The 41,883-nt window shown below is 33.5% G+C and carries 32 protein-coding genes and 1 pseudogene; 13 read left to right on the top strand and 20 right to left on the bottom strand.

What is annotated here, in order from left to right:
• Positions 1 to 153 precede the first annotated feature (153 nt).
• The 4 genes from ABYI63_RS12875 to ABYI63_RS12890 all read right to left on the bottom strand — a co-directional run bounded on the left by ABYI63_RS12875 (position 154) and on the right by ABYI63_RS12890 (position 7,367).
• Complete coding sequence (locus ABYI63_RS12875) at positions 154 to 2,703, bottom strand: adenosylcobalamin-dependent ribonucleoside-diphosphate reductase (RefSeq protein WP_372756758.1); 2,550 nt, start codon at positions 2,701 to 2,703, stop codon at positions 154 to 156.
• A gap of 183 nt (positions 2,704 to 2,886) precedes the next feature.
• Positions 2,887 to 3,846, bottom strand: a complete 960-nt coding sequence (locus tag ABYI63_RS12880) for a DUF3078 domain-containing protein (protein WP_372756759.1) — start codon at positions 3,844 to 3,846, stop codon at positions 2,887 to 2,889.
• Positions 3,847 to 3,920: 74 nt separating this feature from the next.
• Positions 3,921 to 5,099 carry an AIR synthase related protein gene (locus ABYI63_RS12885; protein WP_372756760.1) on the bottom strand — a complete coding sequence of 393 codons (1,179 nt, stop codon included), beginning with the start codon at positions 5,097 to 5,099 and terminating at the stop codon, positions 3,921 to 3,923.
• Positions 5,100 to 5,180: 81 nt separating this feature from the next.
• Positions 5,181 to 7,367 (bottom strand): glutamine synthetase III, encoded by a 2,187-nt coding sequence (locus ABYI63_RS12890; RefSeq protein ID WP_372756762.1) that lies wholly within the window; start codon positions 7,365 to 7,367, stop codon positions 5,181 to 5,183.
• A gap of 257 nt (positions 7,368 to 7,624) precedes the next feature.
• Here ABYI63_RS12890 and ABYI63_RS12895 point away from each other — a divergent pair, with 257 nt between their 5' ends.
• Positions 7,625 to 8,647, top strand: coding sequence for a glutamine synthetase beta-grasp domain-containing protein (locus ABYI63_RS12895; protein WP_372756764.1), 1,023 nt, complete (start codon positions 7,625 to 7,627; stop codon positions 8,645 to 8,647).
• A gap of 74 nt (positions 8,648 to 8,721) precedes the next feature.
• Here the strand turns inward: ABYI63_RS12895 and ABYI63_RS12900 are convergent, their stop codons facing one another.
• A complete protein-coding gene (locus ABYI63_RS12900) occupies positions 8,722 to 9,669 on the bottom strand; it encodes a calcium/sodium antiporter (RefSeq protein ID WP_372756766.1) in 948 nt (315 codons plus the stop codon).
• A 244-nt stretch (positions 9,670 to 9,913) separates the two neighbouring features.
• Between ABYI63_RS12900 and ABYI63_RS12905 the strand changes: the two genes are divergently transcribed.
• From ABYI63_RS12905 to ABYI63_RS12915, 3 genes are all read left to right on the top strand, one after another.
• Positions 9,914 to 10,273: a BlaI/MecI/CopY family transcriptional regulator gene (locus tag ABYI63_RS12905; RefSeq protein ID WP_372756768.1), complete on the top strand. Its 360-nt coding sequence runs from the start codon at positions 9,914 to 9,916 to the stop codon at positions 10,271 to 10,273.
• Between the two features lie 2 nt (positions 10,274 to 10,275).
• Positions 10,276 to 12,150, top strand: a complete 1,875-nt coding sequence (locus tag ABYI63_RS12910) for a M56 family metallopeptidase (protein ID WP_372756769.1) — start codon at positions 10,276 to 10,278, stop codon at positions 12,148 to 12,150.
• Between the two features lie 237 nt (positions 12,151 to 12,387).
• Positions 12,388 to 12,930: a hypothetical protein gene (locus ABYI63_RS12915; protein ID WP_372756771.1), complete on the top strand. Its 543-nt coding sequence runs from the start codon at positions 12,388 to 12,390 to the stop codon at positions 12,928 to 12,930.
• Positions 12,931 to 13,087: 157 nt separating this feature from the next.
• Here ABYI63_RS12915 and rimO read toward each other — a convergent pair whose 3' ends face one another.
• On the bottom strand, positions 13,088 to 14,395 hold the full coding sequence (rimO, locus tag ABYI63_RS12920) for a 30S ribosomal protein S12 methylthiotransferase RimO (RefSeq protein ID WP_372756773.1): 1,308 nt from the start codon (positions 14,393 to 14,395) through the stop codon (positions 13,088 to 13,090).
• 188 nt (positions 14,396 to 14,583) lie between these two features.
• On the opposite strand from rimO, the gene ABYI63_RS12925 reads away from it, so the two are divergent.
• Positions 14,584 to 15,642, top strand: a complete 1,059-nt coding sequence (locus tag ABYI63_RS12925; protein ID WP_372756775.1) for a serine hydrolase domain-containing protein — start codon at positions 14,584 to 14,586, stop codon at positions 15,640 to 15,642.
• Between the two features lie 91 nt (positions 15,643 to 15,733).
• Here the strand turns inward: ABYI63_RS12925 and ABYI63_RS12930 are convergent, their stop codons facing one another.
• Positions 15,734 to 20,047 (bottom strand): fibronectin type III domain-containing protein, encoded by a 4,314-nt coding sequence (locus tag ABYI63_RS12930; protein WP_372756777.1) that lies wholly within the window; start codon positions 20,045 to 20,047, stop codon positions 15,734 to 15,736.
• Between the two features lie 567 nt (positions 20,048 to 20,614).
• Between ABYI63_RS12930 and ABYI63_RS12935 the strand changes: the two genes are divergently transcribed.
• Together ABYI63_RS12935 and ABYI63_RS12940 are read left to right on the top strand one after the other, a co-directional pair.
• Complete coding sequence (locus ABYI63_RS12935) at positions 20,615 to 20,857, top strand: hypothetical protein (protein WP_372756779.1); 243 nt, start codon at positions 20,615 to 20,617, stop codon at positions 20,855 to 20,857.
• A gap of 216 nt (positions 20,858 to 21,073) precedes the next feature.
• A pseudogene (locus tag ABYI63_RS12940) lies at positions 21,074 to 21,298 on the top strand (T9SS type B sorting domain-containing protein); the annotation flags it as partial.
• A 23-nt stretch (positions 21,299 to 21,321) separates the two neighbouring features.
• Here the strand turns inward: ABYI63_RS12940 and ftsY are convergent.
• The 8 genes from ftsY to ABYI63_RS12980 form a co-directional block, all read right to left on the bottom strand.
• Positions 21,322 to 22,275 (bottom strand): signal recognition particle-docking protein FtsY, encoded by a 954-nt coding sequence (gene ftsY / locus ABYI63_RS12945; RefSeq protein WP_372756781.1) that lies wholly within the window; start codon positions 22,273 to 22,275, stop codon positions 21,322 to 21,324.
• A 158-nt stretch (positions 22,276 to 22,433) separates the two neighbouring features.
• Positions 22,434 to 22,586: a DUF4295 domain-containing protein gene (locus tag ABYI63_RS12950; RefSeq protein WP_372756782.1), complete on the bottom strand. Its 153-nt coding sequence runs from the start codon at positions 22,584 to 22,586 to the stop codon at positions 22,434 to 22,436.
• Positions 22,587 to 22,593: 7 nt separating this feature from the next.
• Complete coding sequence (gene rpmG / locus ABYI63_RS12955) at positions 22,594 to 22,776, bottom strand: 50S ribosomal protein L33 (protein WP_132218687.1); 183 nt, start codon at positions 22,774 to 22,776, stop codon at positions 22,594 to 22,596.
• Positions 22,777 to 22,800: 24 nt separating this feature from the next.
• Positions 22,801 to 23,037 carry a 50S ribosomal protein L28 gene (gene rpmB, locus ABYI63_RS12960; protein WP_100612069.1) on the bottom strand — a complete coding sequence of 79 codons (237 nt, stop codon included), beginning with the start codon at positions 23,035 to 23,037 and terminating at the stop codon, positions 22,801 to 22,803.
• An 83-nt stretch (positions 23,038 to 23,120) separates the two neighbouring features.
• A complete protein-coding gene (locus ABYI63_RS12965; RefSeq protein WP_372756785.1) occupies positions 23,121 to 24,371 on the bottom strand; it encodes a competence/damage-inducible protein A in 1,251 nt (416 codons plus the stop codon).
• Complete coding sequence (locus ABYI63_RS12970) at positions 24,372 to 24,713, bottom strand: Hpt domain-containing protein (protein ID WP_372756787.1); 342 nt, start codon at positions 24,711 to 24,713, stop codon at positions 24,372 to 24,374.
• 1 nt (position 24,714) lies between these two features.
• Positions 24,715 to 25,326, bottom strand: coding sequence for a fumarylacetoacetate hydrolase family protein (locus tag ABYI63_RS12975; RefSeq protein ID WP_372756789.1), 612 nt, complete (start codon positions 25,324 to 25,326; stop codon positions 24,715 to 24,717).
• Between the two features lie 41 nt (positions 25,327 to 25,367).
• The gene (locus ABYI63_RS12980) at positions 25,368 to 26,144 is read right to left on the bottom strand and encodes an exonuclease domain-containing protein (protein WP_372756791.1); all 777 of its coding nucleotides are present in this window, start codon (positions 26,142 to 26,144) and stop codon (positions 25,368 to 25,370) included.
• A 121-nt stretch (positions 26,145 to 26,265) separates the two neighbouring features.
• On the opposite strand from ABYI63_RS12980, the gene ABYI63_RS12985 reads away from it, so the two are divergent.
• Positions 26,266 to 26,910: a glutaredoxin domain-containing protein gene (locus ABYI63_RS12985; RefSeq protein ID WP_372756792.1), complete on the top strand. Its 645-nt coding sequence runs from the start codon at positions 26,266 to 26,268 to the stop codon at positions 26,908 to 26,910.
• 6 nt (positions 26,911 to 26,916) lie between these two features.
• Here ABYI63_RS12985 and ABYI63_RS12990 read toward each other — a convergent pair whose 3' ends face one another.
• The 3 genes from ABYI63_RS12990 to recR form a co-directional block, all read right to left on the bottom strand.
• Positions 26,917 to 28,395 (bottom strand): dihydrolipoamide acetyltransferase family protein, encoded by a 1,479-nt coding sequence (locus ABYI63_RS12990; RefSeq protein ID WP_372756794.1) that lies wholly within the window; start codon positions 28,393 to 28,395, stop codon positions 26,917 to 26,919.
• 87 nt (positions 28,396 to 28,482) lie between these two features.
• Positions 28,483 to 29,580, bottom strand: a complete 1,098-nt coding sequence (locus tag ABYI63_RS12995; RefSeq protein WP_372756796.1) for a glycosyltransferase family 2 protein — start codon at positions 29,578 to 29,580, stop codon at positions 28,483 to 28,485.
• A gap of 7 nt (positions 29,581 to 29,587) precedes the next feature.
• A complete protein-coding gene (recR, locus tag ABYI63_RS13000; protein WP_372756798.1) occupies positions 29,588 to 30,205 on the bottom strand; it encodes a recombination mediator RecR in 618 nt (205 codons plus the stop codon).
• A gap of 92 nt (positions 30,206 to 30,297) precedes the next feature.
• Here recR and ABYI63_RS13005 point away from each other — a divergent pair, with 92 nt between their 5' ends.
• The gene (locus ABYI63_RS13005; RefSeq protein ID WP_372756800.1) at positions 30,298 to 31,755 is read left to right on the top strand and encodes a sodium:solute symporter; all 1,458 of its coding nucleotides are present in this window, start codon (positions 30,298 to 30,300) and stop codon (positions 31,753 to 31,755) included.
• Here ABYI63_RS13005 and ABYI63_RS13010 read toward each other — a convergent pair.
• Entirely contained in the window at positions 31,732 to 32,094 is a 363-nt protein-coding gene (locus ABYI63_RS13010) for a CoA-binding protein (protein ID WP_372756802.1), read from the bottom strand. The two genes, ABYI63_RS13005 and ABYI63_RS13010, sit on opposite strands and share 24 nt — an antisense overlap.
• 89 nt (positions 32,095 to 32,183) lie before the next feature.
• Here ABYI63_RS13010 and ABYI63_RS13015 point away from each other — a divergent pair, with 89 nt between their 5' ends.
• Complete coding sequence (locus ABYI63_RS13015) at positions 32,184 to 34,655, top strand: TonB-dependent receptor domain-containing protein (protein WP_372756804.1); 2,472 nt, start codon at positions 32,184 to 32,186, stop codon at positions 34,653 to 34,655.
• A gap of 430 nt (positions 34,656 to 35,085) precedes the next feature.
• Here ABYI63_RS13015 and ABYI63_RS13020 read toward each other — a convergent pair whose 3' ends face one another.
• Positions 35,086 to 36,093 (bottom strand): 3-oxoacyl-ACP synthase III family protein, encoded by a 1,008-nt coding sequence (locus tag ABYI63_RS13020; protein WP_372756805.1) that lies wholly within the window; start codon positions 36,091 to 36,093, stop codon positions 35,086 to 35,088.
• A 195-nt stretch (positions 36,094 to 36,288) separates the two neighbouring features.
• Here ABYI63_RS13020 and ABYI63_RS13025 point away from each other — a divergent pair, with 195 nt between their 5' ends.
• The 3 genes from ABYI63_RS13025 to ABYI63_RS13035 form a co-directional block, all read left to right on the top strand.
• Positions 36,289 to 38,697, top strand: a complete 2,409-nt coding sequence (locus ABYI63_RS13025; RefSeq protein WP_372756807.1) for a prolyl oligopeptidase family serine peptidase — start codon at positions 36,289 to 36,291, stop codon at positions 38,695 to 38,697.
• Between the two features lie 190 nt (positions 38,698 to 38,887).
• Positions 38,888 to 40,798 carry a molecular chaperone HtpG gene (gene htpG / locus ABYI63_RS13030; protein WP_372756808.1) on the top strand — a complete coding sequence of 637 codons (1,911 nt, stop codon included), beginning with the start codon at positions 38,888 to 38,890 and terminating at the stop codon, positions 40,796 to 40,798.
• A 161-nt stretch (positions 40,799 to 40,959) separates the two neighbouring features.
• Positions 40,960 to 41,883 (top strand): LamG-like jellyroll fold domain-containing protein (locus ABYI63_RS13035; protein ID WP_372756810.1); only part of this gene is annotated, 924 nt, incomplete at its 3' end.

Below are 41,883 nucleotides of genomic sequence, written 5' to 3' on the forward strand. Positions count from 1 at the left end.
ATCCAATTATATGTTGACTCCCAATCAAATGCACAAACAAAATAGTATCAAAAGAAAAAAATATAAAACTAAAAAAGGCAGTGACATAAAATCACTACCTTTAAATTATTAATTCTGTATCGCTATTTCAGGACGTCACATATTAAAATTATTTTATCCGCATTTAGAAGAACCACAATCTTTACATGTTAGGCAGCCTTCTTGATATATTAAATTTTCAGATTTACAATTTTCACAAGTATATCCTTTCGCTTGCGTACCATCCTCAACATAACGTTTTAGAGCACGACCAACACCATTTTTCCATGTGTTTATAGATGCACTATCCAATTGCAAACTATTAATTAAATCTACTATTTTATCAATAGGCATCCCGTGACGTAAAGTACCAGAAATTAATTTAGCATAGTTCCAATATTCTGGATTAAACTTATGCGACAGACCTTCAATAGTGGTTTTATAACCGCGAATGTTTTGATATTGAAAATCGTAACGCGAGCTACCATCCTCATTTCTATTTTTTATAATTAAGCCTTCTTCAACCCAGCGAGGAATTAAGATTCCATCTTCATCATCAGCCAAACCTGTAAATATTTCATATGGCTTACCATCAATCAATCCAATAAAAGCTATCCATTTTTCTTTACTATTCTGAAAACGAACTACATCGGCTTGTAATGTTTGTGGTCGTTTTGTTGGGAACGATAAGGCATCCTGTGCTTTTTCTTCTTTCTCGTCATTAGCTATAAGCACGCCCGAACGCGAACCATCTCGGTATACTGTAACACCTTTACAGCCTACTTCCCAAGCTTTTAAGTATAATGCTCCTACTAAATCTTCAGAAACATCGTTTGGCAAATTAATAGTTACACTAATAGAGTGATCTACCCATTTTTGGATAGCCCCTTGCATACTAACTTTGCTTAACCAATCCACATCATTAGACGTTGCTTTATGATAAGGTGATTTCTTGATTAATTTATCAATTTCCTTCTGTGAATAATTTTTAGACGTATCAATGCCATTTACTTCCATCCATTGTTTAAAGCGGTGATGAAATACGACGTATTCTTCCCAGGAATCCCCTACTTCATCCACAAAATCAACACGAGCTTCCTTATCATTTGGATTTACCTTTCTTCTACGCTTATATACGGGTAAAAAAACAGGTTCGATACCCGACGTTGTTTGCGTCATTAAACTCGTAGTCCCTGTTGGGGCAATGGTAAGCAACGCAATATTTCGTCGGCCATATTCCAACATTTCATAATATAATTGACTATCAGCTTCTTTCAATCGCTGTATGAATGGATTATTTTTTTCGCGTTCAGCATCAAAAACCTTAAACGCACCACGTTCTTTTGCTAAATGTACCGAACTTCTGTAAGCTTCAATAGCAATGGTTTTATGAACTTCAATTGAAAACGCATTACCTGCTTCACTTCCATATTGAATACCTAATGCTGCAAGCATATCACCTTCAGCAGTAATACCTACACCGGTACGTCTGCCCTCTTGTGCTTTCTTTTGAATATTAACCCATAAATTACGCTCTGTAGCTTTCACTTCATCAGTTTCCGGATCTTCATCAATTTTAAGAAGAATATTATCAATTTTTTCTAATTCTAAATCGATGATATCATCCATGATCCGTTGCGCTGCTGCTACATGTTTTTTGAATAAATCGAAATTAAAACTCGCATGATCTGTAAATGGATTTTCAACATATGAAAACAAGTTAATTGCCAACAATCTGCAAGAATCGTATGGACAAAGTGGAATTTCACCACATGGATTAGTTGACACCGTTTTATAACCTAAATCTGAATAACAATCTGGCACAGATTCTTTAATAATGGTATCCCAAAATAAAATACCAGGTTCGGCCGATTTCCATGCGTTATGTACTATTTTTTTCCAAATTCCATTAGCATCAATTGTTTTAGACACCTTTGGGTTTGCACTAAATATTGGATATTTTTGAGTATATTCAGTTCCATTTTTTACAGCTTGCATAAAAGCATCATCAATACGAACTGAAACATTTGCTCCTGTAACTTTACCTTCTTCTAACTTAGCATTAATAAAATCTTCTGAGTCTGGGTGATTAATAGATACCGACAACATTAATGCGCCACGACGACCATCTTGCGCTACTTCTCTTGTAGAGTTTGAATAACGCTCCATGAAAGGCACAATACCTGTAGATGTAAGTGCTGAATTTTTAACAGCAGAACCTTTTGGGCGAATGTGAGACAGATCGTGTCCAACTCCTCCACGACGCTTCATTAATTGAACCTGTTCTTGATCAATTTTCATAATACCACCATACGAGTCGGAATCTCCAGGATTTCCAATTACAAAGCAATTTGAAAGTGATGCTATTTGGTACGGATTACCAATACCCGCCATTGGACTACCTTGAGGAACGATGTATTTGAAGTCTTTAATTAAGTCGAAAATAGCTTCTTCTGAAAGTGAATTAGCATACTTTTTTTCAACTCTAGCTAATTCTTTAGCTATACGACGGTGCATATCGTTCGGCGTTAACTCATAAATATTCCCGTCTGAATCTTTAAGAGCATATTTGTTTAACCAAACACGGGCTGCAAGATCATCTTGTTTAAAATAATCTAAAGAAGCTTTAAATGCATCGTCTTGGGAATAGGTTTTTGGAGGGGTTTTGGTGAGTTCAGGATTCATTATGTTATAATTTGTGGTTATTTGATTAAAGAGTGTAAAATAACAAAAAAAATAACACTTAAAACATGATAAAAATCACGGAGTTTACAACAAAAACCACTTAAGATACTGATTTTTAGCTTTTTAAAAATTTATTAACATTAAAAAGTTAACAAATTTATTAAATTTTATACTTTATATCCATTAAAAGTCTACAGCAAAACCGATACCTAAAAATTGCTTCCATTGCACCTTAGCTCCAGCCTCTTCTGTCTCACCTTCTATAGCAGACGGCCTCGTTGTTTTAACATCATCGTCATACTTTAGATGAGAACCAAGTGTAGCTTTAACAAAACTGTTTACCTTAAAATCGAAATCTAACTGCCAATCTACATCTACATTTCCGAATTTATTAACATAATCGGAATACAAGCTAACCTGATGCTTTACCTTTATATTTTTTACCACTTCCATCTCGTAGGCATTATTTATCAAGATTCCAAACTCCGTTCTAATGCGTTCTCCGGGCACTAAAATATTCCCCTCTGAATCGTATATAGCTGGATCAACACCAAATTTACCTGCATTGGACAAATCTTCATCTAAAACAAAAGTTGCTTTTAAAGTAATGGGAGAAAAGTAAAATGACATTTTATTAATGTTCTTACTATATTCCATACCACCACCAAAAAACAAATAACCAGGCGCTAAAAGTCTGGAAATTGGTGTTTCCTTATCAGGGTATTTATATCCGTTAGCTAATTGAGTTTTAAAATTAAGTTTAGCAGAGTAAAACCAATTTGAGATGCTATCTGGCTTAAATCCAATATCAGAATTTAATTCAAACCTATCTTCTGTTTTACGCAACTCCCGTTCTTCCTGCTTATTAACTCCATACCTTAAAACAGCATTATTTCTCCATGAAAAATACTTATCGGTATAATTTGCAGAAGATTCTAGCCCTAAAAGCCCCGAAATTGAATTACTACCACCAGAATTCCAATTTACAAATGCAACTTCATTTAAATTTATAGAGGCTTTATTTTTTTGAATCCACTCCGGACCATCGTATTTTGGTGTTTTAGACTTTAAAAATAACGTGTCTGGTTGCGCTTGTAAAAATTGAAAAAATAAACAAACGGCTAGTAAAAAAACTTGCTTCATAATGACGTAAGGTTGGTTTTTATAAATTACATTTTTATCAACAATCGTTCCAATAAAACGTAATTGATAAAAATTTAATAACTAAACTCCCCAAACTCACTTTTTATTGTAAGCTTTTTGGTTTTTGATGGTTCAACACGACCAATAATTTTGGCATCTACATTGAAAGATTTCGATATAGCGATGATGTTTTCAGCTATTTCTGGAGACACATATAACTCCATTCGATGTCCACAATTAAACACCTGATACATTTCTTTCCAGTCGGTTTTACTTTGTTCCTGAATTAATTTGAAAAGTGGTGGAATTGGAAACATATTATCTTTTACAATATGAAACTCATCTACAAAATGAAGAATCTTAGTTTGCGCACCACCAGAACAATGAACCATTCCGTGAATTTGTTCACTGTTATACTCAGATAGTATTTTTTTAATAATTGGCGCATAAGTTCGTGTTGGAGACAACACTAATTTACCAGCATCAATTGGTGAATTCTCTACCGCATCGGTTAACTTTATATTTCCCGAATACACCAAATCTTCAGGTAATGCGGCATCAAAACTTTCAGGGTATTTATGTGCTAAATAGATATTAAAAACATCATGTCTGGCAGACGTTAATCCATTACTCCCCATACCTCCGTTATAAGATTTCTCGTAAGTTGCCTGTCCAAAACTTTCCAAACCAACAATAACATCACCCGCTTTTATATTCGCGTTATCAATAACATCGCTGCGTTTCATACGAGCCGTTACTGTAGAATCGACTATAATGGTACGCACTAAATCACCTACATCGGCAGTTTCACCTCCTGTTGAATGAATGGAAACTCCGAATTTTTTTAATTCTGAAATTAATTCTTCAGTACCGTTTATAATAGCAGAAAGCACTTCACCAGGGATTAAATTTTTATTTCTTCCTATGGTTGAAGACAGCATAATATTACTTGTTGCACCTACACATAATAAATCATCAATATTCATTATTAGAGCATCTTGAGCAATACCTTTCCAAACAGAAATATCTCCAGTTTCTTTCCAATACATATAAGCTAGAGACGATTTTGTTCCAGCACCATCTGCATGCATGATTAAGCAATAATCCTCTTCATTAGTTAAATAATCAGGGACAATTTTGCAAAATGCTTTTGGGAATAATCCTTTATCAATGTTTTTTATTGCGTTGTGCACATCTTCCTTTGATGCTGAAACACCGCGTTGCGCATAGCGTTTGGAAACTTCTTGGCTCATAGTATTGTATTGAGGTGCAAAGTTAATTTTTTGAATTAAAAAATCCCGTTTTTTTATAACGGGATTTTTAATTAATATAATTTATCGTGTAAACAACAGCTCTCTGTATTTGGTTAATGGCCAAATTTCATCATCCACAAGCAACTCTAATTTATCACAGTGCTTTCTAATATCATCAAACAATGGTTTAACGTTATTACAATAGGCTAGTGCTTTCTGCTCAATATCTTCTATAGCATTTGCCTTTCTACGTTCGTTTGTCATTTTCGTAACATTGGCGTTTATCCCCTCAATATGCTCTGATATTTCTTCGATCAAACTGATTTGCTCTTTAGAAACTGCTCTGAATTTTTCTTCAAAGATCTCCTTTAACCCTTTTACATTTTCAATTAAAGTATTTTGGTATTTTACAGCTGTTGGCACTATATGATTACGAGCAATATCACCCAGCACACGACCTTCAATTTGGATATGCATGATATATGCTTCCATCTCAATCTCATAGCGCGCCACAGACTCTACCTTGCTCATTACATTCATATCTTCAAATAAAGCAATGGATTTTTTTGAAATTTTAGCTTTTAGAGCTTCAGGTGTTGTTTTATTATTACTCAGTCCTCGTTTTTTAGCCTCTTCTTCCCATGCTTTTCCATAACCATTTCCTTCAAATAAAATAGCTTTCGTAGATTTAATATACTCTCTTAACACGTTAAATATTGCCTCATCCTTCTTTAAATCCTTTTTATCAATTAAAATATCAACCTCCTTTTTGAAATCTATCAATTGCTTAGCAACAATGGTATTTAACACCGTCATAGGATTTCCGCAGTTTGCTAATGACCCAACAGCTCTAAATTCAAATTTATTTCCCGTAAATGCGAATGGAGACGTTCTATTTCTATCCGTATTATCCAACAACACATCAGGAATTTTACCAACCACATTTAACTTTAATTCCGTTTTTTCTTCGGGAGACAATTTTCCTTTGGTAACCCCTTCTAACTCCTCTAAAACTTTAGTAAGTTGCTCTCCAATAAATACCGACATAATTGCTGGCGGCGCCTCATTTGCCCCCAATCTGTGGTCGTTACTAGCAGACGCTATACATGCCCTTAACAATTCTTCATTTTCATGTACTGCTTTTATCGTGTTAATGAAAAAAGTTAAAAACTGAAGATTACTCATAGGTGTCTTTCCTGGAGCTAATAAATTTACACCTGTATCGGTTGAAAGTGACCAGTTATTATGCTTACCCGAACCATTAATACCTGCAAATGGTTTTTCGTGAAGTAATACTTTGAAATTATGTTTGGATGCTATTCTTCCCATAATATCCATTAATAACGAATTATGATCGACAGCTAAATTGGCCTCTTCAAAAATAGGTGCTAGCTCAAACTGATTTGGCGCAACCTCGTTATGACGAGTTTTAGCAGGTATCCCTAAAAGCATACATTCCGTTTCCAACTCCCGCATAAAATTTAAGGCCCGATTAGGTATGGCTCCAAAATAGTGATCATCCAATTGTTGTCCTTTAGCAGACGAATGCCCTAAAAGCGTTCTACCAGTTAAAGAAATATCTGGTCGGCTTGCAGCCATTAATTTATCTATCAAAAAATATTCCTGTTCCCAACCTAAGGACGAAGTTACTTTTTTAACGTTTTTATCGAAATATTTACAAACATCAGTAGCCGCATTATCTACAGCATTTAAGGCCCTTAACAAAGGCGTTTTATAATCCAAAGCCTCACCTGTATAGGCAACAAATATGGTTGGAATACAAAGTGTTGTACCATAAATAAATGCTGGTGATGTTGGGTCCCAGGCAGTATAGCCACGCGCCTCAAACGTATTTCTAATACCACCACTTGGAAAGCTAGAGGCATCGGGCTCCTGTTGTACTAATTGGCTACCTCCAAACTTTTCAATAGCCATACCATTACCTATTGTTTCAAAAAAAGCATCGTGTTTTTCCGCTGTGGTTCCTGTTAATGGCTGAAACCAATGTGTGTAGTGTGTTACTCCTTTAGATAGTGCCCAATCTTTCATGGAAGAAGACACCTGGTCTGCAATATTTCTATCAATTTTTTTTCCAAATTGAATAGCATTCATCACCCCAATAAAAGCATCTTTAGTTAGGTATTGACGCATGGTGTTTTCATTAAAAACATTTCTTCCAAACAAGTCAGAACGACGTTCTTTTTCTTCAATTAAAATAGGTTTATAAGTAAGAGATTCTTTTATAGCATGAAATCTTAATGTAGACATTTGTACAATATGGTTTAGTTGTTATTTTTTTTACAAAAGTAGTAATAATAGAAATAATCTGATTTATTTTAACATTAGCATTTTTTCAGTATTTATATAAATTAATATACTTTTTTTAATATATACCCTAAATTATTGGGGTATAAATAAAAATATCTTGAGTTTTCACATAAACACCCCTGCAAATACCAAGTGTCTAAATAAAAATATATATTTGTTGGAATATTATTAATTCTTTTATTTATAAAATATTTATTATGGCAAAAATTAAATTAGAATACATTTGGTTAGATGGGTATTTCCCAACTCAGAATATGAGAAGCAAAACCAAGGTAGAGGAGCATGAAGACTTCAAAGGAACTCTTGAAGAAATTGGAAATTGGTCTTTTGACGGGTCTTCTACAAGACAAGCAGAAGGTGGATCTTCAGACTGTTTATTAGTACCTGTTGCTATTTATCCAGATCCAGAACGTATCAACGGTTATTTAGTTATGACTGAAGTTATGAATGCTGATGGAACTCCTCACGTATCTAATGGTAGAGCTACAATTGATGATGCTGATGATGATTTCTGGTTTGGTTTTGAGCAAGAATATTTTATAATGGATACTGCAACACAATTACCATTAGGTTTCCCTGTTGGTGGTTACCCTGCTCCACAAGGAATGTACTATTGCTCGGTTGGTGGAAAAAACACTCACGGTAGAGATTTAGTAGAGGAGCACGCAGATTTATGTATCCAAGCAGGTTTAAACTTTGAAGGAATTAACCAAGAGGTTGCTTGCGGACAATGGGAATTCCAATTATTCGCTAAAGGCGCTAAATTAGCTGGTGATGAATTATGGATTGCTAGATATTTACTAGACAGATTAACAGAAAAATACGGTTACTATATTGAATACCACCCTAAACCACTTGGAAAAGACATGGATTGGAATGGCTCTGGTATGCACGCAAACTTCTCTAATTCAACTTTAAGAACTTGTGGTTCTAAAGAAGTTTACGAGAAAATATGTGAAGCGTTCCGCCCTGTTGTAAAAGAACACATTGAAGTTTATGGTGAGTTTAACGATCAACGTTTAACTGGTAAACACGAAACTGCTTCTATTAACGATTTCTCTTACGGAGTTTCAGATCGTGGTGCTTCAATCCGTATCCCATTAATTACTGTTAATAAAGGCTGGAAAGGTTGGTTAGAAGACAGACGTCCTGCTTCAAATGGTGATCCATACAAAATTGCAGCTAGAATTATTAAAACTGTTAAATCGGCTAAGGTTTAATTTAGATTATATTGTTCATAATAAAAAAGGGTTTGCAAATTGCAAACCCTTTTTTATTATCTATCATTTTTAAATTATTTTCCTCCGGTAAATAATAAGGTCATAAAAATACCGTAGGCAAGTACAAGGATAAAACCTTTAAAACGATCTATCTCAAATTTTTTACCAAGAAAAACCATTGGAAACAAAACGAAAGCAAAGCCCAACATCCAGAAAACATCGCTAGACAAAATTAAAGGTTCGGTTACTGGAATTGGTTTTATAATTGCGGTTAAACCTAAAACAGATCCAATATTAAAAATATTAGATCCTATTAAATTCCCTAATGAAATAGCTTTCTCTTGCTTAGCTGCCGCAATAATAGAAGCCGCTAACTCCGGAACACTAGTTCCTATAGCAATTAAAGACACACCTATTACAGCTTCACTTACACCAATTGAAAGCGCAATATCTTTTGCTCCTGTAACCAACCATTCACTTCCAAAATACAAGGAAACTGCACCGATAAGCAACCATATACCAATTTTAAAGTTAGAAACTATTGCTAAAGTTTCATCTACTTCTTCAACTTCCGTATCTATTTTAGTGTTTCTTATTAAAATAATTAAAAATAAAAATAAACCTAGAAACAAGACGCCACCTTCAAAAGCCGAAAGCCAATTGTCATTTTTAAGAAAATAATATAATGCAATAGAAAAAAACATCATTACTGGCCAATTCAATCGGTAAAAAGATCTATCAACCGCAATGGTACCCACCATAGCAGTTATACCCAGAACCAAGCCAATATTCGCAATATTAGAGCCTACAACATTGGTTATTGCGATAGCAGGCGAACCAGATAGTGCTGCCTGTAAACTTACTAATAACTCTGGCGCCGAGGTTGCAAATGAAACAACCGTCATACCAATTACCATTTTAGAAATATTAAACTTAAAAGATAACGCTACCGATGACCGTACCAAAAACTCACCTCCTACAACCAGTAATGTAAACCCTAAAACAACTAAAATAATACTCATATTCTTTTTTTTTGCGAAGATAATGGAACTAACTTCGAATCACGATTTTTCAATTATGAATTTTTATTTATCACCCGAAAACTTAATTTTTAGTTAAATAACTATATATTTAGTTATATAACTACAAAAATAGTTATATGTTTGTATTGCGTTAGGGGTTGCAGCGAAAAGCCCACAGCGAGGTACGAGCGAGGACTTGCAGCGAAAAACCCGACCCTTGTGGTAACGCCCAAAAAAAATTTATATGGAAAAGTTAACAAACAAAGAAGAGGAAATTATGCACATATTATGGAAGCTTGAAAAGGCTTTTGTAAAAGATGTTTTGGCTGAAATTAAAGATGACAAACCGCATTACAACACGCTTTCTACCATTATTAGAAACCTTGAAGACAAAGGTTATGTGAGTTATAATGCCTATGGAAAAACCCACCAATACTACCCTATTGTAAGTAAGGAAGATTACAAAAAACGGTTTATGACCTTGGCCATTGATAACTATTTTAATAATTCGTATAAAAACGTGGTGTCTTTTTTTGCTAAGGAAGAAAAGATAAGTGTGGCCGATTTAAAAGAAATTATTGCTTTAATTGAAAAAGATAAGTAATTATGGAATATTTGCTAAAAGTAAGCGCAGTTGTAGCTATTTTTTATTTAAGCTATAAGATATTCTTGCAACGGGAAACCTTTTTTGAACAAAACAGATGGTTTTTGTTAATGGGTTTAATTACTGCGTTTTTGCTGCCTTTTTTAGTGATTCCTATTTATGTTGAGGCTACCCCTTTAGATTTTTCCAATTACGTTTTTGAAACTACAACAACAGTAGAAAACCCTGAAAAACCATTTAATATTATAGATTATTTGCCCATAGCTTATGGTTTGGGTGTTTTGTTTTTTTCTGTTCAATTTTTGGTTCAATTTGCATCTTTATCACTTGTAATTTTTAAAAACAAAGCTGAGAGAATAAGTGGTTATAGATATATTAAAACAACCCATAAAATATCGCCATTTTCATTTTTCAAATGGATTGTTTACAACCCCGAACAATTTAGCAGCAGCGAAGTGGAGCAAATTATAACCCATGAGAAAGTGCATGCAAACCAACTTCATTCTTTGGATATCTTACTAACCCATCTTGGTTGTATTGTGCTTTGGTTTAATCCTTTTATCTGGCTATACAACAAAGACTTAAAACAAAATCTGGAATTTATTGCCGATAACATTGCCTCAACCAAAACCGACTGCAAAAAAAGCTACCAATACACCTTACTTAAAACAAGCATGCCATCTCATCAAATGGCTTTAAGTAATCCTTTTTATAATTCATTAATCAAAAAACGAATCGTTATGTTACACAAATCAAAATCAAAAAAAATCAATCTTATTAAGTATGCTCTGGTAATGCCTATACTGGCATTATTTTTAATGAGCTTTAACACGAAAGAAATTCCTATTTCACCAACATCTAAGAATATTGCAAATACTTCATATCCTAAAGACCATATTGAAGTCATAATATCAAAAGATTTTACCGATAAGGACATGGAAGATTTAAAACTAAAATTAAAATCCGATGGTTACACAGTAAAATTTAAAGACATTAATAGAAATGCGGACAATGAAATTTCTGCAATAAAAATTGAACTTAGCTCAAAAAAATCAACCGCAAATTATAGCATCGCAGGAGACGAAGCTATTAAACCTATTAAAATTAGTCTTAAGGACGGTATCGTTTCAATAGGTAGTGGCAATATCACTAAAGAAAAGCGAATGGTTTTTGAATCGGAAGATGGACAAACCCATGAAGTTACATACACCACTACCGACAAAAAAATAGTGGTAATAAATTCTGATAGCGCCAAAAAAGACGTCGAAACGGAAGAAATTATTATTAAAAAAGGAGAAACCGGGAAAAAAATAAAAAAGGTTATTACAACCAAAACCAACGGAGAAGAAGAAAATGCAATCATAACCGACAGTGAACACGAAGAAGAGGAAGATATTAATAGGAATACTACAAAAGAAACCAAGATTAAAATTATATCTACAAAAAAGGATTCACCCTTAATTATTCTTGATGGGAAAGAAATAAACCATGGAGATATGAATATGATAGACCCCAATTCCATTGAAAAAGTAGAAGTCTTAAAAGACAATAATGCTACCAAATTATATGGAGATAAAGGTAAAAACGGTGTTGTTCTAATCACTAGTAAAAAGAACAAATGGGAAACTCAATTTATAGTTAGGAAACCCTTTGATTCTATTCCAAAAAAAGATAGCTCATCAAAATACTCTGTTAAACTAAGTGATGAAGCACTTTATAAAATTAACGGCAAAGAAGTTAAAAAAACGGACGTTGACAAATTAAATTCAGATGATATTGAATCTATAAATGTTTATAAAGGCCATACCGCCATTAACAAATATGGAGAAAAAGCAAAAAATGGCGTTGTTGAAATAGTTACCAAAAAGAAAGAATAGCAAACCAAAATCAATAATTTTAACTGCCCTCTTAACTCACGGCTAGATAATTTATTTATCTAGCCGTTTTTTATAATAAAACTAACAAAAATCATATTATACCTATGGATATCTCACTTCATTTGAACATTATTTGTTAACTATAAAACAACCTTAATTATTTAGGTATTTTATTAATCAAGTAATAAATCGGATAAAAACAATCTCACTTATTCTTATCATTTATAAAATTAAACAATGAATAAATTTTTATTACAACTATTATTAATAGTTCCTTTTTTTGGTTTTACACAAGAACATTCAAATGCAACAACTAACCATCATAACGAATTAAAAAAAGTTAAAATCTCTTTTGCTTTTGCTCAAGCCTACATTCCATCACATCACTTACATGAAGAAAGTGAAAGCGCACAACTCATTCCTACAAATGGTCTTGATATTCAATATAATTTTAATCATAAGTTCTTTGCAAAGTGGACTAATGAACTAGAATTTTTAACCTATAACCTTAAAAACGAAGATGGTGAAGAACGCATTAGAGAGAATGCTTTTTTAAGTACAGTTACATTAGGCTACGAATTCTATGACAAATTTGCCATTATTGCAGGAGTTGGTTATGAATTTGAAAAATCTAAAGATCTTTTCGTTACTAGAGTTGGCTTAGAATACAGCTTTAATATAGGTGGTAATTGGGAATTATCACCAGAATTACTTTATGATATTAAAGAAGACTCGCATACCGCCGTTACCTGGGGACTCGCTATTGGATGTAGAATTTAAAACCAAACTTCCTAGCAAATTTCAGTTTACACTAAGTCCGATTTAAACTAAAAATAAAGCTGCTATAAATTAGTCGATATTAATTTATAGCAGCTTTAAAAGTTTATAAAACAATAGTTTAAAGTGATGTTTGAACTATTGTTTATGTATAAATAAATTAGTTTGAAATTACCTCAGCAAACAAATCAAAATCGGCTGCTTCTATAATTTTAACAGTTGTAAACTCACCAGTTTTTAAATAGGTACTTGTAGCATCAATAAGCACTTCGTTATCTACATCTGGCGAATCAAATTCTGTTCTGCCAACAAAATAATTACCTTCCTTTCTATCAATTACCACTTTAAAAGTTTGTCCAATTTTCTGTTGATTCAATTCCCATGAAATTTGCGATTGAATTTCCATAATCTCGTTGGCGCGTGCTTGCTTAACTTCTTCAGGTACATCATCCTCTAAATTATAAGCATGTGTATTCTCTTCATGCGAATAGGTAAAACATCCTAAACGTTCAAAACGCATCTCTTTAACCCATTGTTTTAGGGTTTGGTAATCTTCTTCCGTTTCACCAGGATACCCAACAATGAGTGTTGTTCTAATAGTCATATCTGGCACTGCAGCTCTAAATTCTTTTAGTAACTGCGTGGTTTTTTCTTTGGTTGTACCACGACGCATGCTTTTCAAGATAGTATCAGAAATATGCTGTAACGGAATATCTAAATAATTACAAATTTTTGGTTCGCGATTCATTACTTCTAAAACATCCATAGGAAATCCTGTTGGGAATGCGTAATGTAAACGAATCCACTCGATACCTTCTACCTTTACTAATGCTTCAAGTAGTTCTGCAAGATTTCTTTTTTTGTAGATATCTAAACCGTAATATGTTAAGTCTTGTGCAATTAAAATTAACTCCTTAACTCCTTTTGCTGCTAATTTTTCAGCTTCTGTAATTAAATCTTCAATAGGTGTGCTTTTATGTTTTCCACGCATTAATGGAATAGCACAAAAACTACAGGGGCGATCACACCCTTCGGCAATTTTTAAATAAGCATAGTTTTTGGGCGTGGTTGTTAAACGCTCTCCAATCAACTCATGTTTATAATCTGCACCCAATGCTTTAAGTAAACTAGGCAATTCGGTTGTTCCAAAATAGGCATCAACATTAGGAATTTCCTTTTGTAAATCTGGCTTATAGCGCTCACTTAAACAGCCTGTAACAAATACTTTATCAACTTCACCATCTTCCTTTTTCTGCATAAATTCTAAAATAGTATTCACGCTTTCCTCCTTAGCATTATTGATAAAGCCGCAGGTATTAATCACTACGATATTTCCTTCTTCTTCATGAACAACGTCTTTCCCACTGGCTTTTAATTGTCCCATTAGCACTTCACTATCATAAACATTCTTACTACAGCCAAGCGTTACTACGTTGATTTTATTCTTTTTAAGTGATTTCGTTCTCATACCAAAATTTAAGTGCGCAAAGATACGGAATGATTTAGGATTTATGATTTTTGATTAACTATTTTTGATTTGGTATTGGTTCTACGTTGTTAAAAGGTATAACTTTTATCTTCTATCCGCTAATTTTATAACTCCAATTATTAAACCTTTACTATATTTAGGAGTCCTAAATTCTAAAAAACTACCTTATGAAACGTCTCTTTATTCTATTCTTATTGGGCTGCATACCCTTTTATAGTTGTTCCAAGGATGAACCTGTTAATGATGAAATTCTTTATTTCCCTCCTATTAAATCTGATACCTGGGAAACTAAATCTGTTTCAGATTTAGATTGGAACTCGAATGCGCTTCAACCCCTACTAGATTTTTTAGAAACAAAAAACACTAAGAGCTTCATGATTCTTTACAATGGTAGAATTGTTATAGAACATTATTTTAATGGTCATGACGAAAATGCTTCGTGGTATTGGGCAAGTGCGGGAAAAACATTAACAACAACAGTTTCAGGTATTGCTCAAGAAGAAGGATTAATAAACATTAACAATAAAGTTTCCGATTATTTGGGTGTGGGTTGGACAAGTGCGCCACTTACAAAAGAAAACCTAATAACTTGCAAGAATCTATTATCTATGAATTCAGGTTTAGATGATAGTTTAGGTGACGATGTATCACCTTCAAATCTTCAATATGTGGCCGATGCTGGTACACGCTGGGCCTATCACAATGTATATGTAAAAATGCAGGATGTTGTGGCCGCCGCTAGCAACCAAACTTGGAATAATTATTTTAACAGCAAACTTCGAGATAAAATTGGTATGAACGGTCTGTGGTTGAATTTAGGAGACCTAAGCGTTTACGCTAGTAACACACGAAGTATGGCACGTTTTGGTTTAATGATTTTTGCTAAAGGCACTTGGGAGAACATCCAAATTGTTCCAGAATCATACGTTACCGCTGCAACAAGCCCCTCCCAAGACATTAATAAGGCCTACGGTTATTTATGGTGGTTAAATGGAAAACAGAGTTATCATTTACCCCAAAGCCAATTAGAATTTAATGGTTATTTAATTCCAAATGCCCCTTCCGACATGTTCGCCGCTTTAGGCAAAAACGACCAAAAGATCTATATTGTACCAAGTAAAAAACTAGTGGTTATAAGAATGGGAGATGCTGGTGAAGGTGAAAATTTTGCATTATCGTCATTTGATAATGATTTGTGGGCGAAAATTAATGCTTTAGTTAACTAATACAAGAGTTTAAAAACCTATTACTTAAATAAAAATAGCCAGAGAAGTTAATCCTCTGGCTTTTCACACACTTAAAAAATTATAAATATTACTATTTATAACGCTTTATTAAAACATTGGTTTTAGTAGCAATACCATTAATCATAGTATTCAAAAAATAAAGACCACAATTTAAGTCTGATAAATCCAGTCTAACCTCGGTGTCGCCAATCTGAATAAATTGTGTAAACGATTTTTGTAATTTCCCTCTAAAATCGTAAATTTTTAATTCTGCAGTAGTATCAACGTTACTAGTAAATTGGATATTAGTATGCGTTAAAAAAGGGTTTGGAGAGATATTAAATTTCACCTTTGGTTTAATACCATCATCGCAAGCTCCTAAAGTTGCACCCTTATACAAATACCAATTAACCCAGTTAGGATTAATACATATCTCCTTCCCTTTGTAGCACATTTGAACGCCAATATCTCGTTTATTATCACAAACTACATCTACAACTTCTACAGTTATAGATTTTTCTATTGAACATCCATTTGCATCCGTTACAGTAACAATATAATCTGTTGTTTCCTCTGGACAGACTTTAATATTTTCTGAAATATCTCCAGTACTCCATAAGTATGTGTAAGGAGCAACACCTCCAAGAACTTCTGTTACCTCTAAATTTGTACAAGACTGTGCTTCATATCCAAAATAAACTGTTGTACCTTCCGTTGTTGTTAATTCTAATGGCCAAGCTTCAACTATGGTAAATTCTTCAGTCACCGAATTTCCTATTGCATCTGTAACTGTAAATAAATAATTTCCACTTGTTAAACCTTCCACCGAATTTGAAGAAACAATGTTTTCATTCAGTTTATAAGAATAGGGTGCTACACCTCCAGAAACAGAAATACTCGCTTTGCCGTTAACTCCTTCAAAACAAATGGTTTCGCTAAATACTAAATCATCTATTGAAAGTGTTTTTAATTGCATTCTAATCGAAACAGGAAAATGGTCGGAAGTAGAATTCGCATACATGTTGTTATAAAATTCATAATGAACAACTTCTGAACCTACTAAATAATTATCGGTTAACTCATTAGAAATAGCGATATGATCAATCATATTTTCTTGAAACACATAAGATCGGAATCCTTGGTCACTTAACGCTTTTGTTACCATATTATAGTTCTCAGAATCTGCTGTATACTTAAAATAAGTAGACATGGTTGAAGACACATTATCTGCAACCGTTTCATCTAAATCATCATTATAATCACCTAATAAAACGAGGTTTGCTTTCGGATAATACATATCTAAACTATCTTTTAACACTTCCACATCATATTTTCTCATGTCATATCTGCTTTGAGAATCTGTACTTCCATTAGCCCTAGCATGAAGAGCAACAAAATTATATTCCTCTGTTTGCCCGTTAATTTGAACATTTGCTGTCATTAAAAAAGGCAAACGTCCACTTGCGTAAAAGCGGTCTGGAGTACTTGGGTAATTTACTAAAGCCGAATCATCGCCACCATTATAATAAGGGTGAATGGTTTCTAATAATACTTTGGTATTGGTTACATTCACAGTTGCCGTATTATAAATAAAACCTACTTTTTGTTTCACATCTGAACCGTTAGGATAAGAAACTGCTGGCGATAAAACATAGTCGTAACCAGGAAGTTCACTAACCAATTCTGCAAAAAGCGCATCATCTGAAATTTCTTGAACTGCAAGAACATCTGCTTTTAGCTCATTCAATACGGCTTTAACAGCTTCTTTTTGAATGGCATCAGACATAACATTTCCTGCGGCTGGTGAATTAGCTTCATCTCCAAACCACTCAATATTCCATGTAGCAATATCCAAAGTGTTCTCTCGTGAAATATTGTTTGGAAGCGTAGGCGATACATATTTTTCTGCACATGCTATATCGCTGCTCATTCTAGGCATTAATTGATAAATATCAAAATACCTACCTACTACACCAATAACTTCATCACAATTTTCCGGTTGTGCTAAACCTACAATGTCATCAACATTATTGTTTATTCGTAACTCACCAAATCCATTGGCGTCTGTTAAAATATAATTAGAATTACCAAAGAGCATATCTCCCGGTTTTGGGAAATTAGGTTTACTTATTTTAACTAGTTCCCCCGGATGGTTTTGCAGTTCATTTAAAGTTATTAGTAAAGGCTCAATTACCTGATTTGAAAGTCCGTTATTCACAACTTCTGTAACCGGACTTATTTGAATTTGTCCATTATAAATACTTCTAGTTCCGGTTATAGTAATAGAATCTCCTATTTTAAAAATACCTTCACCATGAACTAAAGCATCAAAAACAGCTATACCTCCGGTAGCATCTTGCAAATACGCAGATCCCGAAAACTCATCGGCTACAGTAAGCACACCAGTTACTTTTACTTGTTTACCTGTATTACTTTCAGCTCTGGCTTCTGCAATAGTAATTAATGCTATAGGCTCTGCAACAGCATCACCTCCATAGGTTCCTATCGGAAACGTTGTATTAGTTGTAGTGCCATCTAAAGCGTTTATACCACTAAACGTCCAATTTTCAATAACAAATAAGGATCCATCAGGTCCTGTACTGTTATTTCTGTAAGCCCAACCATCCAAATAATCCCAGGCTTCTCCAGAACCATCAACGTTAATATCTCCAAATACATCAATAACATTTCCTTTGAAAAATAATTCAATAGCATCATCCCCATTTATTTCAGCTGCATTAGATGTAAAGTTAGGTGTAAAACCAAAATAGTTATTAAATCCGATAGTTTCTGAAGCTACATAAATAAAATCGCCAGCACTAGCTGAACCTGAAAATGTAAATTCTTGCCCATCTGAACCTCCGCCATTATTTGCTGATCCAAATCCATAAAGACTTAAATCGGCAATATCCTGCTTTGCATAAAACTCTATTACTTTTGGCACACCTCCTGAAAGCGGACCATCAACAACACCCGTAATAATTAAATCTGGGCCATAACTCATCGTTGGGAATGGATTTGTTGCCGTACTATTTTCAGTGACACCATCTAAAGCATCGATGCCACTAAACACCCAGTTTTCAATCATAAAAGTAGAACCATCTGGACCGGTATCATCTTTTCTGTATGCCCAACCATCTAAATAATCCCAGGCTTCACCAGAACCATCCATATTAATATCTCCAAAAACATCTACTACGGTATTATTTAAAAATAATTCAATTGCATCATCACCATTAATGGATGCAGCCCCTGAAGTGAAGTTTGGAGCAAATCCAAAAAAGGATGTAAATCCTGGTTCTTCGGAAGCCACATAAATAAAATCACCAGCCTTAGCCGACCCAGAAAAGGTAAATTCCTGACCATCTGAACCGCCTCCATTATTGGCCGATCCAAAACCATACAAACTTAAATCTGCTATATCTTGGGTAACATAAAACTCGATTGCTTTTGGAACACCCCCAGACAGTGGACCGTCCACTACCCCTGAAATTATTAAACCCGAAAAGGTTGGCTCAGTTGTATTAACTAAGGTTGTTACGCTAATTGAATTACTTGCTTCAGAACTATTTCCTGCCGCATCAATGGCTTTAACTATAAAATTATAAGTAGTTTCTGGAGTTAAACCAGTTATAGTAAATGTTACATCTGTTGAAAAAGCAACAAGGGTGGTATTATCATAAATTTGATATGCAATAACCCCGATATTATCGGAAGCAGCTTGCCAAGACAACATCGTTGAAGTTGAAGTGGTATTTTCAGCCATTAAATTAGTTGGTATTGAAGGTGCTTCGGTATCCGAAATAAAACCTCCACCATAAGTTGCTACAGGAAACGGAGACGCCGTTGTGGAGTTTGTTGCACCGCCTTCTAAGGCATTTATTCCGCTAAAAGTCCAGTTTTCTAAAACAAACACACTACCATCAGGGCCAGAACTATTTTTGCGGTAAGCCCAACCATCTAAATGATCCCATGGTTGCCCAGTTCCGTCTACATTTATATCTCCAAAAACATCTATAACCGCACTCGATTTAAATAATTCAATAGCGTCATCACCATTAATATTTACAGCACTACTTGTATAATTTGGCTCAAAACCAAAAAAGCTAAAAAATCCATCAATTTCGGACGACACGTAAATAAAATCTCCGCTAGCGGCAGCTACAGCTGGAAAAGTAAACTCTTCCCCATTACTTCCCGTACCATTATTAGCAGAACCAATACCATAAATACTTAAGTCTGCTATATCTTCTGTTACATAAAGTTCAACACCCTTTGGCAAACCACCTGGAAGTGGTCCATCAAAAACACCCGTAATAATTACCTGTGAATGTGTTATTAAGCTAAATAAAAAGACTGTTAGCATTACCAAATAATGCTTCTTTTGAAAATAATTTTGTTTCATATTTTTATTGAATTTAGATGTACTAATTTAAAAATATTCTCAAAAAACAACATATTTATTTGATTAACAAATCATTAGACTTCAATAAAAAACTAATTATTTTCGTAAAGATTTAATAACAATCGAACATAAAATTTAAATGATATTTAATTAGACAATCCAAATTTAAATTGTATTTGTTCAAAGATCAACTTAAAAGAGACCTGACTTTTCCTTTCCAATAAAAATAAATTATCTATATAAAAGTCAATTTTATGAAAAGCAGAATAAAGCAGCACGTTTATGTTTAAGAAAGCATCTAAATACAAGAATTGAATTAATAGTAAAGATAAAGCACAACTAATTTGCTTTTTAACCATGGCCTAATGATATCATTCAAAAATTACATTGTAAATAAAACCTGTTGAATATTCATTTTTATCCTACAATTATCCTTCCAAACCTATGCTCAATTATGTGAAGGTAGTCTGGGAGATCCTGTTGTTGAAATTGACTTTGGTTCCGGCGCCACAAGAGGAGCTTCTTTAGGTTCGTCCATAACGGCGTTCACATACAGGCGTCTGGGAATTGGACGAAGGTGAATATACTATAGCTAACACCACAAGTGAACTAAAATCGAACGCATGGTATGTTACTAAAGAGCGTACAGGGAACACAAATGGTTACATGATGATTATTAATAGTGCCGTTATTGCTAATGAAGGCGTTTTTTATACTAAAGCTATATCCGGACTTTGCGCTGATACTACCTATGAATTTTCAGCATTGCTAATGAATATTATAAATCCATTGGTGGGAACCGATCAATAGATTGGACAGAAAACAATAATAAAATAACTATTAACCTTACTAACACTAATTTTGGAACATATGAATATTCCATAGATGGGCTAAACTACCAAGACCATAATGTATTTTATGGACTAGGAAGTGGAGAGATTACTATATATGTAAGAGATAAAAACGGATGTGGAATAACACAAAAACTAGTTTACGTTCTATTTTACCCCAAATTTACACCCAAACAGCGATGATTTTAATGATACTTGGGCCATAAAATACAATGAAACAGAACCAAATATGTCTATCAAAATATTTGACAGATATGGCAAGTTACTAAAAGAATTAACTCCAGAAACTAGTTGGGATGGCACATTTAGAGGAGTTAATTTACCAACTTCAGACTATTGGTTTATAGTAACTCGAGCGAATGGCGACATTCACAAAGGACATTTTACTCTAAAACGATAACCTTATTTAAAATGTTGAAAAAACTATTTAAAAAATGAATCTACAAATTCAAATTTGTTGAAAACCTGAAGGTCTTCAATACCTTCACCTACACCAATATATTTAACAGGAATTTTAAACTGATCGGAAATACCAATAACAACCCCTCCTTTTGCAGTACCATCTAATTTTGTGACTGCCAATGAAGTCACCTCAGTAGCCGCTGTAAACTGTTTAGCTTGTTCAAAGGCATTTTGACCAGTAGAACCATCCAAAACCAATAAAACATCATTAGGTGTATTAGCAACAACTTTTTGCATAACACGTTTCACCTTAGTAAGCTCATTCATTAAATTTACTTTATTATGTAAACGTCCTGCTGTATCAATAATAACAACATCTGCATTATGCGCAACTGCACTTGTTACTGTATCAAAAGCTACAGAAGCAGGGTCTGAACCCATAGACTGCTTTACTAACGGCACGCCCACACGATCTGCCCAAACCTGAAGTTGGTCTATCGCAGCAGCTCTAAACGTATCAGCGGCACCTAAAACGACATTGTAGCCTTGTTTTTTAAATTGAAAGGCCAGTTTCCCAATAGTAGTCGTTTTACCTACGCCATTAACCCCAACCACCATGATTACATATGGTTTTTTATCTTGAGGAATTGTAAAGTCGGTATCTTCACCTAAATTAGTTTCACTTAATAAGCCCGCAATTTCTTCTCGTAAAATGCTATTTAACTCATCCGTTCCTAAATATTTATCCTTTGAAACACGAGCTTCAATACGTTCAATAACTTTAAGTGTGGTATTTACACCCACATCACTGGAAACTAAAATTTCTTCAAGATTATCTAAAACCTCATCATCAACCTTGGATTTTCCAGCGACAGCCTTACTTAATTTCCCAAAGAAAGTTGTTTTAGATTTCTCTAAACCTTTATCTAACGTTTCCTTTTTTTCTGATGAAAATATTTTTTTAAAAAAACTCATATTATTGATTGTTGGTTGTTATTTAGCTGTATGTAGTTAAGTTGCAACCAACTAAACGACTGTACAATAAACGACTAAACTTATTTAAAACAAATATAAACATAAAAAAGCTGCTTTCAATAAAGAAAGCAGCTTTGTGTATTTTATAAAGTGGTATATTACTTTTTGCTGAAAAAGTCGTCTGCTAATTCTGGAGACATGATTGACTCAACAAACATGTAGGCACCTGTTTTAGGTGATTTTACCATTTTAATCGCTTTTGTTAATCTTTTAGAAGATGTTTGTAACGATGCTACTGTTTTCTTTGCCATGACTTAATTATTTTATCTCTTTATGAACTGTCATACGCTTAAGAATAGGATTGAATTTTTTAATTTCCATTCTATCAGGCGTATTCTTTTTATTTTTTTTAGTAACGTATCTTGAAGTTCCTGGTTGTCCAGACTCTTTGTGCTCAGTACACTCTAAAATTACTTGTATTCTATTACCTTTCTTTGCCATTTCTTTTATTATTAAATACAGCTATTATTTTAAAAATCCTTTAGATTTTGCATCCTTAATTGCTGCAGTAATACCTATTTTATTGATAGTTTTTAAAGCAGATGTAGAAACTTTTAAAGTTATCCAGTTGTCTTCTTCTGGAATGTAAAAACGTTTCTTAACTAAATTCGCATTAAATTTACGTTTAGTTTTATTCATTGCATGAGACACATTGTTTCCAACCATTGCCTTCTTACCTGTAAGTTCACAAACTCTTGACATTATTTATAACTTTAAAATTCTTTGTTGCTTAAAATCGAGGTGCAAATATACAAAATCTTTATATTATGACAACTTAAATTTTATCAATTTTTAAAAATTTCTTTTAATAGCATTTCCAGAGCCTTATTTACTGCCTTATTTATCACTTTTATTCGGTAATTTCCGAGCATAAATTTTTCGGAATAAACCCCGCTCTTTGTGGCTATAGCAATGAAAACGGTACCAACCTCTGCTTCAGAATCACCTTTTGTTGGCCCTGCATTGCCTGTTGTTGCAACAGCAAAATCTGATTGAAATAATCGTAACGCATTAGAAGCCATAGACTCTACAACCTCTGAACTCACCACCGAAAAAGTATCAATATCTGATTTTGAAACACCTAAAATATTAATTTTAGACTCTGTTGAGTAGGTTACCACACCACCTTTAAAATAACTAGAAGCACCGGGATGCGTTGTAAATTGCTCTGCTACCATGCCTCCAGTACAACTCTCGGCAATGGCTAGTGTTTTTCCTAATTTATTTAATTGCTTAGCAATAACCACCTCTACTGAACCATCTTCTTCTTCAAAACCAGCAAATTCATTTTTTATAAGTGGTAACACTTTATCAATTTGTTCTTGAACACTACTTTTAACATATTCAACATCGGTTCCTTTTGAAGATAAACGCAAACGCATTTTCCCTAAACTTGGCAAATAGGCTAACCTTATATGTGTTGGTAGACCATCTTCCCAAGCTTCAATACGTTCTGCTAAAGCACTTTCACCAATACCATATACTAATAAAGTTTTATGTAAGATGTAAGGGCAGTTATATTTTTCTTTTAGTTTAGGAATTACCTTGTTTTCAACTAAAGCATTCATTTCATACGGGACACCAGGTAATGAAATAAACACTTTATTATCTTTTTCCATCCACATACCAGGCGCGGTTCCTAAAGTATTCATTAAAACCGTTGCCTTCGAGGGTACTAATGCCTGATCTCTATTTACTTGAAGCAATAAACCTCCCGTATAATGTTTCCAGAGTTCTTCAATGTTTTCTATAACCGAATCATCCCTTATCAGGGTATCATTAAAATACTCTGCTATAGTTTTTTTAGTAATATCATCTTTTGTTGGCCCTAAACCACCAGTTAGAATAACGATATCAACATTGCTTTCTGCCTCTTTTAAAGCTTTCAATATGTGTGCTTTATCATCTTGAACCGAGGTTATTTGATAAACCGACACACCTATTTTATTAAGATGCTTGGCAATAAATGCTGAATTTGTGTCAATAACTTGACCAATTAAAAGTTCGTCTCCAATAGTGATTATTTCGGCTAACATTTATAAATTAAAATCTGATTTCATTTCCGCAACGGCATTATCGACTGCTGAAAGTACAATGGCTAATTGTGTTGATATATCCATATCTCGCTTTTCAAATTTGCCCCAATCCTGTACTTCTATCAAGATATCCAGCACTCCAAGTTCAAATAAATCAACGGTTGGTTTCATTTTGTGTGCTGCCTGATAGGCGTCGTGATAATCCTTGTTTGCAACTGCTTTTTTTAATCGCTCAGCGTCTTCTGGTACTTCCTCCAAAAAAGCTTCGGCTAATGTTGCGATAAAATCTTCGTCGTTGTCTGCCAACTCACGAACCCTAAATAATTTGTAATGTTGTTCCATTTTATTTTACTGTTATTGAAAATAATTCTTTATCTTCTATAAATCCTTTAAGCTTATCGTTTGCAACCACTTTGCCTACACCTGCTGGCGTTCCGGTAAATATAATATCTCCAATCTTTAAAGTAAAATATTTGGACACATATTCTATAAGTTCATCAATTTTCCAAAGCATGTGGCTTGTATTTCCTAATTGTACAATTTTTTCATTTTTTTTTAAAGAAAACTCAATGGCATTTACATCTTTAATCTCTGAGACCGGTAGCCATTTCCCTACTACTGCCGAACCGTCAAAAGATTTTGCTTTTTCCCATGGCAAGCCCTTTTCCTTTAATTGGCTTTGTACATCGCGGGCTGTAAAATCGATTCCCAACCCTATTTCATCATAATACTTATGAGCAAATTTTCTATCGATATACTTACCTATTTTATTAATCTTAACCAAAATCTCTACTTCATAATGCACATCATCCGAGAAATCAGGAATAAAAAATGGCTGTTTTTTTAAAAGAATAGACGTGTCTGGTTTTAAAAACACCACAGGATCTGTTGGTTTCTCGTTTTCTAATTCGTTTATATGTTCGGTGTAATTTCTACCGATGCAAATTATTTTCATTCTAGACTTGATTAGATTTTTAGACTTTTTAGAAAATTAGACTAACCTAATTTATTATTAAAACTTCTAAGCTTGATAGCTGTTAATACTTTTTTAGTGTACAGCGGAAAATCGGCATTTAACAACCAGCCAAAATAACCAGGTTCACTTTCTAAAACTTCAGTTACCAATTTACCTTTGTGCTTTCCGAAAGAAAAACATTCTTCACCCTTTTTATTGTAAACTATAAAACCAGCAAAGTCAGCAAATTGTTTTCTAGAACTAAATTCAGCTAAAAACTTCGTATCATTCTCTATTTCATCGTACTTTGCAATTTGTGCTTTTAAAACCTCAAAAGTTGCACGTGTATCTGCTTCTGCCCCATGTGCTCCTTCTAAGTCTTCATGGCAATAAAATTTATATGCTGCACTCAAGGTACGTTGCTCCATTTTATGGAAAATGGTTTGCACATCTACAGCAACGCGATTTTTCATATCGAAATCTACCTCAGCACGCAATAATTCCTCAGCTAGTAAGGGTATATCAAATCTGTTTGAGTTAAACCCTCCCAAATCGGAATCTTTTATCATATTGTAAACCTCTTTAGCGATCTCCTTAAATGTTGGTTTATCGGCAACATCTTCATTACTTATGCCATGAATGGCGATAACTTCTTTCGGAATGAGCATTTCTGGATTCACCAACCATGTTTTACTCTCCTCTTTTCCGTTAGGGTGTACCTTTAAAATGGCGATTTCAACTATTCTATCGGTTGTTATATTAACACCTGTTGTTTCTAAATCGAAAAAACAAATGGGCTTGGTTAGGTTTAACTGCATTACTATTTTTTATTGAATATTTTTTATATAAAGTATTGACAAAAATAAGAAAATCCGACCATTTTTACCGATTGGATTACACTTTTTAAATTATTACTTTTACCCATATACTTTTAAATTAATGATGTTAAAATTTAAACTAAGAAACTTAATTTATACTTTTTGCTTCTTAACAAACCTTTTGCTTACCGCACAAACCCATGAATTTGTAAAATTAACTGAAGAAAAAAACGGAAAACGGTTAGATTTATATGCGGTTAATACTGGTGCCATAAGCTACGATGTCTTTTTACATATAACCACAGAAGATTTTAGAAGATCTAGCTTAAGACCAGTTATAAAAACGGTGCCTCCCAAATCTAAAACCAAATTAATTACTTTAATAGAACTTGCAAATACCAAAGGTGTATACCAATCTACATTTATAATAAATGAAGTAAGTTATGATATTGCTTTAGAAAAGGACAAGCAAAATTTTGATTTGAAATTTAACAGTGAATTAAACAAAAAACAGCTGATTATTTTTACCGAAACAAACTGCAATTTATGCGATGACGTTAAATTATTGTTGAACAAGAATAATCTTAAATTTAAAGAATATGATATAAACAAAGATCAATTAAGTTCTTCTTTATTAACAAAAACCTTAAATCAAAACAAAATAAATTCTAAAACGACAATGCCTGTAATACAAATTGAAGATTCAATTTACACTAACCTAAAGGATAGCCAACAGTTAATTGAAATTATTCAAAATCATTTTTAAACTTCTTTATATTTCTCTATTACTATCCCAAGCTTCTAGATAATCTTTTACAGCTTTCACAAACTGCCCCCCTAAAGCACCATTCACAACGCGGTGATCGTAAGAGTGCGATAAAAACATACGGTATCTAATTCCAATAAAATCACCTTCTGGTGTTTCTATAACCGCGGGTACTTTACGAATGGCGCCCAAAGCTAAAATTCCAACCTGTGGCTGACTAATAATAGGTGTTCCCATGAGACTACCAAACGTCCCTACGTTAGTTACGGTATAGGTGCCTCCTTGAATATCGTCTGGTTTAAGCTGGTTTGCTCTGGCTCGTTTTGCTAAATCATTAACTTGCTTGGTCATTCCCACCAAATTTAGTTGATCCGCATTTTTAATAACTGGCACTATTAAATTACCATCTGCCAATGATGCGGCCATGCCCAAGTTTATATTTTTCTTTTTAATAATGGTATCGCCTTGTACAGAAATATTCATCATAGGGAAATCGCGAAGTGCTTTAGCTACCGCCTCCATAAAAATTGGTGTAAAGGTTAAATTCTCTCCTTCACGTTTTTGAAATGCATCTTTAACTTTATTTCTCCAATTCCATATTTTAGTAACATCAGCTTCAATAAAACTTTGAACATGAGCGGATGTATGTATTGATTCTACCATGTGATGCGCAATAAGTTTGCCCATTCTGCTCATTTCAATAATTTCATCTTCTCCACTAGCCACCACTGGAACAGTAGATTGTATTGTTTTTGGTTTAGAAGGTACAGCCGGCTCTTGTTTTGGTGTTACTACCGGAGCTTCTACCTTAGGTTTTTCAACTTTAGGAGCTGCAACATCAGACTTTCCAGTTTTACTTTGAACATAATTTAATATATCATTTTTAGTTACACGATTATCTATACCTGAACCAATTATATTATCTAACTCTTCCTGAGAAACACCTTCCTCTTTTGCTATGTTTTTTACAAGAGGAGAATAGAAACGTTCTTCACTTGAAAACACTGGAGTTTGCAAAGCTTCTTTAGCTTTTAAAATAGTTTGTTCTACTTTATCAACAGGAATTGCATCTGCTTCAAAAACGTCGTTAGAAATTTCATTATTATAAGTAAACGTGTCATTTAAAATTTCATTATTATTTGAAAATTCATTGTTGAAACCATTTGATTCATTTGAAACTTCGTTACTGAAATTACTTACTTCGTTTGAAAATGTATCATTAAACGACACTTCTTCGCCATCTCCTTGCGTTTGAATAATCGCTATAGTTTGCCCAACTTGAACAACATCGTCTACATTAAAAAGTTTTTCTACTAAGACACCATCTACTTCACTAGGCACTTCACTATCAACTTTATCGGTTGCTATTTCCAACACCGCTTCATCCATTTCAATTGTGTCTCCAACTTCTTTTAACCAAGATGTAATTGTTGCTTCCGCAACACTCTCTCCCATTTTTGGTAACTTAAGCTCAATCTTTGCCATATCAATAACGTAATACTTAGTTTCTTTAATTTCGCTTGCAAAATTAATTAAAAAACATTGATTTCTTTATACTATTTTCAATAAATACTAATTAAAATGAACAACCTCTCCTCTGCTAATGGTATTGTCGCTACCCAAAATAAATTGAGAATTCTGGGGTTGTATTTTATAGGTGATTGATTTGTTTTTATTACAACAAATCATCGTTATTATTTCTTTGTAAGTTAAATGATTAGCATCAAAAACAACCTCAGTCGCATCTTTCAAATTTTTTATAGTTGATTGCAAGATCATTTTTTTTGGTAAAGCAGCTTCCAATTTCGGATTCATTTTATTTGAAATATAAACGTAACTAGCTACATGTTTTTTATTAACCACTGGAGATCTTCTAAAAAAATAAACAGCACGGATTCCAAACCACACAAATGCATCGAATAGTCTGTTTTTTTTGAAATGCTTTTTATAAAATATTTGCATAGCACCATAAAAACGACGCGCGTAATGCTTATCTCGCAAGGTGCTTTCTCCTTTAAAATGTATTACCGATGTGCTTCCAAAATAATAATTATCATACCCTAATTTCAACACACTGTAGGACAAATCAATATCTTCGCCATACATGAAATAATCCTCATCAAAACCGCCAACTTTATTATATAAATCTCTCTTAACAAGCATAAATGCACCAACCAGAACATCTACTTTTCCTGTTTGATCTTCCTTCAAATGATTTGCATAATACATTTGCGAATCGCCAAACAACTTCTTAACAGCCTCTTTTACAAAAGGTATATTGCGCTTGCTTTCTGGTAAAAAATTTCCAATTCCATCAATTAATTTGCAACCTACAATACCTAAATTAGATTTACTTTCTACAAAAGCTAACATGGATTTGAAAGTATCTTCAGCAACAACGGTATCCGGATTTAAGATGCATAAATACTCTCCTTTAGCATGCGAAACTCCAATATTATTTCCTTTCGAAAAACCAAAGTTTTCTTTATTTTCAATTAAAACTACTTCTGGAAATAAGGTTTTAACCATTTCGCAAGTATCATCTTCTGAATCATTATCAACTACAATAATTTCAGCTTCCAGATTAGTTATAGCGGCTTGAACACTTTTTAAACATAACTCTAAAAAATAGCGAACGTTATAATTTAATATGACGATGGATAGTTTCAAGAGATAATTATAATTTTAAGGAAGATTCAAATGGAACTCTATTAACAATACTTCTCCCTAAGGTAATTTCATCGGCATATTCCAATTCATCACCAACCGAAATACCTCTAGCAATGGTAGATGTAAACACGTTACAATCCTGAATTTGTTTGAAAATATAAAAATTAGTAGTATCACCTTCCATGGTAGAACTTAAAGCAAATATAAGTTCCTTAATTTTTCCGTCCTTAACTTTATTTACCAATGAAATAATATTTAAATCGTGTGGACCAATGCCATCCATTGGTGAAATTTTCCCACCCAAAACATGGTATAATCCTTTAAAAGAACTGGTATTTTCAATAGCCATTACATCGCGAATATCTTCAACAACACAAACTAGTGTTTCATCTCTATTTGGGTTTGCACATATTTCACACAACGCCACATCACTAATATTGTGGCAGGATTTACAAAACTTAATTTCGTTCCGCATGGTTTGTAAAGCTTCCGCTAGAGCTGTTGTTTGTTCTTTTGGCTGTTTCAGCATGTGTAAGACCAGTCGTAATGCGGTACGTTTACCAATACCTGGCAATTGCGACATTTCATTAACAGCACGTTCTAATAGTTTAGATGAAAATTCCATGGTTGCGAATTTACAAATAATGTTTGTTTCTATGCCAATGTTAATTTTGAAAATCTTTATTTGTATATTTCGCCTTCATTCGTAAAAAAATTATGCAACCTATACACGTTTTACTATTAATCGTAATTTATTTCGGTATTTTAATTTTCATTTCCTACCTAACCAGCAAGGAAGACAGTAATGAATCTTTCTTTAAAGCAAACAAGTCGTCGCCTTGGTTTTTAGTTGCTTTTGGTATGATTGGAGCTTCGTTAAGTGGTGTAACTTTTATATCGGTACCCGGAGATGTAGGGGGAAATATGTTTGGTTACATGCAAGTTGTATTTGGTTATTTAATAGGCTATATGGTTATTGCTTACGTATTGTTACCGGTATACTATCGGCTTAATGTGACTTCTATCTATGAATATTTAGGCGACCGATTTGGTATTTTCAGTCATAAAACGGGCGCCGCCTTCTTTTTTGTTTCTAGAGTTTTGGGTTCTGCTTTTCGGCTATTTTTAGTTGCCAGTGTTTTACACGAATTTGTTTTTAAATATTGGAATTTCCCTTTTCCTGTTACCGTTGTAATATCCGTTGCACTTATTTTAGCTTATACTTTTAAAGGAGGAATTAAAACCGTTGTATGGACTGATACCATTCAAACCCTACTCATGCTAATTGCTGTTATTGTTACCATAGTACTTATTTACCAAGAAATGGGTTGGGGTTTAGGTGATTTTATTGGAAGTGAAGCCATTAAAGAATATGACAAAATTTTCTTTTTTGATGACATTTTAGCTAAAAACCATTTTATAAAACAATTTTTAGGAGGAATGTTTATTGCTATTTGTATGACTGGTTTAGACCAAGATATGATGCAGAAAAACTTAACATGTAAATCCTTAAAAGACGCTCAAAAAAACGTAGTTACCTTTAGTGTTGTTTTAGTTTTTGTAAACTTCATATTTTTATTATTAGGCGCATTACTTTTTGTTTATGCCGAAACAAAAGGTATTGCAGTACCGGTTGTTGATGGTGCCACTAAAACAGATTTACTTTATCCGGAAATTGCATTAAACTCCGACTTGGGATTACCTGTAGCAATATTCTTTATGCTAGGCTTAATAGCAGCTGCTTACAGTAGTGCCGACAGTGCTTTAACAGCCTTAACAACGTCGTTTTGTATTGATTTTTTAAATATTGAAAAACGAGCATTAAGTACCCAAAAAGGTACAAGAAAAAAAGTACACGTAGGTATGAGTATTTTAATGGTTTTAGTAATAATTTGTTTTTATTATGTACTAAACCAAAATGTAATAAGCGGTATCTTAACCGTTGCTGGCTATACCTATGGCCCACTTTTAGGCTTGTTCGCTTTTGGTATTCTTACTAAGGTTAAAATTAATGACAAACGCGTTCCGTACGTTGCAATAGCCTCTGTTGTTATATGCTACATGCTTGCAAATATCCCCTCAGAATATTTAGGAGGTTACAAGTTTGGTTACGAATTACTAATTGTAAATGGTCTTCTAACATTTTTAGGATTAATACTGATCCGTAGAAAGTAAAACTAAAGTACAAGCAGATTCAAAATGAATTTTATTTTCTCTTAGAATTTTGTACAATTCAGGATTTTCGGTGCCTGGATTAAAAACAACACGTTTAGGCTTTAACGATACTATATATTTGTAATAAGCCATTTGGTTTTTAGGATTCAGATATAGTGTTATGGTATGTACACCTTCAAATGGCGGCATATCTGTGTTAATTTTCACTCCTGAAACCTCTCCAGATTTTAAACCAATTGCACATGTTTCAACGCCATGTTTAACAAGTTTGTGAATTGCTAAATTTGAATATCTACTTGTATTTAAGGATGCTCCGAGCACTAATGTCTTCTTATTCATAATGTTAAAAAATAATATTTCATTGTAAATATAGTAACAGATTGTAAAATGGATCGTCTAATTCATAATCAATCAAAAAAATCAATCAAATGAAAAAATTATTTTTAGCATGTGCTTTGTTATGTTCTTTTGTTAACAACATACAAGCCGCAAATCCAAAACCAACCGATGATAAAACTGGTACTATCACCGGAAAAGTATTAGACGCAACACTAAAGCAACCCTTACCGTATGTAAATGTTATTATTAAAAATAATAAAGAAGACATTATAACGGGAGGAATTACTTCTGAAGATGGTAGCTTTAAAATTGAAAAAATTGAAGAAGGAAAATTAATAATCAGCATTCAATACATTGGTTATAAAACACTTTTAAAAGAAATTTCAATAAATAAAGATAACCACAAAATAGATTTAGGAAACATCTATTTAGAAGAAGCTGCCGAAGGTTTAGAAGAAGTAACTGTAATAGCTGAAACCTCAACGATTCAACAAAAGGTAGATAGAAAAGTAATAACCATTGGTAAAGATTTAGCTGCAACAGGCAGCGCATCAGAATTAATGGTAAGCATTCCATCGGTTGGTGTTGATGCTCAAACAGGTGAAATTAGCTTAAGGGGAAATGAAAATGTACGTGTTATGGTTGATGGTAAACTATCAAACATCCCTACTGCGCAATTACTTAAACAGATTCCTTCAACTGCTATCAAATCTATCGAATTAATCACCAACCCTTCTGCAAAATACAACCCTGAAGGAATGAGTGGTATTATAAACATCATATTGCATAAAAACACAATGATAGGTCTTAATGGTAATGTAAATGTAGGGATAACACACGAAATTGAAGCAAAATTCAATAGTTCACTAGATATGAATTATCGTAATGGAAAATTTAATTTATACGGTAGTTACAGCAACAATATCTCAAAAAACAAAAATGAAGGCTTAATTTCCAGACCTGAAGACAACTCGCAACAATTCTTTCAGTTTTTAGATAAAATACAATCCCATTTATATAAAGTGGGCGTGGATTTTTACTTAAACGATAAAAATACAATTTCTGTTTTCACTACACAAAATACATCTGAGAACAGTAATACTGGTAAAACCGATGTTCTTTTTAATAATGATACTTCTTTAAACCAAACGCAACTATTTTTTTCCAATAGCAACAATTTATCATCTCAATATAATTTTGATTTCAAACATGATTTTTCTAAAGAAGGACATCATATAGAATTTGAAATAGATTATAATGTTTTTGATGACGAAAGTCCAGTTGACTTCACTTTCTTACTAGGTCCCAATGAAGATTATAAGGATTTTAATAATACCGATAGAAAAAGCACCACTATAAACTTGGATTATGTAAATCCCTTTTCGGAAAAATCGAAGTTAGAAATAGGTTTAGAAGCCCGATTATTTAATTCTGATATTGCCTTCGCTTCTACCGGTTATACTTATAACGATTCTGGTGTTTTAAGACCAACACCCGGAACGGCCTTTGATTATACTAGAGACATATACTCCGCCTACGCTAACTACAGTAAGCAGTTTGAAAAATGGAGTTACCAGTTAGGATTGCGAACAGAAAATGTAAAAGAAGATGCCTTAGCGCTATCAACAGAAATAGAAAGCTCCTTAGCGTTTAAAAATGACTATTTCGAATTATATCCTTCTCTTTTTTTAACCTTTTCACCTTCCGAAAAAAACGCTTACCAACTTAGCTATAGCAGACGTGTTGACAGACCGGGAATCGACCAAGTAAACCCGATTAAAGAATGGAGTTCCCCGCTTTTTTCATCGTACGGAAATATTAATTTAAAACCCCAGTTCACCAACTCCGTTGAAGCTAATTACACTAGAACTTTAAAAGATAAAAAGGGAACTGTAACAGGAGGCGTGTTTTACCGTGTAATTTCAAACAATATAAATCGTGCGTTGTATATAGACAGAACGGATATTCGTTCTGGACGCGTTATACTTACACACGATAATTTTGAAAATACTACAGCATTTGGTACCGAATTGTCTTCAAATTACAAACCAACTAAATGGTGGAATATCAATTCTAGTTTCGATTTATACTCGCAAATACAAAAAGGGATTACAGAGAGTTTAACAGTACCTTTAGAAATTGCTACCATCAACGATATTGAAACAACAGTTGAAGAAATTGATAATATAGCTTGGAATTTTAGAATGTACAACAACTTTAGTCTAAGTAAAACAGTTTCATTTACTGCCTTTGGTTTTTACCGTGGTAAAAACAAAATGCTACAAATTGACAGAGAACCTATGTACTTTGTAAATCTTGGCGCACGCATCGGGTTTGCACAAGGCAAGGGCACATTTAGCTTTAATTTAAACGACGTATTTAACACTATGGAATTTGCTTTCTATGGCAAAAAACCTTTTATACATAACGGTGCTTTTAATTGGGAAAGCAACACGTGGAATGCAGCATTATCTTATAGATTTGGTGGAGAAAAATACCAAGCTAAATCAAGAAAATCAAGAGGCTACAATGAGAATTCTGGCGGAGGTGGTTTCATGTAAAATTTTAACTAAAGCATACTTAAATTACATCGTTATTTCAATAAATAATAAAAAGTATATATAAAACTTTGGCATAAATTTTTTAACAAAAAAGATGGTTGTACACAATATCTGCTAAAGTATTACGTTAGAATAAAGTACAATCCAGCTAAACGAAAGATAATTATTTAAGAGTTAGTCGTCTACACATAATAAGTTTCGTATAAAAGATATGTATATACCATAAAAACTCGAGAGGTAACTTTCGAGTTTTTTTTTTATAAAACGTTAAAAATGAGTTAAATAAAACAATTATCGTAATATATCTGGAGCTATTACGTCTAACTAATAATATTCTTCACTATAGTTAAGTGTTAGTTGAAGTTGATTAATAGCTAGGAAAGCCCGGAATGATATATTTCCGGGCTTTTCGTATTTATAAATTTAATAATTAGGCCCATTTAATTATGGCACTACCCCAAGTAAAACCACTACCAAAAGCGGCCAACACTACATTATCACCTTGCTTAATTTTGCCTTCTTCCCAAGCTTCAGTAAGCGCTATAATTACAGAAGCAGCGGTAGTATTACCATACTTCATAATATTATTAAACACCTGATCGTCTCTTAACTTAAATTTGCTTTGGATAAATTGTGCTATTCGTAAATTAGCCTGATGCGGAATTAACATGTCAATATCTTCTTTTTTCAGCCCATTTTTTTCTAAACCTTCTTCAATTACTTCACTGAAACGAACTACAGCATGTTTAAATACAAAAGTACCATCCATATATGGAAAATAGGATAAGTCCTCATCACCTGCCTCAATAATTTCGGGCACCCAATGAGCTATACTTGGGGATGCTACAATTAACTTATAAGCATATTTTCCTTCACTATGCAAATGTGTTGATAAAATACCTTTTGAATTGTCCTCTTCCCTAGAAAGCACGCAAGCCCCTGCGCCATCTCCAAAAATTACAGTTACACCTCTTCCTCGTGTTGTTTTATCCAGTCCGTTGCTATGGTATTCTGCACCAATAACCAAAATATTTTTATACATACCTGTTTTTATAAATTGATCAGCTACAGAAATAGCATATACAAAACCCGAACATTGGTTTCTAATATCTAAAGCACCAATAGTAGGCATGTCCAACAAATCTTGAATTTGCACCCCACATCCAGGAAAGTAATAATCGGGGCTTAACGTAGCAAAAACAATAAAATCGATATCATCTTTGGTTAACCCCGCACGTTCTATAGCAATTTTAGCAGCTTTTGCTCCCATGGTTGCCGATGTATCTCCGGTACCTTCCTTAATCCAACGACGCTCTTTGATACCGGTACGTTCTTGTATCCACTCGTCATTAGTATCCATTATTTTTGATAAATCATCATTTGTAACCACATTATCTGGCATGTATTTACCTAATCCTATAATTTTTGAGTTGTACATATGTATGTTAATTATCTTTATTGAAATTTTACGTGATTAAATTTAGTAAAATATTAAAACTAACCATCAAAACGCAAGCATTTTTAATTATTTAAAAGTTATGATAAAACTATAATTAAGAAATCAATTCCTATTTTTACCATTATCTTAAACACAAAATTTCACTCAATTTTCAAATTAATTTAGCCCATAAAAATGAAAAAACTGTCATTATTATTTTTATCCTTCGCGAGTATCCTTTGTTATACGCAAGAAACCACCACTTACCAAAAACCATCCAAGGAAATTTTGGAATTAGCAGAAGCCGAATTGGCACCTTCTATTCGAATGGATAGTAAAGGTGAAAACATTTTATTTCTAAATAGAAGCAATTATAAAACCATTGAAGAACTTTCTGAAGAAGAATTAAGATTAGGCGGATTAAGAATAAACCCTATTACAAACATTGGAAGTAGAACCCGATACTATACAGGAATTGATATAAAAATTGGAAAAAAAGGTGACATAAAAAAGGTTTCCGGCTTGCCCGAAAATGTACGATTAGCAAACTTCACCTGGTCGCCAGACCAAAAACTAATGGCCTTTACCAATACTGTTAGCAAAGGAGTTGAATTATGGGTACTTGATATAGCATCGGCAACGGCCAAAAAAATTAGCAATGCCAATTTAAATGCCAATATAAATGACCCTATGACATGGTTTAAGGATAGCAAATCATTATTGGTGAAAATAATCCCAAATAATAAACAACCATTAATTAATACAAAAGAAGCAATCCCTACAGGACCAACAATATCTATTAGTGAGGCTGGTGTTGAGGCACAAAACAGAACTTACCAAGATTTACTTAAAAATAAAAACGATGAATTCAATTTTGAACAGTTAGTACTTTCCGATATTTATAAAATAGATTTAGATGGTTCTTCTTCCCTTTGGAAGCAAAGTGACATGTATTTAAACACATCTTTTTCTCCCGATGGTAATTATATTATGGTTACAACCATTAAAAAGCCATTTTCTTATTTAGTTCCTTATTCTAGATTTCCTTCAAACACTAGCATTTACACAGCCACTGGAGAATTTGTAAAAACTGTTTTGGAAGTGCCACTTATTGAAGACTTACCAAAAGGATTCATGGCCGAACGCACTGGCAAAAGAGATTTAAATTGGAGAAACGATAAACCAGCTACCTTATATTGGGCAGAGGCTTTGGATGAAGGAAATCCTGAAAACAATGTTCCTTTTCGAGATGAAGTATTTCAGCAGGACGCCCCTTTTGATGGTCCCATTATCTCTATCTTAAAGACCAAAGACCGTTTTAGAGGTATTACTTGGGGCAATGATAACCTTGCTATTGCATACGATTATTGGTGGAATACAAGAAACACAAGAACATATATCTTCAATCCATCAAACCCATTGGAAACACCAACAGTACTTTTCGACAGAAATTACCAAGATGTTTATAGTGATCCAGGTTCATTTGTTACCGTTAAAAACAACTATGATGAATCTGTTTTAGATTTAGATAAAAATAACGCCTTCCTTTTAGGGGACGGTTATAGTGAAAAAGGAAAATTTCCATTTGTTGATGAGATAAACCTAGAAACCAAACAGACCAAACGCTTATACCAATCTAAATTAACAGATAAATTAGAAAACATTGTTTTTGCTCTAAATGCCAAGGCTGGTGAAATTGTTGTTCAAATAGAATCCAAAAGCGAATATCCTAATTATTATATTCGAAATATAAAAAAACGAATTGCCCCCATTCCTCTAACGAAATTTGAAAATCCTTTTAAAAGCATTCAAAATGTATCTAAAGAAATAATTAAATACAAACGTGAAGACGGTTTAGAACTAACAGGAACTTTATACCTTCCAACCAATTATGTGAAAGGCAAAAAGTACCCTATGATTATGTGGGCGTATCCAAGAGAATACAAAGACAAAAGTAGTGCAGGACAAAACACGTCCAATTCTAATGAATTTACCTTTCCTAGCTACGGTTCTCCTATTTATTGGGTTACAAAAGGCTATGTAGTTTTGGACGACGCATCGTTCCCTATAGTTGGTGAAGGCGACGAACAACCTAACGACACTTTTTTAAAACAATTGGTTTCCAATGCCAAAGCAGCCATAGATGCTGTAGACCTCTTAGGTTATATAGACCGAACTAAAGTTGCCGTTGGCGGGCATTCCTATGGTGCGTTTATGACTGCTAATCTTTTATCTCACTCCAACTTATTTGCTGCTGGCATTGCCAGAAGTGGCGCTTATAACAGAACATTAACACCCTTTGGATTTCAAAGTGAAGAACGCAATTACTGGGAAGCTCCGGAAATTTATAATACCATGTCTCCTTTTATGCATGCCAACACCATGAAAACGCCTTTATTGTTAATTCATGGTGAAGCAGACAATAACTCTGGCACCTATCCTTTACAAAGTGAGCGCTATTTTAATGCTCTAAAAGGTCTTGGAGCACCCGTACGTTTGGTTATGCTTCCAAAAGAAAGCCATGGTTATGCCGCCAAAGAATCTATTTTACATATGCTTTGGGAACAAGACCAATGGCTGGAAAAACATTTAAAAACGAATTAGAAAACAACAGTTCTATACCCCGAAGACTCTTAAAAACAAAACCCATCTATTATAGGTGGGTTTTTAATTAAATGTCAGTTTGTCACCTTTTTACTCTTGGTACTTTTTTTGACTATTACATTTCAATTAAAATAAATCTAAAATTAATCAGATTCCCTTTTGGGAATGAAAAATTAAAAACAATTATATTATGACAAAAGGAAGTATTAATGTTTCAGTAGAAAACATTTTCCCACTCATTAAAAAATTCTTATACAGCGACCACGAAATCTTTTTACGTGAGCTAATTAGTAATGGTACCGATGCTACTCTAAAGCTAAAACATTTAACAAGTATTGGTGAATCTAAATCGGAATACGGCAATCCGCAAATTGAAGTTAAGATTGATAAAGAAGGTAAAAAACTTCATGTAATTGATCAAGGATTGGGTATGACTGCTGAAGAAGTAGAAAAATACATTAACCAAGTTGCTTTTTCTGGAGCTGAAGAATTTTTAGACAAGTACAAAGATTCTGCAAAAGATTCTGGAATTATTGGTCATTTCGGACTTGGTTTCTATTCAGCATTTATGGTGGCAGAAAAAGTTGAAATCATAACCAAATCGCATACTGATGCAACTGCTGCACATTGGACTTGTGATGGTTCTCCTGAATTCACATTAGAAGCTTCAGATAAAACAGACAGAGGTACTGAAATTATTCTTCACATTGCAGAAGATTCAACTGAATTCTTAGAAGAATCTCGTATTAGCGCATTACTTCAAAAATATAACAAGTTTATGCCTATTCCAATTAAGTTTGGAACAAAAGAAATAAACGATCCTGATCATGAACCTGCAACTATTACAGATAAAGACGGAAAAGAAACCAAAGAACCAAAACGTAAAATTACGGTTGATAATATTGTAAATAATCCAAATCCAGCATGGACAAAACAACCAACCGATTTACAAGATGAAGATTATAAAAGCTTTTACCGCGAGTTGTACCCAATGCAGTTCGAAGAGCCTTTATTCAACATCCACTTAAATGTAGATTATCCGTTTAATTTAACAGGTATTTTGTATTTCCCGAAATTGGGTCAGGATATGCAAATACAAAAAGATAAAATTCAACTATACCAAAATCAGGTATATGTTACCGATAATGTAGAAGGAATTGTTCCTGAATTTTTAACCATGCTTCGTGGTGTTATTGATTCACCAGACATCCCATTAAACGTATCGCGTTCGTATTTACAGGCAGATGGTGCTGTTAAAAAGATTTCATCTTACATAACTCGTAAAGTTGCCGATAAATTAAAATCATTATTCAACTCAAACCGTGAAGATTTTGAGGCGAAATGGAACGACATTAAAATTGTAATTGAATATGGTATGCTTTCAGAAGAAAAATTCTTTGAAAAAGCGAACGATTTTGCTTTATACCCAACGGTTGATGGCACGTATTATACTTACGATGAATTATTCAATAAAATAAAAGCAAACCAAACTGATAAAGATGGCAAATTAGTTATTCTTTATGCTTCAAATACAGATGCGCAGCATGCTTATATAGAATCGGCTAAAGCGAAAAACTATGAAGTTTTATTATTAGATTCTCCAATTGTATCGCATTTAATTCAGAAGTTAGAAAGTTCAAAAGAAAATATTTCTTTTGCACGTGTTGATGGTGATCATATTGATAAATTAATTAAGAAAGATGAAACTACCATTTCTAAACTTTCAGAAGAGCAAAAAACAGCACTAGACACCTTACTAAAAGAAGTAATTCCTTCAGAAAAATTCATGGTACAATTAGAAGCAATGGATAGTGATGCTTCTCCATTCATCATTACACAACCAGAATTTATGCGTAGAATGAAAGAAATGCAGGCTACTGGCGGTGGCGGTATGAATATGTTTGGTAGTATGCCTGAAATGTACAATTTAGTAGTTAACACAAACTCTAAATTAGTTAGCGACATTTTGGAAACCGAAGCTAAAGACGAACAACAGCGTTTAATAAACCAAAGTTTAGATTTAGCGCGTTTATCGCAAGGTTTATTAAAAGGTGAAGAACTTACCAAATTCATTAAACGTAGCTACGAAATGATTAAATAAAGCTATTTTATCATTTCCTTAGAATAGGGAATATCATTTTAACAAAACCACTTTGTATAAACAGGGTGGTTTTTTGTTTTTCACATGACTTTTGTCATGCTTTTTGTGATAGAAATTTGTTAAATTAAAGATTATCAAATTTTTAACTAAAACCATCTCTAATGAAAACACAACTACAACAAAAACTATTTTTATGTCTTTTGATACTATTCAGTTTAAATTTTTATAGCTATTCACAAGACTTCATCGTAAATGATGATTTTGAATCGGACGTCCTTGGCACTCTTCCTGAAGGTTGGGTGATTCGGTATGGCGGAACAGGTAATGCCAATCAAAAGATAGTTGATGATCCCGTGAAAAATGGCATTCATTCGTTTCAAGTATCTGGCTCAGGATGGGCAGCTAACCTTAGCAAGGGTGTAACCAGCATGCCCAATAAAGTATCCTTAGAAGTATGGATGCGGGCTGAAAATGTAGTTTCGGGTGGAAGAAGCGGGTTAGCTATAGGTAATCCTTCAATTGGCACATGGGGTTCTTTTATTGCAAGAATTGAATTTTATAATGGTAACCTTATCACTTATTACCACACAGGAAATTCTGGGGGCTATGGAACACAATATATTCTTCAGGCCGCTACTTCAAACACCTGGTATCATGTTAAAATTGAAGCTGATTTTGAAAAAGGTACTTATAAAACATATATAAACGGCGAACAAGCCTCCTCAGAAACTGGTGGATCAACAACAAGTGATTTCCCTTTACTACCTTCAATCACACCCACATCAGTGGAAATATATGGTAATAGTATGATTTATTTTGACGACATTAAATTATATGAAACAAAAAAACCCATTGCTTACTACCCATTTAATGGCAATGCTAACGATGAGAGTGGAAATAATCTTCATGGAACAGTTAGCGGCGCAACTTTAACAACCGATAGGTTTGGTAATCCAGATAGTGCTTATAATTTTAATGGCAGTGACGTAATAACAATAGCCAATGACAACTTGTTAAACTTTGAAAACGAAGTAAGTTTTTCAGTATGGATAAAACCAGATTCACAACAAAATGCTATGGTTTTA

Origin of the sequence: Mariniflexile sp. (assembly GCF_041583155.1) — a bacterium.
Lineage (GTDB): Bacteria > Bacteroidota > Bacteroidia > Flavobacteriales > Flavobacteriaceae > Mariniflexile.

Excerpts from the sequence above, each read along its gene's own strand:
- ABYI63_RS12915 (WP_372756771.1), top strand. The coding sequence starts at position 12,388 with ATGAATAAATTTTTATTACAACTATTATTAATAGTTCCTTTTTTTGGT.
- ABYI63_RS12910 (WP_372756769.1), top strand. The coding sequence starts at position 10,276 with ATGGAATATTTGCTAAAAGTAAGCGCAGTTGTAGCTATTTTTTATTTA.
- ABYI63_RS12890 (WP_372756762.1), bottom strand. The coding sequence starts at position 7,367 with ATGTCTACATTAAGATTTCATGCTATAAAAGAATCTCTTACTTATAAA.
- recR (WP_372756798.1), bottom strand. The coding sequence starts at position 30,205 with ATGGAATTTTCATCTAAACTATTAGAACGTGCTGTTAATGAAATGTCG.
- htpG (WP_372756808.1), top strand. The coding sequence starts at position 38,888 with ATGACAAAAGGAAGTATTAATGTTTCAGTAGAAAACATTTTCCCACTC.
- ABYI63_RS12885 (WP_372756760.1), bottom strand. The coding sequence starts at position 5,099 with ATGAGCCAAGAAGTTTCCAAACGCTATGCGCAACGCGGTGTTTCAGCA.
- ABYI63_RS12950 (WP_372756782.1), bottom strand. The coding sequence starts at position 22,586 with ATGGCAAAGAAAACAGTAGCATCGTTACAAACATCTTCTAAAAGATTA.
- ABYI63_RS12980 (WP_372756791.1), bottom strand. The coding sequence starts at position 26,144 with ATGCAGTTAAACCTAACCAAGCCCATTTGTTTTTTCGATTTAGAAACA.
- rpmG (WP_132218687.1), bottom strand. The coding sequence starts at position 22,776 with ATGGCAAAGAAAGGTAATAGAATACAAGTAATTTTAGAGTGTACTGAG.
- ABYI63_RS12925 (WP_372756775.1), top strand. The coding sequence starts at position 14,584 with ATGAAACGTCTCTTTATTCTATTCTTATTGGGCTGCATACCCTTTTAT.
- ABYI63_RS13025 (WP_372756807.1), top strand. The coding sequence starts at position 36,289 with ATGAAAAAACTGTCATTATTATTTTTATCCTTCGCGAGTATCCTTTGT.
- ABYI63_RS12990 (WP_372756794.1), bottom strand. The coding sequence starts at position 28,395 with ATGGCAAAGATTGAGCTTAAGTTACCAAAAATGGGAGAGAGTGTTGCG.
- rpmB (WP_100612069.1), bottom strand. The coding sequence starts at position 23,037 with ATGTCAAGAGTTTGTGAACTTACAGGTAAGAAGGCAATGGTTGGAAAC.
- ABYI63_RS13005 (WP_372756800.1), top strand. The coding sequence starts at position 30,298 with ATGCAACCTATACACGTTTTACTATTAATCGTAATTTATTTCGGTATT.
- ABYI63_RS13010 (WP_372756802.1), bottom strand. The coding sequence starts at position 32,094 with ATGAATAAGAAGACATTAGTGCTCGGAGCATCCTTAAATACAAGTAGA.
- ABYI63_RS13020 (WP_372756805.1), bottom strand. The coding sequence starts at position 36,093 with ATGTACAACTCAAAAATTATAGGATTAGGTAAATACATGCCAGATAAT.
- ABYI63_RS12895 (WP_372756764.1), top strand. The coding sequence starts at position 7,625 with ATGGCAAAAATTAAATTAGAATACATTTGGTTAGATGGGTATTTCCCA.
- ABYI63_RS12880 (WP_372756759.1), bottom strand. The coding sequence starts at position 3,846 with ATGAAGCAAGTTTTTTTACTAGCCGTTTGTTTATTTTTTCAATTTTTA.
- ABYI63_RS12930 (WP_372756777.1), bottom strand. The coding sequence starts at position 20,047 with ATGAAACAAAATTATTTTCAAAAGAAGCATTATTTGGTAATGCTAACA.
- ABYI63_RS12965 (WP_372756785.1), bottom strand. The coding sequence starts at position 24,371 with ATGTTAGCCGAAATAATCACTATTGGAGACGAACTTTTAATTGGTCAA.
- ABYI63_RS12875 (WP_372756758.1), bottom strand. The coding sequence starts at position 2,703 with ATGAATCCTGAACTCACCAAAACCCCTCCAAAAACCTATTCCCAAGAC.
- rimO (WP_372756773.1), bottom strand. The coding sequence starts at position 14,395 with ATGAGAACGAAATCACTTAAAAAGAATAAAATCAACGTAGTAACGCTT.
- ABYI63_RS12905 (WP_372756768.1), top strand. The coding sequence starts at position 9,914 with ATGGAAAAGTTAACAAACAAAGAAGAGGAAATTATGCACATATTATGG.
- ABYI63_RS12985 (WP_372756792.1), top strand. The coding sequence starts at position 26,266 with ATGATGTTAAAATTTAAACTAAGAAACTTAATTTATACTTTTTGCTTC.
- ABYI63_RS12975 (WP_372756789.1), bottom strand. The coding sequence starts at position 25,326 with ATGAAAATAATTTGCATCGGTAGAAATTACACCGAACATATAAACGAA.
- ftsY (WP_372756781.1), bottom strand. The coding sequence starts at position 22,275 with ATGAGTTTTTTTAAAAAAATATTTTCATCAGAAAAAAAGGAAACGTTA.
- ABYI63_RS12900 (WP_372756766.1), bottom strand. The coding sequence starts at position 9,669 with ATGAGTATTATTTTAGTTGTTTTAGGGTTTACATTACTGGTTGTAGGA.
- ABYI63_RS12970 (WP_372756787.1), bottom strand. The coding sequence starts at position 24,713 with ATGGAACAACATTACAAATTATTTAGGGTTCGTGAGTTGGCAGACAAC.
- ABYI63_RS13015 (WP_372756804.1), top strand. The coding sequence starts at position 32,184 with ATGAAAAAATTATTTTTAGCATGTGCTTTGTTATGTTCTTTTGTTAAC.